The sequence below is a fragment of the Streptomyces sp. NPDC047072 genome (genome assembly GCF_040643855.1).
Classification (GTDB): Bacteria; Actinomycetota; Actinomycetes; order Streptomycetales; family Streptomycetaceae; genus Streptomyces.
In genome coordinates this window covers 1-53,433 of sequence record NZ_JBEYVC010000063.1, presented here as the reverse complement: position 1 = coordinate 53,433, position 53,433 = coordinate 1, and the positions used below count along the sequence as shown (strand labels likewise).

At 72.1% G+C, this 53,433-nt stretch carries 47 protein-coding genes and 3 pseudogenes; 26 read left to right on the top strand and 24 right to left on the bottom strand.

Going from position 1 to position 53,433, the window contains the following annotated elements; genetic code table 11:
- Positions 1-106: 106 nt before the first annotated feature.
- From ABZ896_RS25545 to ABZ896_RS25535, 3 genes are all read right to left on the bottom strand, one after another.
- Positions 107-310, bottom strand: coding sequence for a ferredoxin (locus tag ABZ896_RS25545; RefSeq protein ID WP_360933461.1), 204 nt, complete (start codon positions 308-310; stop codon positions 107-109).
- Positions 311-317: 7 nt separating this feature from the next.
- Positions 318-1,553: a cytochrome P450 gene (locus tag ABZ896_RS25540; protein ID WP_360933458.1), complete on the bottom strand. Its 1,236-nt coding sequence runs from the start codon at positions 1,551-1,553 to the stop codon at positions 318-320.
- A 193-nt stretch (positions 1,554-1,746) separates the two neighbouring features.
- Positions 1,747-3,555, bottom strand: a complete 1,809-nt coding sequence (locus tag ABZ896_RS25535; protein WP_360933455.1) for an NAD(P)/FAD-dependent oxidoreductase — start codon at positions 3,553-3,555, stop codon at positions 1,747-1,749.
- A gap of 119 nt (positions 3,556-3,674) precedes the next feature.
- On the opposite strand from ABZ896_RS25535, the gene ABZ896_RS25530 reads away from it, so the two are divergent.
- Positions 3,675-4,694, top strand: coding sequence for an SMP-30/gluconolactonase/LRE family protein (locus ABZ896_RS25530; protein WP_360933452.1), 1,020 nt, complete (start codon positions 3,675-3,677; stop codon positions 4,692-4,694).
- A 26-nt stretch (positions 4,695-4,720) separates the two neighbouring features.
- Here the strand turns inward: ABZ896_RS25530 and ABZ896_RS25525 are convergent, their stop codons facing one another.
- Together ABZ896_RS25525 and ABZ896_RS25520 are read right to left on the bottom strand one after the other, a co-directional pair.
- Positions 4,721-5,317, bottom strand: coding sequence for a helix-turn-helix domain-containing protein (locus ABZ896_RS25525; protein ID WP_360933449.1), 597 nt, complete (start codon positions 5,315-5,317; stop codon positions 4,721-4,723).
- A 27-nt stretch (positions 5,318-5,344) separates the two neighbouring features.
- Positions 5,345-6,847, bottom strand: a complete 1,503-nt coding sequence (locus ABZ896_RS25520; protein ID WP_360933446.1) for an IucA/IucC family protein — start codon at positions 6,845-6,847, stop codon at positions 5,345-5,347.
- Positions 6,848-6,937: 90 nt separating this feature from the next.
- Here ABZ896_RS25520 and ABZ896_RS25515 point away from each other — a divergent pair, with 90 nt between their 5' ends.
- From ABZ896_RS25515 to ABZ896_RS25505, 3 genes are all read left to right on the top strand, one after another.
- Positions 6,938-8,422: an IucA/IucC family protein gene (locus ABZ896_RS25515; RefSeq protein WP_360933443.1), complete on the top strand. Its 1,485-nt coding sequence runs from the start codon at positions 6,938-6,940 to the stop codon at positions 8,420-8,422.
- A gap of 72 nt (positions 8,423-8,494) precedes the next feature.
- Entirely contained in the window at positions 8,495-9,760 is a 1,266-nt protein-coding gene (locus tag ABZ896_RS25510; RefSeq protein WP_360933440.1) for a VWA domain-containing protein, read from the top strand.
- Positions 9,760-10,554, top strand: coding sequence for a hypothetical protein (locus ABZ896_RS25505; RefSeq protein ID WP_360933437.1), 795 nt, complete (start codon positions 9,760-9,762; stop codon positions 10,552-10,554). The genes ABZ896_RS25510 and ABZ896_RS25505 overlap by 1 nt, the downstream gene beginning before the upstream one ends.
- 53 nt (positions 10,555-10,607) lie before the next feature.
- Here the strand turns inward: ABZ896_RS25505 and ABZ896_RS25500 are convergent, their stop codons facing one another.
- Positions 10,608-11,234 (bottom strand): helix-turn-helix domain-containing protein, encoded by a 627-nt coding sequence (locus tag ABZ896_RS25500; RefSeq protein WP_360933434.1) that lies wholly within the window; start codon positions 11,232-11,234, stop codon positions 10,608-10,610.
- An 87-nt stretch (positions 11,235-11,321) separates the two neighbouring features.
- Between ABZ896_RS25500 and ABZ896_RS25495 the strand changes: the two genes are divergently transcribed.
- The 5 genes from ABZ896_RS25495 to ABZ896_RS25475 all read left to right on the top strand — a co-directional run bounded on the left by ABZ896_RS25495 (position 11,322) and on the right by ABZ896_RS25475 (position 16,490).
- Positions 11,322-12,530, top strand: coding sequence for a pyridoxal phosphate-dependent aminotransferase (locus tag ABZ896_RS25495; RefSeq protein ID WP_360933431.1), 1,209 nt, complete (start codon positions 11,322-11,324; stop codon positions 12,528-12,530).
- Between the two features lie 96 nt (positions 12,531-12,626).
- Positions 12,627-14,876 carry a hypothetical protein gene (locus tag ABZ896_RS25490; RefSeq protein ID WP_360933428.1) on the top strand — a complete coding sequence of 750 codons (2,250 nt, stop codon included), beginning with the start codon at positions 12,627-12,629 and terminating at the stop codon, positions 14,874-14,876.
- 12 nt (positions 14,877-14,888) lie between these two features.
- Positions 14,889-15,287 carry a hypothetical protein gene (locus ABZ896_RS25485; RefSeq protein WP_360933425.1) on the top strand — a complete coding sequence of 133 codons (399 nt, stop codon included), beginning with the start codon at positions 14,889-14,891 and terminating at the stop codon, positions 15,285-15,287.
- A gap of 102 nt (positions 15,288-15,389) precedes the next feature.
- Complete coding sequence (locus ABZ896_RS25480; protein WP_360933422.1) at positions 15,390-16,016, top strand: hypothetical protein; 627 nt, start codon at positions 15,390-15,392, stop codon at positions 16,014-16,016.
- Positions 16,017-16,070: 54 nt separating this feature from the next.
- On the top strand, positions 16,071-16,490 hold the full coding sequence (locus ABZ896_RS25475; protein WP_360933419.1) for an acyl-CoA thioesterase: 420 nt from the start codon (positions 16,071-16,073) through the stop codon (positions 16,488-16,490).
- Positions 16,491-16,503: 13 nt separating this feature from the next.
- On the opposite strand, the gene ABZ896_RS25470 is transcribed toward ABZ896_RS25475, so the two are convergent.
- Positions 16,504-16,899: a helix-turn-helix domain-containing protein gene (locus ABZ896_RS25470; RefSeq protein ID WP_360933416.1), complete on the bottom strand. Its 396-nt coding sequence runs from the start codon at positions 16,897-16,899 to the stop codon at positions 16,504-16,506.
- Positions 16,900-17,010: 111 nt separating this feature from the next.
- Here ABZ896_RS25470 and ABZ896_RS25465 point away from each other — a divergent pair.
- Positions 17,011-18,464 (top strand): annotated as a pseudogene (locus tag ABZ896_RS25465) (MFS transporter).
- Between the two features lie 217 nt (positions 18,465-18,681).
- On the opposite strand, the gene ABZ896_RS25460 reads toward ABZ896_RS25465, so the two are convergent.
- Positions 18,682-19,530: an NAD(P)H-binding protein gene (locus ABZ896_RS25460; protein ID WP_360933413.1), complete on the bottom strand. Its 849-nt coding sequence runs from the start codon at positions 19,528-19,530 to the stop codon at positions 18,682-18,684.
- Between the two features lie 96 nt (positions 19,531-19,626).
- On the opposite strand from ABZ896_RS25460, the gene ABZ896_RS25455 reads away from it, so the two are divergent.
- Positions 19,627-20,451 (top strand): helix-turn-helix domain-containing protein, encoded by an 825-nt coding sequence (locus ABZ896_RS25455; RefSeq protein ID WP_360933410.1) that lies wholly within the window; start codon positions 19,627-19,629, stop codon positions 20,449-20,451.
- A 97-nt stretch (positions 20,452-20,548) separates the two neighbouring features.
- Complete coding sequence (locus ABZ896_RS25450; RefSeq protein ID WP_360933407.1) at positions 20,549-21,358, top strand: chitosanase; 810 nt, start codon at positions 20,549-20,551, stop codon at positions 21,356-21,358.
- A 254-nt stretch (positions 21,359-21,612) separates the two neighbouring features.
- On the opposite strand, the gene ABZ896_RS25445 is transcribed toward ABZ896_RS25450, so the two are convergent.
- The 6 genes from ABZ896_RS25445 to ABZ896_RS25420 all read right to left on the bottom strand — a co-directional run bounded on the left by ABZ896_RS25445 (position 21,613) and on the right by ABZ896_RS25420 (position 25,491).
- Positions 21,613-22,989, bottom strand: a complete 1,377-nt coding sequence (locus tag ABZ896_RS25445) for an 8-oxoguanine deaminase (protein WP_360933404.1) — start codon at positions 22,987-22,989, stop codon at positions 21,613-21,615.
- 10 nt (positions 22,990-22,999) lie between these two features.
- Positions 23,000-23,881: a factor-independent urate hydroxylase gene (gene pucL / locus ABZ896_RS25440; RefSeq protein ID WP_360933401.1), complete on the bottom strand. Its 882-nt coding sequence runs from the start codon at positions 23,879-23,881 to the stop codon at positions 23,000-23,002.
- A gap of 2 nt (positions 23,882-23,883) precedes the next feature.
- Positions 23,884-24,279 (bottom strand): hydroxyisourate hydrolase, encoded by a 396-nt coding sequence (uraH, locus tag ABZ896_RS25435; RefSeq protein WP_360933398.1) that lies wholly within the window; start codon positions 24,277-24,279, stop codon positions 23,884-23,886.
- Entirely contained in the window at positions 24,276-24,794 is a 519-nt protein-coding gene (gene uraD / locus ABZ896_RS25430; protein WP_360933395.1) for a 2-oxo-4-hydroxy-4-carboxy-5-ureidoimidazoline decarboxylase, read from the bottom strand. The genes uraH and uraD overlap by 4 nt, the downstream gene beginning before the upstream one ends.
- 83 nt (positions 24,795-24,877) lie before the next feature.
- Positions 24,878-25,243: a helix-turn-helix domain-containing protein gene (locus tag ABZ896_RS25425; RefSeq protein ID WP_360933393.1), complete on the bottom strand. Its 366-nt coding sequence runs from the start codon at positions 25,241-25,243 to the stop codon at positions 24,878-24,880.
- A complete protein-coding gene (locus ABZ896_RS25420) occupies positions 25,240-25,491 on the bottom strand; it encodes a hypothetical protein (protein WP_360933390.1) in 252 nt (83 codons plus the stop codon). Before ABZ896_RS25420 ends, ABZ896_RS25425 begins: the two co-directional genes overlap by 4 nt.
- Before the next feature lie 134 nt (positions 25,492-25,625).
- Between ABZ896_RS25420 and ABZ896_RS25415 the strand changes: the two genes are divergently transcribed.
- The 3 genes from ABZ896_RS25415 to ABZ896_RS25405 all read left to right on the top strand — a co-directional run bounded on the left by ABZ896_RS25415 (position 25,626) and on the right by ABZ896_RS25405 (position 27,940).
- Entirely contained in the window at positions 25,626-26,447 is an 822-nt protein-coding gene (locus ABZ896_RS25415) for a TIM barrel protein (RefSeq protein WP_360933388.1), read from the top strand.
- Between the two features lie 28 nt (positions 26,448-26,475).
- Positions 26,476-27,366, top strand: a complete 891-nt coding sequence (locus ABZ896_RS25410) for a 2-hydroxy-3-oxopropionate reductase (RefSeq protein WP_360933385.1) — start codon at positions 26,476-26,478, stop codon at positions 27,364-27,366.
- Between the two features lie 313 nt (positions 27,367-27,679).
- On the top strand, positions 27,680-27,940 hold the full coding sequence (locus ABZ896_RS25405) for a hypothetical protein (RefSeq protein WP_360933382.1): 261 nt from the start codon (positions 27,680-27,682) through the stop codon (positions 27,938-27,940).
- 227 nt (positions 27,941-28,167) lie between these two features.
- Here the strand turns inward: ABZ896_RS25405 and gcl are convergent, their stop codons facing one another.
- The gene (gene gcl, locus ABZ896_RS25400; protein ID WP_360933379.1) at positions 28,168-29,952 is read right to left on the bottom strand and encodes a glyoxylate carboligase; all 1,785 of its coding nucleotides are present in this window, start codon (positions 29,950-29,952) and stop codon (positions 28,168-28,170) included.
- 181 nt (positions 29,953-30,133) lie between these two features.
- Between gcl and ABZ896_RS25395 the strand changes: the two genes are divergently transcribed.
- Both ABZ896_RS25395 and ABZ896_RS25390 read left to right on the top strand, forming a co-directional pair.
- Positions 30,134-30,826 carry a hypothetical protein gene (locus tag ABZ896_RS25395; protein ID WP_360933376.1) on the top strand — a complete coding sequence of 231 codons (693 nt, stop codon included), beginning with the start codon at positions 30,134-30,136 and terminating at the stop codon, positions 30,824-30,826.
- A gap of 55 nt (positions 30,827-30,881) precedes the next feature.
- On the top strand, positions 30,882-31,400 hold the full coding sequence (locus ABZ896_RS25390) for a GNAT family N-acetyltransferase (RefSeq protein WP_360933373.1): 519 nt from the start codon (positions 30,882-30,884) through the stop codon (positions 31,398-31,400).
- Here ABZ896_RS25390 and ABZ896_RS25385 read toward each other — a convergent pair.
- Positions 31,397-32,982: pseudogene (locus ABZ896_RS25385) on the bottom strand (AMP-binding protein). The gene ABZ896_RS25390 and the pseudogene ABZ896_RS25385 overlap by 4 nt on opposite strands.
- Entirely contained in the window at positions 32,979-34,643 is a 1,665-nt protein-coding gene (locus tag ABZ896_RS25380; protein ID WP_360933370.1) for an AMP-binding protein, read from the bottom strand. The pseudogene ABZ896_RS25385 and the gene ABZ896_RS25380 overlap by 4 nt, the downstream one beginning before the upstream one ends.
- Positions 34,644-34,765: 122 nt before the next feature.
- Between ABZ896_RS25380 and ABZ896_RS25375 the strand changes: the two genes are divergently transcribed.
- The 4 genes from ABZ896_RS25375 to ABZ896_RS25360 all read left to right on the top strand — a co-directional run bounded on the left by ABZ896_RS25375 (position 34,766) and on the right by ABZ896_RS25360 (position 40,339).
- Complete coding sequence (locus ABZ896_RS25375; RefSeq protein ID WP_360933367.1) at positions 34,766-35,593, top strand: LuxR C-terminal-related transcriptional regulator; 828 nt, start codon at positions 34,766-34,768, stop codon at positions 35,591-35,593.
- 139 nt (positions 35,594-35,732) lie between these two features.
- The gene (locus tag ABZ896_RS25370; RefSeq protein ID WP_360933364.1) at positions 35,733-38,543 is read left to right on the top strand and encodes an AAA family ATPase; all 2,811 of its coding nucleotides are present in this window, start codon (positions 35,733-35,735) and stop codon (positions 38,541-38,543) included.
- Positions 38,544-38,769: 226 nt separating this feature from the next.
- Positions 38,770-39,561 (top strand): serine protease, encoded by a 792-nt coding sequence (locus tag ABZ896_RS25365; protein ID WP_360933361.1) that lies wholly within the window; start codon positions 38,770-38,772, stop codon positions 39,559-39,561.
- Between the two features lie 127 nt (positions 39,562-39,688).
- Positions 39,689-40,339: a LysE family translocator gene (locus ABZ896_RS25360; protein ID WP_360933358.1), complete on the top strand. Its 651-nt coding sequence runs from the start codon at positions 39,689-39,691 to the stop codon at positions 40,337-40,339.
- 21 nt (positions 40,340-40,360) lie between these two features.
- On the opposite strand, the gene ABZ896_RS25355 is transcribed toward ABZ896_RS25360, so the two are convergent.
- The gene (locus ABZ896_RS25355) at positions 40,361-41,458 is read right to left on the bottom strand and encodes a winged helix DNA-binding domain-containing protein (protein ID WP_360933355.1); all 1,098 of its coding nucleotides are present in this window, start codon (positions 41,456-41,458) and stop codon (positions 40,361-40,363) included.
- Positions 41,459-41,609: 151 nt separating this feature from the next.
- Here ABZ896_RS25355 and ABZ896_RS25350 point away from each other — a divergent pair, with 151 nt between their 5' ends.
- The 3 genes and pseudogenes from ABZ896_RS25350 to ABZ896_RS25340 all read left to right on the top strand — a co-directional run.
- The gene (locus ABZ896_RS25350; protein ID WP_360933353.1) at positions 41,610-42,755 is read left to right on the top strand and encodes a magnesium and cobalt transport protein CorA; all 1,146 of its coding nucleotides are present in this window, start codon (positions 41,610-41,612) and stop codon (positions 42,753-42,755) included.
- A gap of 37 nt (positions 42,756-42,792) precedes the next feature.
- On the top strand, positions 42,793-43,755 hold the full coding sequence (locus ABZ896_RS25345) for a hypothetical protein (RefSeq protein WP_360933350.1): 963 nt from the start codon (positions 42,793-42,795) through the stop codon (positions 43,753-43,755).
- Positions 43,756-44,035: 280 nt separating this feature from the next.
- Positions 44,036-44,251 (top strand): annotated as a pseudogene (locus tag ABZ896_RS25340) (hypothetical protein); the annotation flags it as partial.
- 11 nt (positions 44,252-44,262) lie between these two features.
- Here the strand turns inward: ABZ896_RS25340 and ABZ896_RS25335 are convergent.
- Positions 44,263-45,300: a cytochrome c oxidase assembly protein gene (locus tag ABZ896_RS25335; protein WP_360933347.1), complete on the bottom strand. Its 1,038-nt coding sequence runs from the start codon at positions 45,298-45,300 to the stop codon at positions 44,263-44,265.
- 200 nt (positions 45,301-45,500) lie between these two features.
- Here ABZ896_RS25335 and ABZ896_RS25330 point away from each other — a divergent pair, with 200 nt between their 5' ends.
- Entirely contained in the window at positions 45,501-46,655 is a 1,155-nt protein-coding gene (locus ABZ896_RS25330) for a VCBS repeat-containing protein (protein ID WP_360933344.1), read from the top strand.
- On the opposite strand, the gene ABZ896_RS25325 is transcribed toward ABZ896_RS25330, so the two are convergent.
- From ABZ896_RS25325 to ABZ896_RS25310, 4 genes are all read right to left on the bottom strand, one after another.
- The gene (locus tag ABZ896_RS25325; RefSeq protein ID WP_360933341.1) at positions 46,652-47,665 is read right to left on the bottom strand and encodes a hemolysin family protein; all 1,014 of its coding nucleotides are present in this window, start codon (positions 47,663-47,665) and stop codon (positions 46,652-46,654) included. The two genes, ABZ896_RS25330 and ABZ896_RS25325, sit on opposite strands and share 4 nt — an antisense overlap.
- A complete protein-coding gene (locus ABZ896_RS25320) occupies positions 47,662-48,984 on the bottom strand; it encodes a hemolysin family protein (RefSeq protein ID WP_360933338.1) in 1,323 nt (440 codons plus the stop codon). The genes ABZ896_RS25325 and ABZ896_RS25320 overlap by 4 nt, the downstream gene beginning before the upstream one ends.
- Before the next feature lie 179 nt (positions 48,985-49,163).
- A complete protein-coding gene (locus ABZ896_RS25315; protein ID WP_360933335.1) occupies positions 49,164-50,186 on the bottom strand; it encodes a hemolysin family protein in 1,023 nt (340 codons plus the stop codon).
- Positions 50,183-51,505: a hemolysin family protein gene (locus ABZ896_RS25310; protein ID WP_360933332.1), complete on the bottom strand. Its 1,323-nt coding sequence runs from the start codon at positions 51,503-51,505 to the stop codon at positions 50,183-50,185. The genes ABZ896_RS25315 and ABZ896_RS25310 overlap by 4 nt, the downstream gene beginning before the upstream one ends.
- 223 nt (positions 51,506-51,728) lie before the next feature.
- Here ABZ896_RS25310 and ABZ896_RS25305 point away from each other — a divergent pair, with 223 nt between their 5' ends.
- Positions 51,729-52,682, top strand: coding sequence for a sporulation protein (locus ABZ896_RS25305; protein WP_360933329.1), 954 nt, complete (start codon positions 51,729-51,731; stop codon positions 52,680-52,682).
- A 15-nt stretch (positions 52,683-52,697) separates the two neighbouring features.
- Here ABZ896_RS25305 and ABZ896_RS25300 read toward each other — a convergent pair.
- A partial coding sequence (locus tag ABZ896_RS25300) for a M56 family metallopeptidase (RefSeq protein ID WP_360933326.1) occupies positions 52,698-53,433 on the bottom strand: 736 nt, incomplete at its 5' end.

Sequence of the window (53,433 nt, the reverse complement as noted above, 5' to 3'; positions counted from 1 at the left end):
GTCTACGGCCTGGAGTACTGCCTCGACGCGTCCACCGTGTTCCGGTTCTGGGAACTCAGCAAGGGCTGAGCCGACCGCCGCATCCGGACCCGCTTCCGGCCAAGGCTCAGTCGCCGTCGTCGTGCAGGGTGATGGCCGCGGCCGGGCACACAGCCGCCGCCTCCCGGACGGCCGGGTGCCGGTCCCCGTCGGGTTCGGCGTCGAGCAGGACGACGATGCCGTCGTCGTCCCGCTGGTCGAAGACCTCGGGCGCGATCAGTACGCACTGCCCGGCGGCACAGCACTTCTCCTGGTCCACGGTGATCTTCACGGCCCGGTCACCACCGCACCGGTACGGCCCGCAGGCCCCCGACGACCAGCCCGTCCACCCGCTCCAACTCCTCGACGGGGACGGCCAGACGGAGGGTGGGCAGCCGGCGCAGCAGGACGTCGAGGACGACCTGGAGCTCGGTGCGGGCCAGGGCCTGGCCGAGGCAGGAGTGCGCGCCGGCGCCGAAGGTCAGATGGGGGTTGGGGCTGCGGGTGAGGTCCATCCGGTCCGCGTCGGCGAAGACCTTCTCGTCACGGTTGGCGGACGACAGACCGCACAGGACCGTGGTCCCGCCGGGAAGCGGCCCGCCGTCGAGTTCGGTGTCCTCCCCGACGTAGCGCGAGAGGCCGAAGGTGGAGAGGTTGGCGTCGTACCGCAGCACCTCCTCGACCGCGGTGCGGATCAGGGAGGGGTCCGCCAGCAGGCTCTCCCACCGGGTGCGGTCGGCGAGCAGCAGGGAGACCATCTTGCTGATCATGTTCGCGGTGGTCTCGTGTCCGGCGACCAGCAGGCCCATCGCCGTGCCCAGCAGGAGTTCGTCGGACATCCCCGTGCCCTCGGCCCGGCTCTCCTCGATCAGCATGCTGATCAGGTCGTCGCCCGGCTGGGCGCGCTTGGCGGCGATCAGCGCGGACATGTACTGGACGAACTCGGTGTGTGCCGTGCGCAGTTCCGCCGCGGAGAAGCGGGAGACGCTCAGGAACGCGTCGGACCAGTGGGAGAAGCGGTCCCGGTCCTCGACCGGGGCGCCGAGCATGGTGCAGATGACGTAGACCGGCAGCGGGAAGCCCAGCGCGGCCTTGAGGTCGCCGGGCTGCCCGCCCTCGACCATCTCGTCGACGAACTTCTCGGCAGTCTCCGTCATGACCGGGCGCAGTGCCGCCATGCGCTTGGCGGTGAAGTACCTGGCGACCTGGAGCCGCCACTGCCGGTGCGGCTCGCCGTTCTCGGGGAAGGCGGCCCCGTACTCGACGTCGGTCGAACTGCCGCTGGTGGCCACCCCGCCCGCCCCGTCGGGGGCGAGCCTGGCGGCGCCGTCCGCCGCGGTCGGGCGGGCGAACCGCCGGTCGGACAGCAGGGTCCTGACGTCGTCGTAGCGGGACAGGAAGGCCGCCGTGTCGCCGCTGGGCAGCTCCACGCGGGCGACGGGGCACTGCCGGCGCAGCTCCTCCCACTCGGTCGGCGGCTCCAGGGGGCCGGCGACGGGCAGGGGCATGCGAAGGGTCTGTTCGTTCGGGCTCATCCGGCAGCTCCTTGAGTGGGGGGAAGTGCGCCTGGCCTCGATGCGTACGGCGGCTGTGACCCGGTGGGTCGTTTCACGACGCCGCGTCGGAAAGTTTACGACTCGGCGTCGTAAAACCGGTGTCAGCGGTGTGGCGAATCGGCGGTCATCGGCATCACCAGTCATCGGCATCACCGGTCAGCCGCATCGCCGGTCACCCGCGGAGCACCTCCTCCATGGACTCCTCCCGCCAGCGGCGCAGGAGTTCGTGGAAGGCGACCGCGCCGTGCGGGTAGGAGGTCGGCCCGTTGGGGCGGCCGCGGCCTTCGCCGTTGTAGTAGCCAGGGGTGCATTCGGCGTGGAACCACTCGTGGTCGGGTGCCCCGTCGGCCATGACGGCGAGCCAGGCGTCCTCGGCCTCGCGGGAAGGTTCGACGAGGGCGCCCGCGTCCTCGGCGGCGGCGACGAGGGCGGCCGCGTGGACGGCCTGCTCGTCGAGGATGTGCGTGAAGTTGACGCTGCTGGAGTTCTGCAGGGGCCCCAGGTGGATCAGGTTCGGGAAGCCGTGGCTGGTGAAGCCGTGGAGGGTGCGGACGCCGTGCCGCGCCCACTCGTCCAGCAGCAGCTGTCCTCCCCTGCCGTACACGGGGAGCCTGCCGGAGCGGACTCCAGAGACGCCGACGGAGAACCCGGTGGCGAAGATCAGGCAGTCCAGTTCGAGGACGGTGCCGTCGACCACGGCGCCGTGCTCGGTGAGGCGTTCGATGCCGTGGGTGTCCGCGGTGTCGACCAGGGTGACGTTGTCCCGGTTGAACACCGGGTAGTACAGGTCGGAGAAGGTGGGGCGCTTGCAGGCGTACCGGTACCAGGGCTTGAGCTTCTCCGCGGTCGCCGGATCCGCGACCGTCCGCTCGACACGGTCCCGCACCTCGTTCATCTTGGCGGCGTCGAGGACCTCGTAGGCGGCTTCGAAGGCCGTACGGTCGTCTCCGCGGCGGAAGCTCGGCAGCAGCTTCTCCAGCAGCACCGCCGACGCCGTCCAGCCGTCCGCCACGAGGTCCTCCCGGCCCGCCTCCCCCGACTCTCCCGACTCTCCCGACACGATGCGCAGGAAGTTCTCGCGGCGGTCACGGGCCCAGCCCGCCCGGTCGGCACCCACGTCCCCGGCGGTCGTACGGCGGTTGCCGCGGACGTCGACCGTGGACGGGGTGCGCTGGAAGACGTACACATGGGCCGCGTCCTCGGCCAGCATCGGGATGACCTGCACGCCGGTGGCGCCGGTCCCCACGACACCCACCCGCTTGTCCGCGAGCCCGGTCAGACCTCCCTCCGGACCGCCGCCCGTGTAGCCGTAGTCCCACCGGGAGGTGTGGAAGGTGTGCCCCTTGAAGTCCTGGATGCCGGGGATCCCGGGCAGTTTAGGCTCGGTCATGGTGCCGGTGGCGGTGATGACGTACGTCGCCCGGAAGGCGTCGCCCCGGTCGGTGCGCACGATCCAACTGCGGGAACCCTCCTCCCAGTTCAGCTCCGTGACCGTGGTGGAGAACAGGGTGTCCGCGTAGAGGTCGAACTTCTCGGCGATGCGCACCGTGTGCCGGCGGATCTCCTCGCCCGGCGCATACTTCCACTCCGGCACGTACCCGGTCTCGTCGAGCAGCGGCAGGTACACATGGGACTCGATGTCGCAGTGCACGCCCGGATACCGGTTCCAGTACCAGGTACCGCCGAAGTCGCCGCCCTTGTCGATGACCCGGACGCGCTCCACGCCCCGCTGCCGCAGCCGCGCCCCGGCGAGGATGCCGCCGAACCCGGCGCCGATGACGGCGACGTCGACGGTGTCGCGCAGGGGCTCGCGCTCGGCGACGCCGTCGGTATAGGGATCGGCCGCGTAGAAGCCGAACTCCGCGTCGGCGCCGAGGTATTGGCCGGTTCCGTCGGGCCGTACCCGCCGTTCGCGCTCGTGGCGGTAGCGCTCGTTGAGCGCGGCGAGTTCGTCGGGGGTCGGGGCATGCGAAGGCGTCATGTGGGGGCCTCACTTCTGTGCGTGGGGAAGACGTCCGTGCCGTACGATAACAACAACCGGACAGCGTTGTCCGGTTGCCCCCTGAGGGCACACCCACAGCTCAGGAAAGAGGGATCCCCATGCGCCGGACCCGCCTCCGCCCGCTTGCCGTGCTCGCCGCCCTCGGCACAGTCGCCCTGACCGGGTGCGGCACCGAGACGCTCGCCCCCGGCGCCGAAGCCGCCTCCAAGGGTTCCCAACGGACCATCGCCGCCCACAAGTTCATGCGTCTGACCACCGTGCACGCGGAGACCGGGATGACCCTGCTGGAGGGCCCCACCTTCGGAACGTACGGCCGGCTGAACGTCGTTGACGTCACCGCGCCGGCCGGCAAGCCCAAGGTGATCCAGGTCGACGTCGAGAGGCGGACGGCCCGCGGACTCTTCACCGCCGCCCAAGGGGCCTACACATCAGCGCAGTTCAGCCCGTACGACGGTCGGCTCTACCTGTCCGACTTCGCGAGCGGGGCGATCGTCTCGCTGGCCCCCGACGGCACCGGCCCGCGCACCTTCTTCGACGGCGAGGTCGACGGCGCCCGGATGCAGCCCGACGACATCGCCTTCGACCAGGACGGCAACCTGTACATCAGCGACTCGCTGGGCATGACCGAGGGCAGGGCGCGCGGGCGCGTGGTGCGCATCGACCGCGAGGGCGAGGAGGCGACCGTACTGGCGGACGGTCTCGCCGCGACGAACGGCATCTCCTTCGACCTCGGCTACCGAGGGCTGTGGTTCAGCGAGTTGAAGGAGAACCGGATCTCCTATCTGCCCGTCGTCCAGCGCCCCGGCCAGTCCGGCCGGCACACGGCCGTCCGCGTGGACGGCGGGGTCGCCGAGACCGACTCGATCGCCGTGGACGCGGACGGCAACCTCTACCAGGCGCTGCACGGCCGGCCCGCGATGCTCGTCTACAACAAGTACGGCGAGCACCTCGCGACCGTGCGGGTCCCGGCCGGCGCCGAAGGGCTGGAGTCGGCGACCAACGTGGCGATCACACCCGGCGGCACCAAGGCATACATGACCGTCAGCGGACCGGCCGGGGGCTATCTGTACACCTTCGACGCGCTCGCGGAGGGCGTACGGCAGTCCAACGGCGGCTGACCTCGGGCACGTGAAGGGGCGGGCCCTCAGCCCTCGAAGGGCCGCACCGGCCCCACCTCGATGCCGAGCAACCTCCAGGCGTCCAGCGCCCGTTGCTCACGCTCCTCCGCAGTGGCGCCGGTGACGGCTCCGGAGACCATGGCGACGGCCAGCATGAGGTCCCGCGCGTCCTGGGCACCCAGCCGGTGGCCCTCCGGCAGGCTCTCCCGCAGCGCCCGTTCGACCCGCTCGCCCAGGCTCCGGGAGAAGCCGTGGCTGTGGAAGCGGCCGAACGCGCCGGGGGCGTGCAGAAGGCCGATGAAGGCCGCCGACTGCGCCTGGTGCCAGGTCAGCACCCCCAGCACCCCGGCGAGCGTCGCCCCCTCGGCGGCGGCCGCGCGCTCGATCTCCACCACGTTCTCCTCCAGGATGGCGGCCGCCATGGCCTCCCGGTCGGGGAAGTGCCGGTACAGCACGCCCTGTCCCACCCCCGCCCGGCGCGCGATCAGGGACAGCGGAGCGTCCAGACCGTGCTCGGCGTAGACCTCCCGGGCCGCGGTGACCAGAGCCGCCCGGTTGCCGGCGGCGGCCTTCGGTCCACGGTTCGCGGGCCGCCGCTCGTCCGGCGTGGGGTGCTGAGTCATCCCGACAGGGTAGCGACGGACGGCCGGCTACCTGCGTGGACTCCGGTCCTCGCCGGTGTCGGCCAGCGGGTTCGGCAGCGGCAGGTACCGCGCGTCCGCCCCGTCCGCGCCCGTCCAGCGCAGCAGCAGGTTGGTCTTGCCGGGGAGGGTGGGATCGGTGCGGAGGGCGGCGGCCTCCGGCAGGTCGTGGCGGGCCAGTTCACGGCGTACGGCGGGCCAGGGGTCGAACCCCGGGTGGCGCTCCGCGAGCGCCTCGGCCACCTCGCACAGGTGGTTCACGACGAGGCAGTACACCAGCCGCTCCCAGCCGGCCGCCCGCGGGACGTCCGACAGGAGCTTCACGCCCTCGGCGTCCCGGTACAGCGCCCGCACGGGCGTGCCGTCGGCGTCCACCGCCACCAGCGTGTTCTGCAGATGCGCTTCGAGTACGACACCGTGGTCGGCGAAGGCCGCCAGCGCGGGCGGGACCACCGCGCGCAGATACGCCTCCCACCAGGGCCCGGGGTCCTCGGCGCCGTCGAGGGGGCTGCCCTCGAACCCCTCCACCAGCCCGGCCGCGAGCAGCGCGGTCGTGCCCGGCGGCAGGTGCTCGCGCAGGCCGTCCCGGACCAGGACGGCGAGTTCCTCGAAGGCGAAGTCGGCGGTGCGGTAGCCGCGGTCGCTCAGCCACGCCCCGGGCCCGTGCGCGAACGCCGCCGTGACCGCCGCGTCCGTGCGCCGCAGTTTCAGCAGGTCGTGGCGCCACAGCCGCCGGATGTCGTTGGTGATGCGGACGTCGAGGCTGAACTTGAGGAAGAGGTCGTGCGAGGGCGCGTACACCGTGCGGATCGCGGCGGTGGGCCAGGTGTCGAAGGAGGTCGTGCCGAGGCGGATCAGGCGCCCGTCGTCGAAGGCCTCGTCCACCGTGACCAGGTCCAGCTGCCAGGGGTGCGCCGGGAGCAGCCGGTAGCCGGCCGGGGCCTCGCCGAGCGTGTCCAGGGCCGAGGTGTCGCCCTCCTCCACGACCGTGTCCTCGCGCACCCCGAGCAGGACCAGCGGAAAACGGGCATGTGCCTCGGGGGCGTACGGCAGCCAGCCGGCGGCGGGGCCCCCGCCGCGGGCCTTGGGGGCGGGGTGGAAGGGGTGACCGGTGATGAGGCACTGCTCGGAGCGCAGATATGGGTCCTCGGGCGCCGTCGCCCGCGCGCGTGCCGTGAGCAGGGCGGCGACCGCGTCCCGGCTGTCGGTCATCTCGGCGGGCAGGTCGTGGTTGGACACCCCGGTGTGCCGGGTCAGCTCCTCGGCGACCAGCTTCACCAGCTCGTCGTGGCCGATGCGCCGCCAGCCGTCCGGGCCGTGCACCTCGGGCCCGGCCGGCCGCCGGGTGCCCCGGACCCGCAGCAGCCGTCCGCCGGGCAGCCGGTGGACCCGGTGGCCGCCGGACTCCGGAAGCGGCTCGGCCACCTCGCGCAGCAGGCAGTTGAGCAGCGGTGCTGCCGCGTACGCGTCGGCGGTGCCGGCCGGCGGGGGCTTCAGGTCCACGCGATCCACTCGTTCTTTCTCACGTCCATTCGGGGCGGTGACGATCAGTATGTCTGTCGTCGCACCCCACCGTGACACTCGTACCCGAGGAGCAAGACCGTGGATCGTCCCCCCGCCGCCCAGGCCGACTTCGCCGACGAGCTGGCCGCCGTACGCCCCGATCTGGCGGCGCGGTACGCGGCCGAGCTGCCCGGCGCCCGCGCGGCCGTCCTGTCCCGGCTGTGGCGTGGGCTCACCCACGACCCGCTGCCATGGGTGGCCGGGCGGACGGGGGGCCGGGACGGCCTGTCGCTGCGGCTGACGGACGGCCGACGGCTGGACGGCCCGGTCCCGGATCCGTTCGCCACGGCCTCCTATGTCACCGCCGTACGGCTCGACGAGACGGTGTACGACGATCCGGCCCGGCTGATGATGGACCTCGGTGTGGCGCACTCCGCGGAGTTCGCGGCCGAACTCGCCGACAGCGTGGCCTCGGTGGCGCTCTCACGGGCGGGACAGCCGGGGTCCTCGGTGAAGTGGCCCGAGTCCGACTGGGAGTGGGAGCAGCGGGTGGTGGACGGGCACCCCTATCACCCCAACTGCCGTTCCCGGCCCGGTTTCTCGGTGGCCGAGCAGCTGGCCTACGGGCCCGAGCACCGGCCGCTGGTGCGGCTCGGGCTGATGCCGGTGCCCGCGGACGAGTGCCTCGTGACGGGTGACTGGCCGGACGATCTGCGGGACGGGGACCGGCTGTTGGTGCCCGTGCACCCGTGGCAGGCCGAGCATGTGCTCAAGCGGTCCTGCGCGGAGGGCTTCGACGCACATCCGCTGATGTCGTTGCGCACTCTCGCCGTCCCCGGCGGCCCGCACGTCAAGACCGCGCTGAGCGCCCGGATCACCTCGTCGGTGCGGGACATCTCCGGGTACTCGATCGGCCTGTCCGCGACGCTCTCGCGGTTCGCGGAGTCCCTCTCCGCGCGCATGGACGGCCTACTGCACTTCACCCGCACCCTGGGCGCCGCGACCGCCGACTCCCCCGACCTCGCCGCCGTGTTGCGCGAGTCCCCGCAGGTCTACGGCGACCGGGTCCTCCCCGTGGCCGCCCTCGCCACCACCGAACTGCCCGATTCCCCCGCCTGGTTGGCCGACTTCGCCCGGCTCGCCCTCACCGCCGGGCTGCGGCTGCTGGAGCTGGGGGTGGCCCTGGAGGCACACGGCCAGAACCTCCTCGTCGTGCTCGACGCCTCGAACACCCCTGTCTCGCTGGTCTACCGAGACCTCGCCGACATCCGCGTCAGCCCGGCCCGCCTCACCCGACACGGCGTCCTGGTACCGGAGTTGACCGGACGGGTCGTCACCGACGACGTCACCACCCTGCGGCGCAAGCTGTTCGGCTCGCTGGTGTGCGGAGCCCTCGCGGGTACGGCGGGTTCGGCGGCGGCGCTGCGGACGGCGCTGGAGACGGCCGTACGGGACCTGCCGCGCACGCCCGATCTCGCCGCGCTGCTCGAAGAGCCGCTGCCGGCCAAGGCGTTGACGCTGATGCGGCTGTCGCCGGGGACCCCGGGGGACCAGTGGACGCGGCTGCCCAACCCCCTGCACTGACGGCCCGTTGCCGAAACCCCTTTCCGACGGCCCGTTTTGGAGCGCGGCACCCTCGCTCCATAGGATCCCTCGATGATCACAAGAACACGGCTGGCGGCAGGGGTGTGCACCCTGCTCGCCGCCCTCACGGCCGGGATCGCCTTCCCGGTCGCGGCGGTCGCCGGTGAACCCACGGGCGGCAGCGCCCCGCAGGTCGATCTCGTCCTCGACGTGAGCGGCTCGATGCGGACGAGTGACATCGACGGCGGCTCCCGGATGGCGGCGGCGAAGCAGGCCTTCAACGAGGTGCTGGACGCGACCCCGGAGGAGGTCCAGCTCGGCATCCGGACCCTCGGCGCCAACTACCCCGGCGACGACCGCAAGACGGGCTGCAAGGACACCGCGCAGCTCTACCCGGTCAGCACGCTCGACCGCACCGAGGCGAAGACGGCGGTGGCGACCCTCTCCCCCACCGGCTGGACCCCGATCGGCCCCGCGCTGCTGAAGGCCGCCGACGACTTCACGGACGGCGCCGCCTCCAAGCGCATCGTGCTGATCACCGACGGCGAGGACACCTGTGCGCCGCTCGACCCGTGCGAGGTCGCCCGGGAGATCGCCGCGAAGGGCGTCGGCCTGACCATCGACACCCTCGGCCTGGTCCCGAACACCAAGCTGAGCAAGCAGCTGAGCTGCATCGCCGAGGCGACCGGCGGCACCTACACCTCGGTCGAGCACGCGGACGAACTCACCGACAAGGTCAACCAGTTGGTGGACCGCGCGGCCGACCCGGTGGTGACGCCGGTGGCGACCGAGGGCGCCGACGCGTGCGCGACGGCACCGACCCTGAAGTCCGGGCTCTACACCGACCGTGAGGAGTTCGGCCAGGAGCGCTGGTACCGGGTGGACGTCGACCCCGGCCAGGAGCTGCGGACTTCGGTGAGCGTGGCGGCGGACCGGACCGTGAACCCGTCGTACGGGGTGCTGCTGCGGGCGGTCACCGTGCACGGCCGCGAGATCGTGCGCGGCGAGGCGGCGGGCAACGGCCGTACGGATGTGCTCTCGACGGGGCTGCGCTATCCGAAGGCGGAGAGCGACGAGGACGACGCGCCCGCCGAGACCGTGTGCCTCCAGGTCACCAACTCCTTCTCCGCGGCCTCGGGTGTGAAGACCACGCCGGGTCTGCCGCTGGAGCTGACCGTGGACGTCGTGGACGCGCCGTCGAAGGCGAGCGACGTGGCCTCCTTCGGGCTCGGGCGCGGCTGGTGGCTGCTCGGCGTCCTGGTGCTGGCCGGGTTCCTCGCCGGTGTCCTGTGGGGCTGGCTGTCGCGCTGGCGGATCGCGGTCTGGAGGACCAACTGATGCGGATCACACGCGTGTTGAGCACATCCATGCTCATCCTGGGCCTGGCCGTGGCACCGGCGGCGGCCGACGACTCGCCATCGCCGACAGCTTCCACAGACAGTGACGCGCCCACCCGGGCGGGCACCTCCTTCCGTACCGCGACCGAGGTCGAGCAGGGGCAGACGGCCACGGCGAACGGCTCCGCGGGCGACTACCTGTACTGGTCGTTCCCGGCGGACGCCGGACAGCGCCCCACCGTCAGGGCGACGGTGAAACTGCCCGAGACGCACGCCGCCGAGACCTGGCAGCTCGACGTGTACGACGGTCTGCGGCGCCGCCAGGCCTGCCAGTACGGCGCCCAGACGCGCACGGCCGCGGCCGAGGCGGGCTCCGTGGAGCTGGCCTGCACGCTGCGCACGGTCCGGTCCTGGTCGGAGGCGTGGGCCAACGACCCGCTGCCGGGCACCTATTACGTCCGGCTGACCACCGTCGGCATCCCGGCGACCGACCTGGGCCTGCCCGTCGGCACCGAACTGCGGGTCGACTCCAAGGACATCGGCGGTTCGGCCGCGGTGGACGGCTCGCTGGCCGAGCCGCTGGTGCCGGGCATCGCGGTGAAGTCCGAGGCGCAGGAGGACGGTTCGGACACCAAGTCCGCCGTGCTGTCGGCGATCGAGCCCGAGGACGGCTGGTCCTCCGGCTGGTGGTCGGACCGCTGGGTGTGGACCGCGGTGGGCGCCGCGCTGGCCGCGCTCGCGGGCATCGGCGGCTACTCGCTGACCCGCGGGTCGGGACGGCCGCCCAGAGTCTGAGACCGGGGGCCCGCTCACGGAGCGGGCCCCTCTTCCACCGGGGCAGGCCCCGCTCACGCCTCTCGCAGCGCCTTGGCGAACGGACTGTCGCCGGTCACCTCGACCCGCCCGTCCCGCACCGCGTCCCGAAGGCTCAACTCCCCCCGCCCCACGGCCTCACAGGCGGCCGAGTCCAGCACCAGCCGCGCATCGGGCTCCTCGGGGGCCGGACCGTATCCGTACACGGGCCCGTCCTCGGTACCGGCGTACAGATGGAACTCCCCCTCCTCCAGGCGGACTTCGACCAGCGCCTCGCCCTCCAGCTCGCGCAGCAGCGGCAGGGCGAACCAGTGCGCCCGCAGGGCGTCGGTGGGCCGCCGCTCGCCGAGTTCCCCCGCACCCCAGGCGCCGAGGCTCTGCAGCACCGGCAACAACTCCCGCCCGCGCCCCGTGAGTTCGTAGACGAAGGCCGCCCCCGGCGGCGGCAGCCGGCGACGCGTGGTCAGTCCGTCGCGCTCCATGTCCTTCAGCCGGGAAGCGAGTACGTCCGTGCTGACGCCCGGCAGGTCGGCGTGCAGGTCCGTGTAGCGGCGCGGGCCGGCCAGCAGTTCCCGGACGATCAGCAGGGTCCAGCGGTCGCCCACCACGTCGAGGGCGCGGGCTGCGGAACAGTACTGGTCGTAGCTTCGGCGAGGTGACATGCGACGCAGTCTAGACAAGTTGTTGGACTTTCCAAGCTGACACTTGGTAAAACCAAGCAACACAGGAAACCGGAGAGGCAGCAGCGCATGGAGTTCCGGCAGTCGAGCAAGCTCACCGACGTCTGTTACGAGATCCGCGGCCCGGTCATCGAGCACGCCGACGCACTGGAGGAGGCGGGCCACAGCGTGCTGCGCCTCAACACCGGCAACCCCGCGCTGTTCGGCTTCGAGGCGCCGGAGGAGATCCTCCAGGACGTGATCCGGATGCTCCCCCAGGCGCACGGCTACACCGACTCGCGCGGCATCCTCTCCGCCCGCCGCGCCGTCGCCCAGCGCTACCAGGTCCTCGGCCTGGACGTCGGCGTGGACGACGTGTTCCTCGGCAACGGCGTCTCCGAGCTGGTCTCCATGGCCGTACAGGCACTCGTGGACGACGGCGACGAAGTCCTCATCCCCGCCCCGGACTTCCCGCTCTGGACGGCGGTGACCACGCTGGCCGGGGGCAGGCCGGTGCACTACCTCTGCGACGAACAGGCCGACTGGTACCCGGACCTGGACGACATGGCGTCGAAGATCACGGACCGCACCAAGGCCGTGGTCATCATCAACCCCAACAACCCCACGGGCGCGGTCTATCCGAAGGAGATCATCGAGGGCATCCTCGACCTCGCCCGCCGGCACGGCCTGATGGTCTTCGCCGACGAGATCTACGACCAGGTCCTCTACGACGACGCCGTGCACCACTCCGCCGCCGCGCTCGCCCCCGACCTGGTCGTCCTGACCTTCTGCGGGTTGTCGAAGACGTACCGCGTGGCGGGCTTCCGCTCGGGCTGGCTGGTGGTGACCGGCCCCAAGCAGCACGCGAAGGACTACCTGGAGGGCCTGACGATGCTGGCCTCCATGCGGCTGTGCCCCAACGCGCCCGCGCAGTACGCCATCCAGGCCGCGCTCGGCGGCCGGCAGTCCATCCGCGAGCTGACCCGGCCGGGCGGACGGCTCTACGAACAGCGCGGTGTGGCCTGGGAGAAGCTCAACGAGATCCCCGGGGTGTCGTGCGTGAAGCCCATGGGCTCGCTCTACGCCTTCCCGCGCCTGGACCCCAAGGTGTACAAGATCCACGACGACGAGAAGTTCGTCCTGGACCTGCTGCTCCGGGAGAAGATCCAGGTCGTCCAGGGCACCGGCTTCAACTGGCCGACCCCGGACCACTTCCGGATCCTCACCCTCCCCTACGCGGACGACCTGGAGGCGGCGATCGGGCGGATCGGGCGGTTCCTGAGCGGATATCGCCAGTAGTCCGCGCGGTTGTTCGGATTCGGTGCCGTACGGAACGGGGATGTCCTACAGTGCGGCCACTGATCCAGGGGGGATCGGGGGATAGGGGGACCCCGGGTGTCACTGATACGTCAACGTGCTTTCGGTGCGGGGAAGTTGTCGCGCGGCCCGGTCGCGCTGCTGCTCCTGGCCGTCGTCCTCGCGGGCAGCCCGTGGGTGCAACGGCCGCTCTCGGACTACTACGTCCGGAAGTTCTACGTCGAACTGTCCGACGACAGCCTTCTTCGCTGGCTCATGGAGGCGGCGTTCGCCCCGCGCTGGGAGGTGGACAGCGACCGGTACGGCAGCACCGCCGGGCTGGTGGTGAACGACCTCGCCGTCCTGGTCCTGCTCGCCGGGCTGGCCTTCGTCGCCTCCCGGCCGGCCGGGAGCCGGCTGCGCCGCCTCGCCGCGGGCGTGCTGGTCACGGCCGTCTCCCAGTTCGCCTGGTGGGGCCTGTACGAGGCGTTCGTCCCCGACGCGGACCTGTCACCGGCCGACCTGCTGTTCAAGGAAGTGCTGCGCACCTCGCTCATCTTCGGCCTGGCGGTCGGCGTGCTCCTCGCGCTCCTGACCGCCGCGCCGCCCGGCCACCGGAGTCCTCGAAGACGCTGGAGACAAGGAGGGCTCGGCATGACGATCCCGCAGGAGCGCATGCCGGTCGGGAGCACGCCGGGTGACGTCACCCGCTATCTGTGCGCCGCGGCCTACCTCGACGAGGGGTTCGCCGAGCGGGTGGTGGAGGACGTCCTGGCCGACGAGGCCGGTGCCGTGGCCCCCTCCCCCGACGTGGACCTGGTGGCGGTGGCCCGCCACTGCCTGACCGCCCGGGACCTCCGGCAGCAGCGCGATCTGCGGCTGACCGCGGCCTACGCCGCCGTGGCCGTCGTCGCGCCACTGTGGCTCGTCGTCGCCGTGGCCTGTCTCGGCGCCACCCGCCGCGCGGGCCTGCAACCCGGCCTCTCCACCCGGGGCAGGCGCCAGCCCGACGGCCGGGCCCTGATCGGCGCCGCCGTCACCGCCGGGATCGTGGCGATCCTCGCCTTCTGCTTCGGCGTCGTCGTGTCGCTGCTGCCCACGCCCGGGTTCCTCGGCTGGCTGCTGGGCGCCTATCTGGCCGGGGTCCCGGCCGCGCTCGTCTCCGTCGGCGCCGCGGTCTTCGCGTACGTGACGGTCGTACGCCACGATCTCGACGTCGACCGGCTGCTGCGTACGACCATGACCCGCGAGACCTTCGCCGAGCAGCCCCGGCCCACGGTGCCCGACCGGCGGTGGATCGCCGACCGGCTCACGGCCCTCAGGGAGGCGCAGAACGGCAACGTCACCGTCTACAGCGGCTACACCCCCTGGGTCGGCTTCGGCGGGACCCGCTCCCAGGCGCAGCTGACCGTGCCGCTGCTGCCCGCCGACGACCCCGCCGGCCTGGGAGCGCGTCCCGCCGGGCCCGTGCCGTTCACCGTCGCCGACCTCGTCGGCCAGGTGCGCGAGCGGCTCGGCACGGTCGCCGACGGGGAGACGTCGGGCTCCCTCGTCATCGAGGACCGGGTCTTCGTGAGCGGGACGGCCGTCGGGGACGACGAGCGGTTCATGCGGACCGCGACCCTCGCGCCCGCCACCCGGCTGTCGGCCGAGGAGGTCGAGCGGATCATGCTCCGGCCGACCGGCGCCGTCCGCCACTACCTGGCCGTCCATGTGCCGCTGTGGGGCGGTGACGTGGTGCCGAGCGTGTTCCTGCACTTCTCGACCGTGGGCCGCTCGCTCCATCTGCACATCGACAACCACGTGCTCAGCCCCGTGCACGCCGCCTACCACGTGGCCGACCGCCTGCGCGGCCCGCTCACCCCGGGGGCGCGGCGCGGACTGCTGACCCAGGCGCTCCTGCACACCGGAACGGCGTTCTTCGGCGCGCCCTTCCGGGCGGCGGGCCGGGCCCGCTTCGAGGCCCGGCACAGCCGCCGGATGGTGGACGAGATCCAGGCCATGGAGCAGGACCCGGTCTACGACTACGGCGCCCGGACCAGCATCCGGGAACTGGCGCTGGGCCCCGAGTACCACAACTACTTCCAGGTCGTGGACGCCGAGCGGATCACGGCCCTGGTGCAGCGCCACACCCTCGCCGCCGTCCGCGAGTTCCTCGACGCGCACGGCTACGACACCACCGACTTCCGCGCCCAGCAGCAGACCATCCTCAACCAGGGCGTCATCCAGCAGGGCGGGACGAGCATCGTCGGCAACCAGGCGATCGGCTCGGGTGCTAGCGCCACGCAGAACATCCCGCAGCAGCCCGGTCCGGCCGCCCTGAGCGGCACCGGCGGCTCCGACAAGTAGGGGGTCCCACTCATGCACGACGACGACAGGCGACAGGACCCTCCGGTCAACAACGGCATCGTGATCAGCGGCGGCACGCAGTACGTCGGCAACCAGGCCGTGGGCCACCAGGCGCAGGCCTTCTCCGGCTCGGTCTCCTTCCAGGCACAGGACGGCGAGCGTACGGCCGAACTCCTCGCCCTCGTCGAGCGGTTGCTGGAGGAGCACCGCGCGGAACTGACCGAGCCGGAGGCGACGACGCGGGAGCTGCGCCGGCTGCGCGAGGAACTGGAGGAGCCGGAGCCGCAGCCCACGGTGCTGCGGCGGGCGCTGGACCGGCTCAACGAGTTCTGCCGGCCGGTGACCCCGCTGGTCCTGGCCGTGGGCCAGCTCGCCCAGTCGGTGCAGGGGCTGTCGTCGCCGGGGCACTGAGCGGGACGCGCGACATCACCGATGTCAGTGGCGCGTCGTAGCCTTCGAAGCGGATGGAGCCCGGCTCGTGGGGCCGGGCCCGCCGCCGGGAAGGAGCACGCCGTGACACGACCGCCCACCGCCGCGCAACGGCGTGTGATCGACAGCGCCGACCCCGTCACCGGACGGCTGCGGGGTACGGAGACGCAGCTCGCGGCGCTGGTGAAGCGGGGGCTCGCCTTCCGCCATCCGCGGCCGCCGCACGACCACTTCCTGACCCCGTCGGGCCATCGTGTGCGGGAGACGGTGCCGGAGCCCGCCGCGCAGGCACCGGTCGCCGCGGACTCGGGGGTGTTCGCGGCGCGCGTCGGCGGCGAGGAGGCGCCGGCGGACACCGGACCGGCCCGGGTGCGCGAGGTGCACAGCGCCTGGCAGGGGCTGCTGGAGCTGCGCCGGATGACCCACCCGGACGGCGCTACGGACCGGCCCTGCGGCTGGGAGCGGGCGCACCTCGTCCAGGCCGCCGCGCTCGCCCTGGAGGCGGCCGGCCACTCCCCGGAAGCGGGGAGCTCGCCCGGCTACCGGGTGCGGGCGACCCCGCAGCCGGAGGCGGTCGCCGTGCACGCACCGGACGCCGAGACGCTGCGGGCCTGCGCGATCACCCTGGAAGGGACCGGCTGGCAGGCCGGCGAGTACACCGAGCCCCGCACGAGACGGCGCTACCTGCTGGCCTCCCCGCGCCGCGCATAGCGACCCGTGTCAGGATCTTGTCCGTCAACTGCCCTGCCTTGAAAGGGGATTGCCATGACCGAGCCGTATTCCGTCCCGGTGACCGTCCGCGGGTACGAGACGGACGTGCAGGGGCACCTCAACCAGAGCGTGTACATCAACTACGCGGAACACGCCCGCTGGTCCCTGCTCCGGGACGCCGGCATCACCCAGGCCGACCTCATCGGCAGCGGGGTGGGCCCGGTGGCGCTGGAGACCACCATCCGCTACCGGCGGGAGCTGCTCGCGGGCGACGAGGTGGAGGTGACCTGCGTCTTCGAGTGGACCGAGGGCAAGACGTTCCGCATACGCCAGACGATCCGCAAGAAGGACGGCACGACCGCCGCCGAGATCGACGCCGTGGGCGGCCTCCTGGACCTCAAGGAGCGCCGCATGGTCCCCGACCCGTGCGGGGTCTTCAAATCCCTGGCCACCGACCCGAGTTACTTCGACTAGGCCGGAACCGAGGTCAGACCGGCTCCGGCTCGCGTTCGGCGTCGTAGGCCGCGCGCGCGTCGGCGATGTACACCCTGTTGCGCTCGGCCCAGTCGGTCAGCCGCAGCAGGGTCTCGTGCAACTCGCGGGCCACCGGGGTGAGTTCGTACTCCACCTTGGGCGGCACCGTCGGATGCACCGTGCGGGTCACCAGACCGTCGCGCTCCAGGTTGCGCAGGGTCAGGGTCAGCATGCGGCGGCTGATCCCCTCGATTCCGCGCTCCAGTTCGGTGAAGCGGATCGGTCCGTGCGCGGCGGCCACCAGGATCTGCACGCTCCATTTTCCGGCGACCCTGTCAAGAACCTCGCGGACCGGGCACGCGTGCGCGTTCACGACCTGCGGGGTAACACCGGTGTTCCTCTGGGACATCGGACTGCCTCCTTACGGCGCCCCCCATGGTCACCCACGATGAACCCCGTTACAAGTCGTGCCCCTAGGACACGTACCGGAACCATCGAGCTCGCGGAGGCCACGCCCGCCATGACGGCCACGACCCAGTCCCCGACCCGACCACCCCGCCGAACGTACTCCCGCTGGGCCGAGGTCGCCGTCCTGTGCGCGGGCACCCTGATGACGGTCCTGGACGGCAACATCGTCACCGTCGCCATGCCCGCGATCCAGCGGGACCTCGGCTTCTCGGGGCCGGGGCTGGCCTGGGTCGTCAACGCCTATCTGATCCCCTTCGGCGGTCTGCTGTTGCTGGTGGGCCGGCTCGGCGACCTGGTCGGCCGCAGGCGGATGTTCACGGCGGGGCTCGCCGTGTTCACCGCCGCCTCGGTGCTGTGCGGGGTGGCCACGAGTCAGGGCCTGCTGATCGCCGCGCGGGCGCTCCAGGGGGTGGGCGGGGCGATGACCTCGGCGGTCGTCCTGGGCATGCTGCTCGCACCCGGCGGAGCCACCGGTCGAGGCGGCCCGGATCCGCGTGAGCAGGCCCGCGTCATCGCGGTCTTCAGCGCGGTCGGCGCGGCGGGCGGGGCGCTCGGCACCTTCCTCGGCGGGGCGCTCACGCAGGCGCTCAGCTGGCACTGGATCTTCCTGATCAACCTGCCGATCGGAGCCGTCGCCCTGCTGGCCGCCCTCCGGGTGCTCACACCGGACACCGGCGCCGGACTCGGAAAGGGTGCCGACTACCCGGGAGCCGCGCTGGTCACGGGGGCGCTGATGCTGACGGTGTACGTCATCGTCGGCGCCGGCGACCGCGCGCCGGCCACCACCCTCCTGCCGGCCGGTCTCGCCCTGACCCTGCTCGCGGGCTTCGTCGTCCGTCAGGCACGGGCCGCCCGTCCCCTCCTCCGGCTGCGGCTGTTCACCTCCCGCCGGCTGTCCGGCGCGAACGCCGTCCAGGTCCTGATGATCGCGACGATGTACGGCTTCCAGTTCCTGGGCGCGCTCTACCTCCAACGGGTCCTGGGCTACGACGAGTTGCTCACCGGCACGGCCTTCCTTCCGGCACCGGTCGCGATCGGCGCGCTGATGCTGGGCCTGTCGGCGCGGGTGATCGACCGCTTCGGCGCCTACGGGTGCTCCTGGCGGGCCTCACCCTCATCGTCACCGGCATGGCCCTGCTGAGCCGAGCCCCCGTGAACGGCTCGTACCTCACCGACGTGCTCCCGGTCCTGCTCCTCCTGGCGGCCGGCTTCGCGGCGGCGATGCCCGCGCTGACGGGCCTGGCGATGTCCGGAGTGCGGGAGGAGGACGCGGGGTTGGCATCCGGACTGTTCAACACGACGCAGGTGGTGGGCGGTTCACTGGGCCTGGCGGTGCTGTCGGTGATCGCGGCACAGCACACGGAGGGCCTGGCGAACGCGGGAGCACGAGAGGCGACGGCAGCGGGCCACCAAGTGGCCTTCCGGGTGGGCACGTTGATCGCCCTCGCCGCCTTGGCCCTGGCCGCGGTGACCCTGCGCGACCGGCACCGGACGAGCCGCGGCTAGGGTCTGTCCGGTGGATCATGCCGACGTCGCGGGGCTGGGCACGCCCTCCCCCACTGCATCGAGGGCGTGGGAGGTGCCCCCAGCCGCGTTGTCGTCACTCGCCGACTCCCCCACGCTCGAACAACCTCGCGCGGGAGGGGCCCCCATCGCGTCGCCCGCCGCGGCAGCGGCTGATCGGCACGGCTCCTCGCGGCCGGCCTGATCCGCCGGACAGGCCCTAGGCGAATGCCTCTCGGTGATCCTCCGCCCACTCCCGATACGACCGCGCGCCCCGGCCCAGCGCCTCCGCCACATCCGCCGTGACCAGCGCGTTGCCGTCCCGGCGGGCGAATTCGATGCTGTGCAGCACCGGTTCCAGGGCCTCGGCGCCCATCCCCGCCGCGACCAGCCGCTCCCGGGTCTCCTCCGGCGTCGACTCCGTGACTCCCACCGGCCGCCCGAGCACCTCCTCCAGCACCGCCACCTGGTCGGGGACGCTCAGGGCGGAGGGACCGGTCAGTGTGTACGTCCGTCCCGCGTGCCGGTCGTCCGTCAGGGCCGCCACCGCCACCGCCGAGACGTCCCGCGGATCCACCACCCCCTGCCGTCCGTCCCCGGTCATGTTGGCCACCGCCTCCCCCGCCCGGACCGCCGGTGCCCAGCTCAGCGTGTTGGAGGCGAAGGACGTGGGGCGCAGCACGGTCCACCGCACCCCCGTCGCCCGCAGCGCCTCCTCCCCCGGCAGATGCCAGGTGCCGAACACCCCGAAGGCGGGGTCGCCGGTACCGATGGCGGAGAGCTTGACGATCCGCCGTACCCCCGCTTCCTCCGCCAGCCGGACCAGCCGTACGTCCCGTCCGCCGTCCTCGGGTCCGAACACGCCGACGATGAAGGCCGCCGTCACCCCGTCCAGGGCCGCGGTCACCGAGGGCTCGTCGAGGAAGTCGCCGCGCACCGCCTCCACTCCCGCGGGGAACGAGGCCCGAGCGGGGTCCTGGGTCAGCGCGCGGACCTTCTCGCCGCGCGCCGCGAGCTGTCGTACGACGTCACTGCCGATGGTGCCGGTGGCACCCGTCACAAGGATCATGTCCCCCACCGTGGCCGCCGAGGCCCCGGCGACTCTAGGAAATTCCGGCACGGTCGCCTCCTCCGGACGGCACCACCGCACGCTTACTTTGGAGAGGTGACCCACGCCGACCGCCCTCCGACCGCCCTCGCCGACCGCCCCCTGCCCGTGCCGGACGCCCTGCGCCCGTGGATCACCGAGGCCGACTCGGTGACGGCCGGCGACCGCCCGGCCGAGCCGCTCACCCACGCCCCCGACACCGCGACGAAGCTGGTCGTACGGGCCGAACGGGACGGCCGCCGCGACGCCCTCGTCGTCGGGCCGCGCACCCGCGCCTCCTACCACTCGGCCGACGGCAAGCACGTGGTCTCGTGCGTGCGGATGAGCCTCGCCCCGGGGACGGCCCGCCCACTGCTCGGCGTACCGGCCGCCGACCTGGTCGGACGGGTCGTACCGCTGCGGGACCTGCCCGCCGAGGCGGCCCGGCGGCTGTCGTACGAGATCACCGACCGGGAACCCGACGAGCTGGTCGCCCGTCTGACGGAGGTGCTGCCGACCCTCCTCCCGGCCTCCGGTGCCGCGCGGTCCCGCCAACAGCTGCTGCGCGCCGCCGTGGACGCGCTCTCGGTCCGCACCGGCCGGGTGCCCGGCCAGGTCAAGGCCGTCGCACAGGAACTCGCCGTCAGCGAGCGGCAGTTGCGCAATCTGTTCACCGAGGGGGTTGGCCTGTCCCCCAAGCACTACGCCCGCATCGACCGGGTCCGCGCGGTGCTGGCCCACGCCACGACCGTCTCCTGGGCCGAACTCGCCGTCGCCGCCGGCTACTACGACCAGTCGCACATGAGCGCCGACTTCCGCGCCCTCATGGGCGTCCCGCCCCGCTCCTTCGTCACCGGCCGGCTCCCGGGCCCACGTCCCTGCCAGGCGATCGACAGACGGTGACCCGCTTTCACAGCGACCTGCTACGACGGCCCCACCGCATTCCCACCTTCCCGCGCAACCCTCAACTCCCCTTCACAGCGTCCCCTTTGGAGTTGGCGTGCACTTTCCGTCCGCAAAAGCCACCCGCCGGACCCTTCTCACCGCCCTCGGAGTCACCGCACTGAGCACGCGGTGGCCGTCCGCCGAGGCCGCCGACGCGGCCGGTCTCGCCGCCCCGGACAAGAAGGATCTCGCGATGCGGCTGGTGTCCAGCGCGGAGAACTCCTCGCTGGACTGGAAGGCGCAGTACACGTACATCGAGGACATCGGCGACGGCCGCGGCTACACCGCGGGGATCATCGGTTTCTGCTCCGGTACGAGCGACATGCTGGCGCTGGTCGAGCTCCACACGGCACGAAACCCCGACAATCCGCTGGCCCCCTACCTGCCCGCGCTCCGCACGGTGAACGGCACCGCCTCGCACCAGGGCCTGGACCCGGGCTTCCCGGCGGCCTGGCGGGCGGCGGCGAAGACCTCCACGTTCCGCAAGGCCCAGCGCGACGAACGGGACCGCGCCTACTTCGACCCGGCGGTATCCCGCGCCAAGGAGGACGGGCTGGGCACCCTGGGCCAGTTCGTCTACTACGACGCGATGGTCATGCACGGCCCCGGCACCGACGCCCTCAGCTTCGGCGGCATCCGCGCCCGGGCCCGAAAGAACGCGGAGACCCCGGCGGACGGCGGCGCCGAGACGACGTACCTCAACGCCTTCCTGGACGCCCGAGTGTGGGCGATGAAGCAGGAGGCCGCACACAGTGACGTCAGCCGGGTCGAGACGGCCCAGCGGATCTTCCTGGACCAGGGCAACCTCGACCTGGACACCCCGCTCAAGTGGAAGGTGTACGGCGACAGCTACGAGATCGTCTGACCCGAGCCCCCGCCGTCTCGCGCGGACGGGCGCCAAGGTGATTGGTGTGGATGTCCCGGGTTACCAGCGGTAGCAGCCGTCCGAACCGGGACATCCGCACCAATCCCCGGGACCACGAGGGGGCGGTGACGACCGGTCCGGGGCGCGTGTGTCCGGCACGCGCCCCGGGGGCGGCCGCTGTGAACGCCCTGGGGCGTCCACGGCTGCCGGTCGGGAGCCGTCCCACCCGACCGGAGATCGGTGCCCTACGGGGCTCAGTGACCGGCGATTCGGGCGAGGCGCTGGGCCTGTTGCCGTGTGGAGCGGGCGATCTCGTCCTCGTCGACGTGCAACAGGCGGCCGTTCTCGACGATCTGACGGCCGTTCACGAACGAGGCCGTCACCGGTGCCGCCGCGCCGAAGACCAGCGCGGTCACCGGGTCGGCGATCGAGGCGTGGGCGAGGGTGTCGAGCTTCCACAGCACGAGGTCGGCGAGCTTGCCCGCCTCCAGCGAGCCGGTCTCGGCCGCGCGGCCGAGGACCTGGGCGCCGCCGTAGGTGCCGAGACGCAGCGCCTGGCGGGCGTTCAGGGCGGCCTCCCGGTGCGCGCCGAGCCGGTTGATGAGCAGCGCGTTGCGCAGCTCGGTGTGGAGTTCGCCGGACTCGTTGGACGCCGTACCGTCGACGCCGAGGCCGACCGGGACGCCGGCCGCGAGCATGTCGGGGACCCGGGCGATTCCCGCCGCCAGACGGGCATTTGAGGACGGGCAGTGGGCAACGCCCGTCTTCGCGCGGGCGAACGCGGCGATGTCGGAGTCGTTCATGTGGACGCAGTGCGCCATCCAGACGTCCTCGCCGAGCCAGCCGGTGGACTCGAAGTAGTCGGTCGGGCCCATGCCGAACAGTTCCTTGCAGAACTGCTCCTCCTCGACGGTCTCCGAGCCGTGGGTGTGCAGCCGTACCCCGAGGCGGCGGGCCAACTCGGCGCCCTCCCGCAGGAGTTCGGTGGAGACGGAGAAGGGCGAGCAGGGGGCGACGGCCACCTGGGTCATGGCGTCGAAGGAGGAGTCGTGGTGCTCCTTGACGGTGGCCTCGGTCGCGGCGAGGGCGCCTTCGAGGGTCTCGACGGCGAAGTCCGGGGGCAGACCGCCGTCCTTCTCGCTGCGGTCCATGGAGCCGCGGGCGAGGGTGAAGCGGACGCCCGTCTCGCGGGCGGCGCGGATGATCGCGCCGGAGAGGTCGCCGGAGCCGGCCGGGAAGACGTAGTGGTGGTCCATCGCGGTGGTCACACCACCGCGGGCCATCATGGCCAAGGACCCCTGCGCGGCCGCGTAGACCATCTGCTCGTCGATGCGCGCCCAGGTCGGGTACAGCGCGACGAGCCAGTTGAAGAGGTTGTGGTCGGTGGCCAGGCCCCGGGTGATCCACTGGTAGTAGTGGTGGTGGGTGTTGACCAGGCCGGGGGTGACGAGGTGGCCGGTGGCGTCGATACGGCGTACGACGTCCGTCAGGCCCTCGGGGGCCCTGCCCGCGCCGAGGGACTCGATGCGGTTGCCGGCGATGACGACATGGCCCGAGGCGTACTCGGTGTCGTGGGCGTCGACGGTGGCGAGGGAACAGTTCTCGATGACGATGCGCTCAGCGGCTGCCATGGTCGGTCCTTCAGAGGTTGGTGAGGTCAGCCGGAATCTTCGCCTCGCGCCCGTCCCTGAGGACGGTCGCCTCGATCAGGCCGTAGGGCCGGTCGGCGGCGAAGTACACCTCGTTGTCGTTCTTGAGGCCGAAGGGCTCCAAGTCCACAAGGAAATGGTGCTTGTTGGGGAGCGAGAAGCGGACCTCGTCGATCTCCGCGCGGTTGTCGATGATCCGCGAGCCCATCTGGAAGAGGGTCTGCTGGAGCGAGAGCGAGTAGGTCTCGGCGAAGGCCCGGAGCAGGTACTGCTTCGTCTGCTCGTACGACGTGTCCCAGTCGGGCATGTCCTCGGTGTCGTCGGTCCAGTTGAAGCGCCAGCGGGCGGAGACCTCGGTGGCCAGGATGCGGTCGTACGCCTCGGGCAGGGTCGTGTACTTGTCCTTGACGTAGCCCCAGAACTCGGAGTCCGTCGAGTTCAGCACGGTCAGGTCCTTGAGGCCGGAGACGACCTCCCAGGACGAGCCGTCGTAGGTGATCTGCGCGAGCCGGGTCTCCTGGCCCTGGCGGACGAAGGAGTGGCCGCCCACGGTCCGCTCCCAGGCGTACTCCTCGATGCGGATGCGGGCGCGGTGGATCGCCGGCTGCGAGGTGACGAAGTGCCGCGCGAGGTGGATGCCGAACTGCTCGGCGGACTCGATGCCGTGCTCCTTGGCGAACGCGTACACCGTGTTCTTGGTGGTGTCGGTCGGCAGGACGTTGGCGTTGGAGCCGGAGTAGTGGACCTCGTCCATGTCGCCGCTCAGCGACACCGAGACGTTGAGGTCCTTGATGTGGTGGGTGGCGCCGTCCCGCGTGATCCTGACGACTCGGTTCTCGGCCTTGCCGTACTGGTTCGGTCCAAGAATGGGCATAGCTAGCTCCCTCGGTATACGGAGTAGCCGAACGGGTTGAGCAGCAGCGGTACGTGGTAGTGCTCGCCGGGCTTGACGGCGAAGGTGATCGCCACCTCCGGGAAGAACACTCCGGCACCGCTGTCCCGATTCGCGGGGGCGTCCTGCTGCGCATCGGCTTGCTTCTTCAGGAAGTACGGTTCGACCTCGAAGTCGAGCCGTACGTGGGTGGTCCCCTCCGGCAGGGCCGGCAGGTCCCTGCACCGCCCGTCCGTGTCGGTCGCGCTGCCGCCGAGCGCCTGCCAGTCGGCATCGCGGCCGCTACGGGCCGCGAGCCGGACGGCGACGCCCGCGGCGGGGCGGCCGACGCTGGTGTCCAGGATGTGCGTGGACACGGAGGCGGTGGTGCTCGTACTCATGACGCTCGGTCCTCTTCGACGATGCGGGCGAGCCGGATACGGTTGATCTTGCCCAGCTCGGTGCGGACGATCTCGCGCTCCCGCTCCGGCGCGTTGCCGATCCGCTCCTTGAGCGCGTCGCGCATCTGCTCGCCGGTGCGGCCGGTGGCGCAGATCAGGAAGACATGGCCGAACCGCTCCTGGTAGGAGAGGTTCAGGTCGAGCATCTCGGCCTTGAGCGCGGCGTCGGCCGAGGCCATCCCCGACTGTTCGCGGGCCGAGGTCGGGTCGCCCGGCTTGGGGCGGCCGATCGGCGGGTGGCCGGCCATCGCCTCGGCGAGGTCGTCGGCGGTCAGTTCCGCCATCGCGGTGTCGTTCTCGGCGAAGAGGGCGTCGACCGTGGCGTACGGCCGGGCGGCGAGCAGTCGCTTCGCCCAGGTCGCGGAGGCGCACGCCTCGTGGAGCACGGCGTAGGCCGCGTGCTCCTCCAGGGCGTTGAACCGGGCCAGGCCCGCGGGCTCGGATGTCGGCGTCATGGCGTCAGCTAACGCTCCCGCACGACATCACGTCAACACTTTGTTGAAAATTCGGGGTTACAGAACCCACCCGGCAGCGCTTTCTACGCTTTGTCCCGGTTCAGGTAGTTGTAGACGGTGAAGCGGCTCACCCCGAGCGCGCTCGCCACGGTCTCCACGCCGTGCCGTACCGAGAAGGCGCCGCGCGCCTCCAGTATCCGTACGACCTCCTGCTTGGCCTTGCGGTCGAGGTCCGCGAGCGGCCTGCCCTTCTTGCGCTCCATGGCGGCCAGGATGTGGTCGAGGGAGTCCGCGAGCTGCGGCAGCCGTACGGCGACGGCCTCGGCGCCCTCCCAGGAGAGCACGACGTCGTCGGGACCGGCCTCGTCCGGCGGGAGCAGCTCCCCGCCTATGGCGTCGACCAGCGGCTTGACCGCCGTGATGAAGGGCTCGTCCGCGGAACCGGTCACTCGGCCCCCTCCCCGATCACGTTGACCTGGAGCGAGATCCGGGTGGCGCCCGACTCGAGCGTCCTGCGCAGCATGGCGTCCACGGCACCGAGCACCGCGTCGGCGCGGCCCTCGGCCGTGTTGCCGAAGGGGCCGACGTCCACCGTGTCCAGCTCGGCCGCCTCGATGACCTCGCGGGCCACGAGCGCATGCGCGGGGGCCTCGTCGAGGTCGAAGGGCTCGGTCGTGAACTCCACTCTCAATCGCACGCGCACAACCTAACCCGCTGTGCGGTTTTCCGCCGGGCCCTCTTGACAACGCCTTCGAGGCGACGGCAATCTTCCAATAAGCAGAAACTAACTTCCGCATCATGGAAAATCACGACACGGAAGGGGCGCCGCGAATGGGATTCGCAGAGCAGCGCTTCAACGTCAACCTGTCGATCCTCTTCACGGAACTCCCGCTCCTGGAGCGCCCCGCGGCGGCCGCCGCGGCCGGATTCTCCGCGGTCGAGCTGTGGTGGCCCTGGGTCGACACCCCCACCCCCGAGCGGTCGGAACTCGACGGCCTGAGGAAGGCCGTCGAGGACGCCGGCGTCCAGCTCACGGGCCTCAATTTCTACGCCGGTCAGCTGCCCGGTCCCGACCGGGGCGCCCTGTCGGTCCCGGGCGCGGAGTCGGAGCGGTTCCGCGCCAACATCGACGTGGCCGCGGACTTCGCGGGCTCGCTGGGGGCCACGGCGCTCAACGCGCTGTACGGCAACCGCGTCGACGGCGTCGACCCGGCCGAGCAGGACGCGCTGGCCCTGGAGAACCTGGTCCTCGCCGCCCGCGCGGCCGACCGGATCGGCGCGGTGCTGCTGGTCGAGGCGCTGAACAAGCCCGAGTCGCCGCTGTACCCGCTGGTCAGCGCCCCGGCCGCGGTCGGGATCGTCGACAAGGTCAACGCGGCGACGGGCCTCGGCAACGCGCGCTTCCTCATGGACCTCTACCACCTGTCCATGAACGGCGAGGACCTCCCGGCGGTGATCGACGAGTTCGCCGCGAAGACCGGCCATGTCCAGATCGCCGACAACCCGGGCCGCGGCGCGCCGGGCACGGGTTCGCTGCCGCTGGAGGAGCTGCTGGACCGGCTGGCCAAGGCCGGTTACGACGGCTGGGTCGGCCTGGAGTACAAGCCCGGCGACCGCCCGAGTTCCGCGGCCTTCGACTGGCTGTCCCGCTGACCCCCCGTACTGAGAGGCACTCCCCATCATGAGCAATCTGCCCAAGGTCGCCTGGATAGGCCTCGGCATCATGGGCTCTCCCATGTCCGAGAACCTGATCAAGGCGGGTTACGACGTCACCGGCTTCACCCTGGAGCGGGAGAAGCTGGACCGGCTCACCACAGCGGGCGGCACCGCCGCCGGTTCGATCGCCGAGGCCGTGCGGGACGCCGACGTGATCATCACGATGGTGCCGGCCTCCCCGCAGGTCGAGGCCATCGCGTACGGCCCCGAGGGCATCCTGGACAACGCCCGCTCCGGCGCCCTGCTGATCGACATGTCCTCGATCACCCCGCAGACCTCGGTCGACCTCGCGAAGGCCGCCGCCGAGAAGGGCGTTCGCGTCCTGGACGCGCCCGTGTCCGGCGGTGAGGCCGGGGCGATCGAGGCGGTGCTGTCCATCATGGTCGGCGGCGAGCAGGCCGACTTCGACGAGGCCGAGCCGCTCTTCGAGGCGCTCGGCAGGACGATCGTGCTGTGCGGGCCGCACGGCTCGGGCCAGACGGTGAAGGCCGCGAACCAGCTGATCGTCGCCGTGAACATCCAGGCGTGCGCCGAGGCCGTGGTCTTCCTGGAGAAGTCGGGCGTGGACCTGAAGGCCGCGCTGGACGTGCTCGGGGGCGGGCTCGCCGGGTCGACGGTCCTGGCCCGCAAGAAGGACAACTTCCTGCGCCGCGACTTCAAGCCGGGCTTCCGGATCGACCTGCACCACAAGGACATGGGCATCGTCACCGACGCGGCCCGCACCGTCGGCGCGGCCCTGCCGGTCGGCGCGGTGGTCGCCCAGCTGGTCGCGAGCCTGCGCGCGCAGGGCGACGGCGGCCTGGACCACTCGGCGCTGCTGCGGGCGGTGGAGCGCCTGTCCGGCGCCGAAGTCTGACACCTCCTGAAGAACACCGACTTTCGGTCCGCGGCGGCGCCGACATCTGTCCTGTCGCGCCCAGGCACCGCCGCGGACCGGGAACCCACGAGGACGAAGACTCCGCGGCGGCGTGCGAGCCAGTGCGGTGGTGAAGGCCCGGCCTCTCGTCCCGACCAGAGGGAGGAGAGCCCCCGGTTCCGTCGCCGCCGCCGCGGTCCCGGCACCCTCGGCAGCGCTCCCCGCATCCCGGTGCGGGGAGCGCTTCGCGTTGCCCCGAAGCCTCGCGGCGCCCGGGGATGCGCACGCCGCTCCCCCGCAGGACGCTGGAGTCATGACGCATCCCATCCACCCACCGCATGTCGTGGTGCACGCACCGGCCCTGGACGGTTCCCGGAGGGTCACCGTGGACGACGAGAAGCTCGGGGTCGCCTCGCATCTGGACGATGTCGTCGAGTTGCTGAGGCTCGCCGACCTGGACCGGGTCGAGGTCGAGGACGAGGACATCGTGGAGTGGCAGGGCGGTGGTCCCGACGACTGGCCGGGGCTGTCCGAGGGTCACGGTCACGGAGCCGGCGTACGGCACCGGGCGTAGCTCCCCTAGGGAATCCTCAAATCAACCTCTGAACATCGGTCAGGGGGCTTCAACTGGACCCTGCCGCGGGCACATTCTCGTCTGAGAGGGCCCGCCGGCACGGGGGCGGCGGGCCCGGCACGGGGGAACGGGGGACCGGCTTCGGGGGAGCCGGCGTACAAAGGGGCGGCCCGACCGGATCGGTCGGACCGCCCCTCGCTCATGCCCGTCTCTATCGGGCCCGCGCGTCAGACCTTCAGCGGCCTGATCGACGTCGGCGCGTGTCCCGGCTCCGTCGCGACCTCCTCGAACTCCACGACGTTTCCTATGTCGTTGGTGGTCGACATCGAGATGTTGGTGACCCGCTCCAGGATCGCCTCGACGACCACCGGCACCCGGTACTCCTGCGCGAGCTTCTTCGCCTGCTCGAAGGCCGCGCCGAGTTCCGCCGGGTCGGTCACCCGGATCGCCTTGCAGCCGAGCCCCTCGGCCACCTTGACGTGGTCGACGCCGTAGACGCCCAGCTCCGGGGAGTTGACGTTCTCGAACTCCAGCTTCACCTGGAAGTCGATGTCGAAGGCCCGCTGCGCCTGGCGGATCAGGCCCAGGTAGGCGTTGTTGACCAGGACATGGACGTACGGAATCCGGTGCTGCGCCCCGACGGCCAGCTCCTCGATCATGAACTGGAAGTCGTAGTCGCCGGAGAGGGCGACCACCTGCGCCTGGGGGTCCGCCTTGGCCACGCCCAGCGCCGCCGGGACCGTCCAGCCGAGCGGGCCCGCCTGGCCGCAGTTGATCCAGTGCCGGGGCCGGAAGACGTGCAGCATCTGGGCGCCGGCGATCTGGGAGAGGCCGATCGTGGAGACATACCGGGTCTCCGGTCCGAAGGCCTTGTTCATCTCCTCGTAGACACGCTGCGGCTTGATCGGGATGTCGTCGAAGTGCGTACGGCGCTGGAGGGTCGCCTTCCTCTCCTGTGCGGACGCCGCCCACGCCGAGCGGTCCGGCAGCCGGCCCGCCGCCCTCAACTCCCTTGCCACCTCGACGAACAACGACAGCGCGGCCTTCGCGTCCGACGCGATCCCGTAGTCCGGGGCGAAGATCCTGCCGATCTGGGTCGGCTCGACGTCGACGTGGACGAACGTCCGGCCCGCCGTGTAGACGTCCACGCGCCCGGTGTGCCGGTTGGCCCAGCGGTTGCCGATGCCGAGCACGAAGTCGGACTCCAGGAAGGTGGCGTTGCCGTAGCGGTGCGAGGTCTGCAGGCCCACCATGCCGGCGTTCAGCTCGTGGTCGTCGGGGATCGCGCCCCAGCCCATCAGGGTCGGGATCACCGGGGTGCCGGTCAACTCGGCGAACTCGACGAGGAGTTCGCAGGCGTCGGCGCCGATGACCCCGCCGCCGGCGACGATCAGCGGGCGCTCGGAGGCGTTCAGCATCCCGATCGCCTTCTCGATCTGTGCGCGGCTCGCGGCCGGCTTGTAGACCGGGAGGGGCTCATAGGTCTCCGGGTCGAACTCGATCTCGGTGAGCTGGACGTCGACCGGCAGGTCGATCAGGGCCGGGCCTGGACGCCCGGAGCGCATGAGGTGGAAGGCCTGCTGGAAGACGCCCGGCACCTGGGCCGCCTCCAGGACGGTGACCGCCATCTTCGTCACCGGCTTCGCGATGGCCGCGATGTCGACGGCCTGGAAGTCCTCCTTGTGGATCACGGCGGTCGGGGCCTGGCCCGTGATGCACAGGATCGGGATCGAGTCGCCGAGCGCGGAGTACAGACCGGTGATCATGTCGGTGCCGGCCGGGCCCGAGGTACCGATGCAGACACCGATGTTGCCCGGGTGCGTGCGCGTGTAGCCCTCGGCCATGTGCGAGGCGCCCTCGACATGGCGGGCGAGGGTGTGGTGGATGCCTCCGGAGGCCTTGAGCGCCGCGTAGAAGGGGTTGATCGCCGCGCCCGGGACACCGAACGCGTCCACGACGCCCTCGCGCTTGAGGATCTCAACTGCCGCGCGGGCAGCGGTCATACGAGCCATCGAGTACTCCTGCCGTCGGATTGCCGTCGGATCCGTACTCCCGTCGCGCCCCGCCGCGAGCACTTCCGCACTGTTTCCACCATGTGGAATATAGTTTCTGCTATATGGAAGCAATGTAGGTGGGCGGGTGAAGACCGTCAAGGGGCGGACAACCGGGCATGTCCTGGAGGACGATGTGGCCATGTCCGAGAGCGTGTCGGTGCGCTGCCCGGTCTGCCGGCGCGAGCACCTCTACGCGGCCCCCTCGTATCCGTGCGAGTGCGGGGCCCCGGTCTCCCCGCCGCTGGACCGGCGGAGCGAGCCGACGGCCGTCACGCACCAGGTGTGGGACGAGGCCTGGGTCGCCGTCGTCTGCGGGGTCTGCGGCAGCCGCACCGAGTGGCCGCAGCCGGAGCTGGGCTGTGTCTGCGGGACGCTCCTGCGCATCCCGGTGACCGGGGGCGCCACGTCCGCGCCCGGGCCGGAGTCCGAGCCGGCCGTCTCCGCCGGTGCGCGCCGCGCCTTCCAGCCGATCACGATCCGTACGGCACGGGACGCGGTCACCGTCGCCGCGCTGTATCTGCGCTGGCTCGGCTACGAGGAGATCCGGCGCGCCGACCAGCGGCCGCCGTCCGGCATCGGCCTCGCCGCGCGCGGGCTGCTGGCCCAGGTGGACCCGACCGTGCGGCCCGCCTCGCTGCGGGACGTGGAGTGCCTGTGGCTGACGGCGATGACGGAGTCCGCCCACTGCGTCTACTTCTCGCTCGCCGGCTACACGGGCGAGGCCCGCACCGGCGCGGACTCCCTGGGCGTCCCCCTGTTCGTCCTGGACCTGACGGGCACCCCGCAGCCGGTGAACAGCCTGGCCGACGAGATGGACGCGACCGGGGCGTGAGACGCGGGGCGGATATTGGCTGGCACGGGCCCGCGCGCCGCCTCAGACTGGCCGCATGCGCATCCGTCCGGTCACGCCCGCCGAGCTGCCCGTCCTGAGGGACATCGAGACGGCCGCGGGCGCCGCCTTCCGGGACATCGGCATGGCGGAGGTCGACGAGCACGAGGCGCCGAGCGTCGAAACTCTGGATCGCTACCGCCGCGCGGGCCGGGCGTGGGTGGCCTGCGCGGGCTCGGACCGGCCGGTCGCGTACGTGATCTGCGAGCCCGTCGACGGCGCCCTGCACATCGAGCAGATCTCGGTCCACCCGGACTTCGCGCACCGCCGCATCGGCCGCGCGCTCCTCGCCCACGCCGACACCCACGCCCGCGAACAGGGCCTGCCCGCCCTCACCCTGACCACGTTCACCGAGGTCCCCTGGAACGCGCCGTACTACGCCCGCCTCGGCTTCCGCCCCCTGTCCGACGCCGAACTCACCCCGGGCCTGCGCGCGATCCGCGCCCACGAGAAGGATCTCGGCCTCGACCAGTGGCCCCGCGTCTGCATGCGCCGCGACCGGGGCCCGGCCGCCTAACCGTCGGCGTACGTCTCCCGCAGCTCCACCTTGCGCACCTTCCCCGACACCGTCATCGGGAAGGACTCCAGGATCCGCAGCCGGCTGGGGATCTTGTAGTGGGCGAGCCGGCCCTCGCAGAAGGCGCGGACGTCCTCCAGGGTGGGCGGTGCGGCCGGGTCGCGCGGGATGACGCAGGCCAGCACCTCCTCGCCGTACCGCTCGTCGGGGACGCCGACCACCTGGACGTCCGCGATCTTCGGGTGGCCGTAGAGAACTCCTCGATCTCGCGCGGGTAGATGTTCTCGCCGCCCCGGATGATCATGTCCTTGATGCGGCCGACGATCTCGACGTACCCGTCCTCCCGCATCATGGCGAGATCGCCGGTGTGCATCCAGCGCCCGGCGTCGACGGCCTCCGCGGTCTTCTCGGGCTCGTTCCAGTAGCCGAGCATCACGCTGTAGCCGCGGGTGCACAACTCCCCTGCCGTACCGCGCGGTTGGGTGATCCCGGTCGCCGGGTCGACGACCTTCACCTCGATGTGCGGCAGGACGCGGCCGACCGTCGCCGTGCGGTGTTCCAGGTCGTCCTCGATGCGGGTCTGCAGGGAGACCGGGGAGGTCTCTGTCATGCCGTAGCAGATGGAGACCTCCTCCATGTGCATCTCGGCGACCACCCGCTTCATCACCTCGACCGGGCAGGGCGAGCCCGCCATGATGCCGGTGCGCAGCGAGGAGAGGTCGTACGAGGCGAAGTCGGGGAGGTTCAGCTCCGCGATGAACATGGTGGGGACGCCGTAGAGCGAGGTGCACCGCTCCTGCTGGACCGCGCGCAGGGTCGCCGCCGGTTCGAAGGAGGGGGCCGGGATGACCATGCAGGCGCCGTGCGAGGTCGCCGCGAGGTTGCCCATCACCATGCCGAAGCAGTGGTAGAAGGGCACCGGGATGCAGATCCGGTCCTGCTCGCCGTAGGCGATCGACTCCCCCACGAAGTAACCGTTGTTGAGGATGTTGTGGTGGGAGAGCGTGGCGCCCTTCGGGAAGCCCGTGGTGCCCGAGGTGTACTGGATGTTGATCGGGTCGTCGCAGGAAAGCTCGGGGAACACCCCGTCGGGGACTGCCCGTTGGAGCAGCGTGTCCCAGCTCGGGTCCGCGAAGTACACGGTCTCGCGCAACTCCGGGCACCTGCCCCGCACTTCGTCGACCATCGCCCGGTAGTCGCTGCTCTTGTGGCCGAGGGAGGCGAAGAGCAGGGAGATCCCGGCCTGCTTCAGCACGTACTCGACCTCGTGCGTGCGGTACGCCGGGTTGATGTTCACCATGATCGCGCCGATGCGGGCGGTGGCGTACTGGACCAGCGTCCACTCGGGGCAGTTGACCGCCCAGATGCCGACGCGGTCGCCCTTGAGGACACCGGAGGCCAGCAGCGCGGACGCCAACCGGTCGACGTCGGCGCCGAATTGGGCGTAGGTCCAGCGGCGACCGGAGGGGACGTCGACCAGCGCCTCACGGTCGGGCCAAGTGGCCACCGCCCGGTCGAGGTTGGCGCCGATCGTGTCGCCGAGGAGCGCGGTCGCGCTCACGCCATGACTGTACGAGTTCACCGGAAGTCCTCCTCGCGGTACTCCGCCTGCGACCCCGCCGCCGTCGCCTCCCGCAGCTCGATCCGCCGGATCTTCCCGGAGACCGTCTTCGGCAGCGGCCCGAACTCCAGCCGCCGGATCCGCTTGTACGGCGCGAGCGCCTCCCGGGAGTGCTCGAAGAGCACCTTCGCCGTGTCGGGTCCCGGCTCCCAGCCCGCCGCGAGGACGACGTACGCCTTCGGGACCGCGAGCCGCAGCTCGTCCGGCGCGGGCACGACGGCCGCCTCGGCCACCGCCTCGTGCTCAAGGAGCGCGCTCTCCAGCTCGAAGGGGCTGATCTTGTAGTCGCTCGCCTTGAACACGTCGTCGGCGCGGCCCACATACGTGATGTACCCGTCGGCGTCGCGCGAGCCGATGTCCCCGGTCCGGTAGTAGCCTGCGGCCATCGCCTCCGCCGTACGGTCCGGATCGCCGTGGTAGCCGGTCATCAGGCCGACCGGGCGGGCCGACAGGTCGAGCGCGATCTCCCCCTCCGCCGCACCGGGCGCCCCCGAGATCGGATCCAGCAGCTCCACCCGATAGCCCGGGCTCGGCCGCCCCATGGACCCCGTCTTCAGCGGCTGGCCGGGGCTGTTGGAGACCTGGACCGCCGTCTCCGTCTGCCCGAAGCCGTCCCGGATGGTGACGCCCCAGGCCCGCCGGACCTGCTCGATGACCTCGGGGTTGAGGGGCTCGCCGGCCGCGACCACCTCGCGCGGCGGGGTGCGCAGCTGGGTGAGGTCGGCCTGGATGAGCATGCGCCACACGGTCGGCGGGGCGCAGAAGGTCGTCACCCCCGCGCGGTCCATCTCCGCCATCAGCCGGGTCGCGTCGAAGCGCGTGTAGTTGTGGAGGAAGACGGTCGCCTCGGCGTTCCAGGGGGCGAAGAGGTTCGACCAGGCGTGCTTGGCCCAGCCGGGCGAGGAGATGTTGAGGTGCACGTCGCCGGGCTTGAGGCCGATCCAGTACATGGTGGCCAGATGCCCGATCGGGTACGAGGTGTGGGTGTGCTCGACCAGCTTGGGGCGGGCGGTCGTCCCGGAGGTGAAGTAGAGCATCAGCGGGTCGTCGGCGAGGGTAGGACCGTCGGGCAGGAACTGCGCGGAGGCGGCGTACGCGTCCTCGTACGGCTGCCAGCCCTCGGGCACTCCGCCGACCGCGAGGCGCGTGTAGTCGCCGGGCACGTCGTCGAACTTGGCGGTGTCCTCGGCGCGTACGAGCACATGCTTGACCCGGCCGCGCTCCACCCGGTCCCGCAGGTCGGCGGGGCCGAGCAGCGGGGTCGCCGGGATGACGACGGCCCGTAGCTTCATCGCGGCGAGGGCGGTCTCCCACAGCTCGGCCTGGTTGCCGAGCATGACGAGGATGCGGTCCTCGGCCTCGACCCCGCGCTCGCGCAGCAGGTTGGCGACCTTGTCGGAGCGCTCGGCCAGCTCGGCGAAGGAGAGCCGGACCTCGCTGCCGTCCTCCTCGACGATGTGCAGGGCGGTGCGGTCGTTGCCGGCCGCGATGACGTCGAACCAGTCGAGCGCCCAGTTGAAGTGGTGCGGGCGGGGCCAGGTGAAGCCCTCGTACGCCGTGGCGTAGTCCTCGCGGTGCTCCAGCAGGAAGTCGCGGGCCCCGCGGAAGTCCTCCGTCGTCATCTCTTCTCGTCCTCCTCGGTACCGGCACCATTGCCGGGCGGCTCTCTGCCATCGTCTAATCCGTGATGCGGGTCTCACTACCCCCGAACGGGGGTGTGTCCCCGGGGCGAAGGGACGGGTGCATGGCGGTGGATACGGCCGGGTCCGTGGAGATCCGGCGCGCGCTGGCGCGGCTGCGCCGTACGACCGGGCTGCCCGTGGCCTTCGGCGGGCTGGTCGAGGCCGGGCGGCCGCGGATCCGGATCAGCGAGCTCGACGGCACGGCCACCCAGTCGCTGCGGGCCCTCGCGGTGACCTCGGGCAACGGCCTGGGCGGCAAGGCGGTCGCGCTCGGCCGTCCGTGCGCGGTGACCGACTACTCCGTCTCCCGGCAGATCAGCCACGAGTACGACGCCCCGGTCGCCGTAGAGGGGCTGCGCTCGGTGCTCGCCGTGCCGGTCGTCGTACGGCGGCGGGTGCGGGGCGTGCTCTACGGCGCCCTGCGCGACGTACAGCCGCTGGGCGACCGCACGCTGACGGCGGCCGTGGACGCGGCCCGGGACGTGGAGCAGGCGCTGGTCGTCGCGGACGAGGCGCACGACCTCATGGCCGCCGCCCGGCCCGAGCCGCGGCCCGAAAGGCAGGCGTGGGAGCAGGTCCGGGAGGTGCACGCGGCGCTGCGGGCGCTGGCCCCGCGGATCGCCGACCCGGCCCTGCGCACCGAGCTGCTGGAGGCCTGCGCCCTGCTCACACCGGAGTGCCCGCCCCGGGACCGGGGCGCTCTGGCACCGCGTGAGCTGGACGTCCTGGCGTGTGTGGCGGCCGGGGCGACCAACGCGGCGGCGGCCCGGCGGCTCGGGGTGGGCGCCGAGACGGTGAAGGGGTATCTGCGCTCGGCGATGCGGAAGCTCGGCGCCCGGACGCGGGGTGAGGCGGTGGTCGCGGCGCGCCGGGCTGGACTGCTCCCGTAACGTCCACGTCTCATTCACGTACACACGCTGTGAATTTGTTTATGCCGGAGGGCTTGTTATTTCCCTCACCACCTCTTCCCTCCGCATTTCCAAGACCCTTGCCTAATATTGGCCAGGACACGACACAGGGAGGGGAGCGGTGACCGTGCCACGCGACTTCCAGGAGCCTGCGAGATGCCGCCCCGACCTGGTCATCGGCCGGGACGACCTGTTCGGTCAGGCACGTGAGCAGCTCGCCCGCGGCGGCAGCGTGCTGCTCCACGGGCCCGCCGGAATTGGAAAGTCGACCGTCCTCAGGGCCCTGACCGCACAAAGCGGCGAAGCGGCACGGACCGTCTTGCGCTGCTCGGCCACCGAGTCGGAATCCCACCTCCCCTTCCTGGCCCTCGCCGACCTCTTCGGCCTGGTCCTCGACGACGTCTCCGACAAGCTGCCCGCCGCCCAGCGCACCGCGCTGGAGTCGGCGCTCACCGGCCGCGGCGAGTCCACCCTCCAGCGCGACGGCCTCGCCCTGCGCCTGGCCGTGCTCTCGGCGCTGCGCGCGCTCGCCGCCGAGGGCCCTGTCCTGGTCGTCGCCGACGACATGCAGTGGCTCGACCCGGCCAGCACCGAACTGCTCGGCTTCGCCGCGCGCCGGCTCGGCGACATCCCGGTGCGGATGCTGTGCGCGGTGCGGACCGAGGGGCCCGAGTACGACCGTCATCTACGCGCGTTGCCCCCGGACAGTCTCGCGGTCCGCTTCAACCCGCTCACCCGGGTCCAGGTCTCCGCGCTCCTCGAACACCGCGGCTACACCGGCCTCCAGCGCTCCACCGTCCGCGACATCCACCGCACCAGCGGCGGCAATCCGTTCTACGCCCTCGAACTGGGCCGCGCCCTCACCGAGAACCCGACCCCGCCCCGGCCCGGCGAGCCGCTGCCGGTGCCCACCTCGCTGCGCGCCCTGGTGCTCAGCCGCCTGGAGATGCTCTCCGAGGAGGCCCGCCGCACCCTGCTGGTGGCGAGCGCGGGCGCCCGTCCCACCCCGGCCCTGCTGCACGCGGCGGGCCGTACCAACGCCGAGGCGGAGACCGCCCAGGCGGCCGCGCTGGGCCTGCTCGCGACGGAGGGCGAGGGTCCCGCCGTACGCTTCGCGCATCCGCTGATCTCGGCCGCGCTGTACGCGGAGGCGCCCGCGCAGGACCGGCGGGACGCGCACCGGGCGCTGTCCACGGCGGCCTCCGACCCCATCGAGCGGGCCCGCCATCTGGCCCTCGCGACCACCGGCACCGACCCGGAGGTGGCCGCCCGGCTCGCCGAGGCCGCCGCCCTGTCCCGGGACCGGGGCGCCCCCTCGGTCGCCGCCTCGCTCGGGCTGCTCGCGGCCCGGCACACCCCGGCCGGCAGCGTGCCCGACCCGGACGTACGGCGTCTGGAGGCGGCCGAGGACGCGATCACCGCCGGGGAGCTGGACCTCGCCCGGGACATCGCGCGGGACGTGCTGACCCGGGCCACCGTGCCCGCGGACCGGGTGCGGGCCTGGATCATCGTGATCGACACGGCGGGCCACGCCATGACCGAGGTCGACGCCGTCTTCCCGCAGGCGCTCGCCGACGCGGGCGACGACCCGCGGCTGCTCGCCCTGATCCGCTATCAACTCGCCTGGCGGGCCCTGCTGGTGGAGGGCGACTTCGACGAGGCCCGCGCCGAGGCGGCGCGTTCGGCCGCCCTCGCGGCGCGGGGCCAGGACCGCTACAACGAGCTGATGGCGCTCTCCTTCCAGGCCCAGATCGAGACCCTGATGGGCCACCCGGACGCGCCCGCGACCATCAAGCGCGCCCTGAAGGAGCCCCAGGACCCGCGCGTGGCCTGCCATCACAACGGCGCCGGCTACTCGCGCTTCCGCTGGCTCATCATGAGCGACCAGCTGCCCGAGGCCCGCGCGACGGTCACCGCGCTGCTGCGCGAGGTCCGCCGGCGCGGCTCGGTGGAGAGCGAGGTGCACTTCCTGCGCGGGGTCGCCGAGACCGAACTGCGCTCCGGGCACTGCGGACGCGCCCTCGACCTGTCCCGCGAGGCGCTGATGATGGCCCGCGACACCGGCATCGGCGAGGTGGCCTCGGCCGTGCTCTCCTCCCTCACGGAGGCCTCCGGCGGCAATGTCGACCGGGCCCTGGAGCTGGCCCGGGAGGCCGTCGAGCACGCCGAGGACAACGGCGACCAGATGTACGAGTCCCGGGCGCTGGCCGCCCTCGGGTATGCCCAGCTGGTGGCCGGGGACGCGGCCGGGACGGTCCGTTCGCTGCGCCGGGTCCGCGAGCTGGAGCAGGGGCTCGGCATCACCGACCCGGCGCGCGGCCGCTGGCAGGGCGACCTCGCCGAGGCCCTGGTGCGGATCGGCGAGACCGGCGAGGCGCAGGACGTCATCGACGTGACCCGGGCGAACGCGCTGCGGCTCGGCCGGGAGAGCGTGCTCGCCGTGCTCGACCGGGCGGAGGCGCTGGTGCGGGCGGCGCGGGGCGACCACGAGGCCGCGCTCGACCGGCTGACCTCGGTGCAGGATCGTCTCGCCAAGCTGGGCTACGGCCTGGAGGAGGCACGGGCCGCCTTCGCGCTGGCCCAGCTGCGCTCCCGCAGGGCCGGGCCGACGTCGTACGAGGAGGCGGCGCGGCTGTTCCGGCGCTGCCGGGCGCTGCCGTGGCTGCGCCATGTCGAGGCGGCGGCGCTGGCGCGTCCGGCCGAGCCGGTGATCACGCCCGCCGCGTCCGCGCTCGACGGACTGGAGGGGCTGGCGTCGATGGAGCGTCAGGTGGCCGCGCTGGTCATGGAGGGCGCCACCAACCGGGAGATAGCCGGGCGGCTGTTCATCAGCGTGAAGACGGTCGAGGCGACGCTCACCCGGGTGTACCGGAAGCTGGGGATCCGCTCGCGGGTGGACATCGTGCGGCTGGCGGCGGGACGGCGGACCTGAGGGGCGGGACGGCGTACCCGAGGGGCCAGGTCGGGTCCGTCACCCGACCGAGGGTTTTCCCTCCCCAACTCCCTTAGGGGCTTCCCTCATTGGGAAGGGGAACTTCCGCGTTCTAGCTTATGAACGTGCCGCTCGCCCGGGCATACGGGGGTCGGTCCCGCGACCCCCGTGCACCCCCCACACCCACCCGCGCGACCCCCACCGGCAACCCCCACTGAGGAGACTCATGTTCGGGCTCAACCGCGCCAAGAAGACCGCCGCAGTCGTCGCGGCGACCGCTGCCGCCGCAGCCACGGCCCTGCTCAGCGCCCCCACCGCTGTCGCCGCCCCCCAGCCGATCGTCGGCGGCTCGACGACCACGACGACCTCGTACCCGTTCATGATGCAGATCACGGACGCCTCGCAGAACCAGTTCTGCGGCGGCACCCTGGTCTCGGCGACCAAGGTCGTGACGGCGGCCCACTGTATGGTCGGCGAGACCACCAGCAGCGTCAGAGTCGTCGGCGGCCGCACCTACCTCAACGGCACCAACGGCACGGTCAGCCGGGTCAGCAAGATCTGGATCAACCCGAGCTACACGGACGCCACCAACGGCGACGACGTGGCCGTCCTGACCCTGTCGACCTCGATGCCGTACACCACGGCGTCGTACGTCTCCTCGTCCCAGACCAGTGTGTACGCGGCCGGCACCACCGCCCGCATCCTCGGCTGGGGCACCACCTCGGAGAACGGCAGCTCCTCCAACCAGCTGCGGACCGCGACCGTCCCGATCGTGTCCGACTCCAGCTGCAAGAGCTCCTACGGCTCGTCCTTCATCGCGAGCGACATGGTCTGCGCCGGATACACCTCCGGCGGCGTTGACACCTGCCAGGGCGACAGCGGCGGTCCCCTGCTCATCGGGGGCGTCCTGGCAGGGATCACTTCCTGGGGCGAGGGCTGTGCGGAGGCCGGTTACCCGGGTGTCTACACCCGGCTGACCACCTTCTCCAGCCTCGTGACCGCACAGGTCAACTCCTAGACACCTAGGGCCCCAGAAGGTCTCCCGGGCATACCCCGGGTGACGACCCAGGGGACGTTGCGGGCCTCCACGAGCGGCCCGTAACGTCCCCTGATCCATGTCCGCGTCGCGTGCTTCAATGGCTGCCATGGTGTCCACGGACCGTGTCCTCGCCTTCGCCGCGATGTCGCTGCTGGTGATCGTCGTCCCGGGTCCCAGCGTGCTGTTCGTCATCGGCCGGGCGCTCGCCCACGGCCGCCGCACCGCCGTGGCGACCGCGGTCGGCAACGTCTTCGGCTCCTATCTGCTCGTCGTGGCCGTCGCCGTCGGGATCGGCTCGCTGGTCGAGCGGTCGGTGGCCATCTACCTCGCGGTGAAGCTGGCGGGCGCGGGATACCTGGTCCTCCTCGGCGTGCAGGCCTTCCGGCACCGGCACGAGCTGAAGGCGTCGGCGATCGCGGAACCGCCCGCGGACCGGCCCCGGCGCGGGGATCTCCGTACGGTCCTGGACGGCGCCCTCGTCGGTGTCACCAACCCCAAGGGGATCGTCTTCTTCGCCGCCGTCCTCCCCCAGTTCGTGGACCACGCGGCCGGTCACGTACCGCTCCAGATGCTGCTGCTCGGCCTGGTCCCGATCACGATCGGCCTGGTCACGGACACCCTGTGGGGCCTGACCGCGTCGGCCGCCCGCACCTGGTTCGCCCGCTCCGACCGCCGGCTGTCGATGATCGGCGGGGCGGGCGGGTGCACGATGATCGGGCTGGGCGTGACGGTCGCGGTCACGGGGCGGGCGGACTGAGCGTCAGCTCTCCTTAGGGGGTCACTTTCGTACGACGGTCCCGAACCGGATGTCGTACGACGTCCCGGGGTACAGCGTGCCGAGCATCCGCTGCCCCTCCTCCTCGACCTCCGCGCGCTGCGCCTTGGTGAGCCTGCCGAAGGGTTCCACGACGAGGGCGTCCCCCTCCAGCTTCCACACACCCGCCAGGAAGCCGTCGACGAGCAGCGTGCAGTACGCCTGGTTGCCCTGCCAGCTGCGCCCCCAGTACGCGGGCGGGACCACGCGGGTGCGGTCGGCGTGGGAGAGCAGCAGGTTGTCGAACTCGGGGAGGAAGCGGGGCGGGGCCGGGGTGTCGGCGTCCGGGCGGGGCGCGTCGGGGAGGTCGAAGAGCTCGACGCCCTGCTCGTCGCGGAAGGTCAGCAGCCGGGGGCGCAGGCGTTCGAAGGCATCGCGCAGGCGGGTCAGACCGGCCCAGGTCTGCATGTCCTTGACGGAGGCGGGGCCGAAGGCGGCGAGGTAGCGCAGGACGACGTCGTCCGGTGCGGGGGCGGGCCCGGCGGGGCGGCCCAGCCAGTGCTCGGCGGTGGTGAGCGCGACCTGGCCGCTCCTGCCCCACAGTCCGCGCGGGGTGACCTGGACCAGCGGAAGCCGGCAGCGGGCGGCGATCGCGAGGGCCTGCGGATCGGCGTCCGGCCACTCGACGAGCAGGGCCTCGCGCAGCTGCTTCATGGTGCGGGGTTCGGCCTCGACGAGTTCACGGGCGCGCGTTGCGAGCCGGTCCAGGTCGACGCCTTCAAGTCCCTTGCGGAACTGGGTGAGTTCACGGTCCCGGGCGGGCTGGACGAGCGGCCGCAGGGTGAGGCAGTCGTCGGCGGTGTGGGTGTGGATGGTCGAGCGCAGGGTGACGATCCGGACGACCTCGCGGTCGGCCATCAGCGTGGACAGCTCCTCGGGGGCGAAGCCGTCGAGGCGGGCGGCGAGGGCGAGGTACGGCGGCTTGACGTTCTGGGCCTGGAGCCCGAGCAGGTGCCGGACGGCGTCCTTCGCGGGGAGTTCGGCGCGGCGCAGCAGGAGCTGGCGGGCGAGGGTGGCGCGGTTGAGGGCGCGGGGGCCGAGCACGGGGGCCGTCTTCGTCATGAGGTGCACGCTAGTGGGGCTTGCGGACAGGTTCCGTCCGCAACTCTCACCGGATCCGGCCGCTCTCCGCCACCCCGATGCGGTTTGCCCCGTATACCCTGCTCCGTGATCACGCCGACGACGACTCGACCGAGAGCGAGAGGCGGCCAGGATGTCCGAGCGAGGTACCGGGAAGAACCCCAGGAAGTCCGTGTGGCGGCGCGCCCTGACCTCGCCGCCGACGCCCTCGCAGCCGGCACCTCCGCCCGTCGATCCGCGGGCGCCCGAGCCGGAACCGGCGAGCATCGTGCAGTCGGCCCTCTACCGCGACGGCGTCCGCGTCTCCTCGCCCGCCACGCTCGCGGACACGTTCCGGGAACTGCGCGAGGAGCCGTCCGGGATGGCGTGGATCGGCCTCGCGCGGCCGACGGAGAGCGAACTCCTGTCCCTCGCCGAGGAGTTCGACCTGCACCCGCTCTCCGTCGAGGACGCGATGGAGGCCCACCAGCGCCCCAAGCTGGAGCGCTACGGCGAGACGCTCTTCGTCGTCCTGCGCGCGGCCCGGTACCTGGACGCGCCGGAGGAGGTCGACTTCGGCGAGCTGCATGTGTTCGTGGGCCCGGACTTCGTCATCACGGTCCGGCACGGCGCGGCACCCGACCTGTCGGCGGTCCGCCACCGCATGGAGCAGACACCGGAACTGCTGAAACTGGGCCCCGAGGCGGTCCTCTACGCCATCCTCGACGCGGTGGTCGACGGCTACGCCCCGGTCGTCGCCGGCGTCCAGAACGACATCGACGAGATCGAGACGGAGGTCTTCCGCGGCGACCCGGAGGTGTCCCGGCGCATCTACGAACTCTCCCGGGAAATGGTCGAGTTCCAGCGCGCGACCCGTCCCCTGGTCGGCATGCTGCACGCTCTGATGGCCGGCTTCTCCAAGTACGGCACGGACGAGGAACTCCAGCGCTATCTGCGGGACGTGGCCGACCACGTCACCCACACCAGCGAACGCGTCGACGGCTTCCGCCAGGCCCTCACGGAGATCCTCACGGTCAACGCGACCCTGGTCACCCAGCAACAGAACGCGGAAATGCGCGCGTTGGCCCAGGCGGGCTTCGAACAGAACGAGGAGATCAAGCGGATCTCGTCGTGGGCGGCGATCCTGTTCGCCCCGACCCTCGTCGGCACGATCTACGGCATGAACTTCACGCACATGCCCGAGCTGAGCTGGAGCTTCGGATACCCTTTCGCGATCGCCCTGATGGGGGTGGTCTGCGTCAGCCTGTACGTGATCTTCAAGCGGCGCGACTGGCTCTAGCGTCGCCCTCCGTCCGACCACCAGGGAGCAGCAGGCCGTGAAGGTCGACATCCAGCCGGACGTACGCGACACCGCCGCCCGGCTCGGGGCTGGAGTCCCCTACGCGCTGAAGGCTGTGGCAGGCCAGTTGGCCGACGACCCGGACATGGGCCGGCCCTCGGAGCTGCCCGGCGTCCTCACCGTGACGGTCGACGGCGACATGTTCGAGAACTGCCCCGACCTGTCGGTGGGTTACCTGCGCGAACCGGACCGGGTCGAGATCCGGTTCCTGCGGGCCGCGCCCAACGCCGGGCCCGCCACGGCGAGTTCCACCGATCCCTCCACGGACGCCGACGAGCAGGAGGAGCCCGCGGACCCCGCCGACCCCGCTGCCGCCGCGGTCGTGGTGAGACAGGTCGCCGATGCCTGGCATCGCATCGCCTCCTGGCTCAGGTCCCACGCCCCCGACTCCTACGCCGCGCTCCGCACCGGCGCCTCCCCGGCCGCCGTCGCCGCTCTGGAAGAGGACCTCGGCATCCCGATACCCGTCGGGCTGCGCACCCTGTGGATGCTGACCTCGGGTGACGACGGGGCTGACGGCTGGGGCTGCCTCCCCGGCAACATGGCCCTGATGAACCTGGACGCCGTGGCTTCCTGCCACCGGATGAAGAGGGATGCCCAGGCTCACCAGGACGCCCGCAACGCCGACCGCCCCGAAGAGGAACGGATCACCGTGTGGGGAGCGACCCGGATCCCGGTGGTCGCCCTGGGCCCGGCCGACAGCACCGCGGGCCTGTATCTGGACACCGCGACCGGCTGCCTGGGCTCCTGGTCCCGCTACCACGAGCCCCCCGCCGAGGTACTCGACACGCTGGTCACATACCTGGAGGAGACCGCCGACATGCTCGAGGCCCCCGCCCTCGCCACGCGGGACAGGCCGGGCCTGATCGGCGGGACGCTGGTATGGCTCAGCGGCATCGACCCCGCCCGGGAAAGCGGGTGGGTGCCTGTCGCCGGCTGACCGCCGCCGTACGTTCAGTCCGGACCCGGGCCGGGCATACGGCGGGAGAGTTCGGCGAACTGGAGCAGTTCGGGCATGGTCCGGTGCTTGCTGTAGGCCAGAGCGACCATGCGCGGCCTCCGGTGTCAGGCAGGTGACGTCGCCGCGGCGGTAGAAGCCCGCCCTGCCGGCCGGCATGACAGAGCAGCCGGCGCCGGAGGCGACACCTTCGGACCATGTCCCGCAGGTCCTCGACGTGCACCGCCTTCAACTCCGCGAACCGGTGCGCACCGGTTCGGTCACCGCGGGCGGCACGGACAGTTTCGCGCTCGTCGCCGTCACCGACGTGGCGACGTACTCGGGCATCCCCAACGGCACTTACCGGGACGCCGTGACGGGTGGCGTGGGGACCGTGTCGAACGGCTCGCTCAGCGTGGCGGCACCGGGCAAGGGCAACCTGCGGGTCCACGTCCTCGACTGCCCCAGGAAGATCGGAACGGACGGGCCCTGTCTGAAGTGGCGCCGGGTTCAGGCCCCGCCGTGCTGGCGGCGGATCCGGTCGGCCACCTCGTTCCGCTCGGTCTCCCACCAGGGGCGGACACGATCAGGGGACGGCTCGTCCGCGGACACCGGCGACGGCGCGGGGGCGGCAGCAGCGGCAGCAGCGAACTGCGCGTCCAAGCGGCGGTCCAGCGCCACCGCCTGAACCCGTTCCGCACGGCCCCACTGGAAGAGCAGGACCAGCAGGAAGGGCAGCGCGACCAGCTCGGCGATACCGAGCATCGCACCGCCGCCGACCTGCTGGTCGTGGTGGACATCCGGGGACCAGGAGGGCGCGTGGTGCAGATACCAGGCGCCGGCGATCAGCGTGCCGTGCGTCATCACGACGAGCCCCGGGACGGCGTCGACGATACCGTCGAGGAAGACCAGCGCCGCCCGCACCGGGTGGGTGCACCACGCGGGCAGCGTCTCCTCCCGGGTGAGCACCGGGACGACGAAGAGACAGCCCGCGGCGAGCAGGTGGAGGTACATCAGCTCGTGCAGCCAGCCGACGCGCAGGGCGGTGGCGAAGTACGGCGTGAAGTACACGGTCAGTTCGGTGGCGAGCACCAGCGCCGTGCTGACCAGCGGGAAGGTCAGCACGCGCACCACCCGGCCGGTCATCGCCCGCCGAAGCCAGCCAGCCGCGCCTCCCGCGCCACCCGCACCGCCCGGCAGCGCCTCGACGGCCAGCCGCAGCGGGTCGCCGAGGGCGAGGCCGAGCGGTGCCACCAGGTCGAGCAGGACGTTCTGCACGGCGGCCGGCCAGAACAGGACGTGGTCGTAGACGGCGAGCCCGGACATCGTGGCGACCACCAGCGCACCGAGCCCGAGGAACACGAAGGCCGCCGAGCGGGCGAGCGGCCAGCGCTCACCCCGCCGCCGCAGCCGCCGTACGCCCCAGCCGTAGAGCGCCGCCAGGGCGGTGACCAGCACGAGGGCGGGGACGTCGAGTTGCCAGGAGGACAGCAGCCGGCCCGTGGTCAGCTCGGCGAGCTGCCCGGCCGCCAGAGCACCACCGGTCATGCGGATCGTCCTCCTCCGTCCCGTTCGGGACGCCGCGCAATGTCCCCAGCGGGACGGTAGCCCCCGCCGCGCGACCGTCCGACGGCGGGGTACGGCGAAACCACGGTCCCGTGACACGTCAGTCACAGCCCCGGCTCCTAAGTTCCCGTGCCCATGACAGGGCGCCGTGAGGGCTGCCCGCGCTATGGGAGGACCACCGTATGAGCAAGCACAGGAATCACCGGACCCGCCGGGTCCTGGCCGTCGGGACGGCCGGGGCGTTAGCGATCGCCGCGGGGGTGGTGGTGATGGCGTCGGCCAGTGGTACGGCCGCGGCCTGCACCCTCTCCTTCACCGCGTCGGACACCGCCGCCGTGGGCGACAACCCCCGGCACGTGGTGACCGGGGACCTCGACGGCGACGGGAACACGGACGTGGTCGCCGCCGACAACGACGCCGACACGCTCTCCGTGCTGCTGGGCAACGGCGACGGCACCTTCGGCACGGCCACCGACTACGCGGTGGGCGACAAGCCGTACCAGACGGTGATCGCCGACTTCGACGCGGACGGCACCCCGGACCTCGCCACGGCCGACTTCGACGGCGGCACGGTCAGCGTGCTGCCCGGCACCGGCGGGGGCGCCTTCGGTACGGCGACGCAGTACACCGTCGGCGCGGGCGCCCGCTCCCTGGTGCCGGGCGACCTCGACGGGGACAGTGACCTGGACCTTGCGGTGGCCGAGGAGTCGGGCGGCGGGGTCAGCCTGCTGTTCGGGGACGGCACCGGGACGTTCACCGTCGAGACCGAGGGGGTGACGGTGACCCGGCCGCACGGCCTGGTGCTCACCGACTTCGACGGCGACGGCGCCCTGGACATCGCCACCGCCTCCGTCGCGACCGCGGGCGGGGTCAGCGTGGCCCTCGGCAACGGCGACGGCACCTTCGGGGACGTCACGGAGTACGCGAGCGTCAACCGGCTCTACTCGATCGCCTCCGGCGACTTCGACGGCGACGGCGCGACCGACCTGGCGACCGTCAGCAACGGCTCCAACACCCTTCAGGTGTACGGCGGTCAGGGCGACGGCACCTTCGACGACCCGGTGAGCTACACGACTTCGGCGCTCCCGGTGTCCGTGGGCGCGGCCGACCTCGACGGCGACGACGTGTCGGACGTCCTGGTGTCCTCCTCGAACGGGAGCACAGTCTCCGTCTATCTCGGCACCTCCGGCGGGGAGTTGACGAAGCTCACCGACCTGACGTCGTCCGGCGCCTACGAGGCGGCCGCCGCCGACCTCACCTCCGACGGCGTCCAGGACCTCGTGACGGCAAGCAGCAGCGCGGACCAGGTGGGCGTCTTCACCGGCACCTGCGGCTAGGCCGGCTGGAGGTAGCGGGTGAGGAGGTCGTCCAGGGTTACCAGGCCGGTGAGCGTGCCCTCCTCGTCCCGTACGACCGCCAGGGACGCCCGGTGCCGGCGGAGCAGGTCGATCGCGTCGGCGACCGTGGTGGCTCCGGTCAGTTCCGGGATCGGGCGGGCGAGGGTGCGGGCGGTGGCGGTGCGGCCCTGGGCGCGGGCGACGAGCGCGTCGCGCGCGTGCAGGGAGCCGAGGATCACGCCCTCCTCGCGCACGACCATGCGCGTACGGTCGTGCTCGGTCGCCGTGCGCAGGATGTCGTCCAGCCCCGCCGCGCCGTCCACCGAGGTGATCTCCGCGGCCGGGACCTGGAGTTCGCGGACCGGCGTCTCGGGCTCGGTGAGCGAGCGGGTGAGGAGCTCCGAGTCGGCCTCGCTGATCAGGCCGAGCCGCTCGGACTCCTCGACCAGATGGGTCAGTTGCTCCCTGTTGTGCACGGAGGCCAGCTCGTCGCGCGGAGTGACCCGGCACAGCCGTACAAGAGCGTTGCTGAGCCGGTTGAGCACCGAGATCAGCGGCCGGACCACCTTCACCACGCCCCGGAACGGCGGCGACAGCAGCATTGCGGAGGTCTCCGGGTGGGCGATCGCCCAGGACTTGGGGGCCATCTCGCCGACCACCATGTGCAGGAAGACCACGACGACCATCGCGAACACGAAGGCCACGCCGTAACTGAGCGCGCTGGGCAGGCCCAGGTCGTGCAGCAGCGGGTCGAGTTCGTGGGAGATCGCGGGCTTGGAGACCGAGCCGAGGCCCAAGGTGCAGACCGTGATGCCGAGTTGGGCACCGGCGAGCATCAGCGACAGCTCGCGCATACCGGCCAGGGCCGCCTTCGCGCCGCGCCGGCCCTCCGCGGCCGCCTTCTCCATGCGGTGCCGCTTGGCGGCGACGAGCGCGAACTCGGCGGCGACGAAGAAGCCGCTGCCGATCAGCAGCAGGACGGTGACGAAGAGCGCCATGGGGAAGCTCATGCCTGCTCCTGCCTCTCGATGCGCACCCGTTCGGGCACATGCCGGTCGAGTGTCCGTACGTCGAGCATCGCGCGCCCGCCGTCGAGCAGGTCGACGGTGACGCGGTCGCCGATGGCCGGGAAGCGGCCGAGTCGGTCCACGATCAGCCCGGCGACGGTGTCGTAGTCCTCCTCCTCGGGCAGCTCGATCCCGGTGACGTCGGCGATCTCGTCGAGCCGGCGGCCCGCGTCGACCAGCCAGCCCTCGCCGTCCGCCACGGCGAGTTCGGTGACGGTATCGGTCTCGTCGGCGATGTCGCCGACCAGTTCCTCGGCGATGTCCTCGTAGGTGACGATCCCGGCGACCCCGCCGTGCTCGTCGAGGACGACCGCGAACTCGTCGTCCCGCTCCCGCATCTGCTCGACCGCATCCGGCAGCGGGAGGGTGTCGGGCAGCAGGAGCGGGGTGCGGGCGAGGGCGCCCGCGGTGGTCCGGGTCAACTCCTCGGCGGGCAACCGCATCAGCTCCCGTACGCCGAGGACGCCCGGGACGTCGTCCGGGTGGTCGCCGAGGACGGGGTAGGTGGAGTGGCCGTGCTTGGCGATGAGGTCGACGGCCTCGGCGGCGGTGGCGTCCTTGCGGACGAAGACGGCGTCCACACGGGGCACCATCACCTCGTCAAGGGTGCGCTCGGAGAACTCCAGGGCGTGGTCGAGGAGGTCGGCGGTGTCCTTGGGCAGCTCGCCCTGTTCGTGGGACTCGCCGATGAGGTGGCCGAGTTCCTCCAGGGTGGCGCCGTGGTGGAGTTCCTCGACGGGTTCGATGCCGACCCGGCGCAGCAGTCTGTTGGCCGCGCCGTCGAAGATGTGCACGACCGGGCCGACGACCCTGAGGTAGCCGAGGGTGGAGGGGGCGAGGGCCTTCGCGAGGCGCTCCGGGACGGCGATCGCGAGGTTCTTCGGGGCGAGTTCGCCGAGGACCATCTGGACGACGGTCGCGCCGACGAAGGCGAGCACGACGGAGATGCCGCCGACCGCGCCCTCGGGGATCCCGACGCCGGTGAGGACGGGCTTCAGCAGCGCGGAGACCGAGGGTTCGGCGATGAAGCCGACGACCAGGCCGGTGACGGTGATGCCGAGCTGGGCACCGGAGAGCATGAAGGAGAGCCGCTCCAGGACGGTCAGCGCGCGGGCCGCCTTCTTGTCCCCCGCCTCGGCGTCCCGGGCCAGGGCGAGGCGGTCCACGGAGACGTAGGCGAACTCCTGGGCGACGAAGTAGCCGGTGCCGGCCGTGAGGACGAGGACGGCGAGCAGGCCGAGCCAGGCTTCCAGGGCGCTCATCGGCGCGTCGATCGAGAGGGGGCGCGGTGCCCCGGGGGGTCCGTCGGGCTGGCGGACACGGGCTTGCTCCTTCGGTTGTGCGTGTGCTGTGTGAACGGCTGGGGCGGGAGCGGCGTTCCCGCCCCCACCAGGCTGTTTCTCAGATCTACCAGGCCGGGGTGACGGCCGCCCGCCGGAGGTCAGACGGCCGTCGGCGTCGGCCCCACCAGCTCCGTCAGGACGTCCTCCATGGTCACGAACCCGAGGACCGTCCCGGTCTCCCCCGTGACCGCGGCCAGATGGCTGCCGTCGGCGCGCAGGGCGGTGAGCGTGTCGTCCAGCGGGGTGTCGATGCGGACCCGGGTGACCGGGTGCAGCGCCTCGCGCGGGAAGGGCCGCTCGCGATCCGCGATCCCGAGGGTGTCCTTGATGTGCAGATAGCCGAGGACGGTCCCCTCGGTGCCGGTGACCGGGAAGCGGGAGTAGCCCGCCTCGGCGGCCACCCGCTCCAGCCGCGCCGGGGTGACCGTCGCGTCGACGGTCCGCATCCGCTGCGCCGGGACGAGGATCTCGCCGACCGGCCGGGTGCCCAGCTCCAGCGCGTCCCGCAACCGCTCGCCGTCGGCGGGCGAGAGCAGCCCCGCCTCGCTCGCGTCGAGGACCATGCGGGCGAGCTGGTCGTCGGTGAAGACGGCCTCCACCTCGTCCTTGGGCTCGACGCGCAGCAGCTTCAGCAGGGCGTTGGCGAAGGCGTTGATGCCGAAGACGAACGGCCGCAGCGCGCGCGTGAGCGCCACCAGCGGCGGCCCGAGCAGCAGCGCGGTCGGCACGGGCGCCGCGAGCGCGATGTTCTTCGGCACCATTTCGCCGATCAGCATGTGCAGATAGGTCGCCACGGAGAGGGCGATCACGAAGGCGATCGGGTGGATCAGCCCTTCGGGGATGTGGGCCGCGTGGAAGCCGGGCTCCAGCAGGTGCGCGATGGCCGGTTCGGCGACCGCGCCGAGCACCAGCGAGGAGACGGTGATGCCGAGCTGTGCGGTGGCCATCATCGCGGAGAGGTGCTCCAGGCCCCACAGGGTCATCCGGGCCCGCTTGTCGCCCTCCTTGGCGCGCGGCTCGATCTGCCCGCGACGCACGGAGATCAGGGCGAACTCACCGCCCACGAAGAAGGCGTTGGTCAGCAGCGTCAGCGCACCGATGATCAGTTGCAGGGTGGTCATCGGGCCTCCTCCGCCCGGACCAGGGGCCGGGCGGGCGCGGTGATGCGCACCCGGTCGGCGCGGTGGTGGTCGACGTCCAGGACGTCGAGGCGCCAGCCGTCCACCTCAAGGTCGTCGCCCTTGACGGGGATCCGCGCGAGCCGGTTGGCGACCAGCCCGGCCACCGTTTCGTACGGCCCCTCGGGCGCCGTCAGCCCTATCCCGCCGAGCCGGTCGACGCGGACCGAGCCGTCCGCGTCCCACACGCCCTCGGCGCCTCCGACGGGTTGCAGGTCGGGCGCCTCGACGGGGTCGTGCTCGTCGCGGACCTCGCCGACGACCTCCTCGACGATGTCCTCCACGGTCGCCACGCCCGCGGTGCCGCCGTACTCGTCGATGACGACGGCCATCGTGCGCAGCGCCCGCATCCGCTCAAGGAGCCGGTCCGCGGTCAGCGAGGAGGGCACCAGCAGGGGCTCGGTGGCCAGCTCCGTGACGGGGGTGGTCGCGCGCGTGGCGGGCTCCAGGGCGAGGACGTCCCTGATGTGGACGGTGCCGACGACGTCGTCCAGGGAGTCGCGGTAGACCGGGAAGCGGGACAGGCCCGTCGCGTACGACAGGTTCGCCGCGTCCGCGGCCGTCGCGTGCGCCTCCAGGGCCTGGACGTCGACGCGCGGGGTCATGACGTTCTCCGCGGTCAGCTCGCCCAGATGCAGGGTGCGCACGAACAGCTCGGCGGAGTCGGCCTCCAGGGCGCCCTCCGCCGCGGAGTGCTCGGCGAGCGCGACCAGTTCCTCGGGGCTGCGGGCGGAGGCCAGCTCCTCGGCGGGCTCCAGGCCGAAGCGTCGTACGAAACGGTTCGCGGTGTCGTTGAGATGCCCGATGAACGGGCCGAACGCGGCCGTGAAGCCGCGCTGCGGGCCCGCGACCACCTTGGCGACGGCCAGCGGGCGCGAGATCGCCCAGTTCTTCGGGACCAGTTCGCCCACCACCATCAGCACGACGGTGGACAGGGCCACGCCCAGCACGGTGGCCACCGTGGGAGCGGCTCCGCCGAGCCCGGCGGCCTCCAGCGGGCCCCTCAGCAGCGCGGCCAGGGACGGTTCGGCGAGCATGCCGATCACCAGCGAGGTGACGGTGATGCCGAGCTGGGCGCCGGAGAGCTGGAGGGTCAGCCGGCGTACGGCGGCCAGGGCGCCCTCGGCGCCGCGCTCACCGGCCTCGGCGGCCCGCTCCAGCTCACCGCGCTCGACGGTGGTCAGCGAGAACTCGGCCGCGACGAACACCGCGCAGGCCAGGGTGAGGAGGAGGGCCAGCAGCAGGAGCAGGATCTCGGTCATCGGGCCGGCTCCACTGCCTCGTACGGCTGGCGGGCGGGGCTGGTACTGGGAGGCTCACCCATCGCGGGTCAGTCACTCCTTCCGGTCGGTCGGGGGCACGTTCCCTCAAGGGTAAAGGAAAGGCAAAGCAAGGTGGCCGGAATCCGTCGTTCCACCTCCTCCGCCACCCTATGCTTCTACGTGCTTGTAGAAGAAGGTACCGGAGAAGGGAGTGGACGCCGCGATGGTGTTCAAACGGCTGCTCGGTTCGCTCGGCGTGGGTGGGCCCACGGTGGACACGGTGCTCGACCCGGGCGCGGTCCGGCCCGGCGGCACCCTGTCGGGACAGGTCCACCTGGCGGGCGGCGACGCCGACTTCGACGTCGAGCACATCGGTCTGGAGCTGGTGGCGCGCGTCGAGGCGGAGCACGAGGACGGCGAGAGCGAGGGGGTCGTCGCCTTCGAGCGGTTCACCGTCGGGGGCGGCTTCCGGCTCGCGGCGGGCGAGCGGCGGAGCGTGCCGTTCGCGGTGACGCTGCCGTGGGAGACGCCGATCACCGAGTTGTACGGGCAGCCGCTGGGCGTGGTGCTGGGGCTGCGGACCGAGCTGGCGGTGGCCGGGGCGCGGGACAAGGGCGACCTCGACCCGCTGACGGTGACTCCGCTGCCGGTCCAGGAGGCGGTCCTGGAGGCGTTCGGGCAACTCGGGTTCGGGTTCCGGTCGGCGGACCTGGAGTACGGGCGGATCGGCGGGACGGGCCAGGTGCTGCCGTTCTACCAGGAGATCGAGATCACGCCGTCCTCGCGGTACGCGCACCAGGTGAACGAGATCGAGGTGACCTTCCTCGCCGGTCCGGCCGGTATGGAGGTGGTCCTGGAGGCGGACAAGCGCGGCGGCCTGTTCTCCGAGGGCCACGACGCCCTCACGCGCGTGAGCGTGGGCCACCACGACGTCCGCGACTGGAACGCGGAGGTCGACGGCTGGGTCCGGCAGCTGGTCGAGCACCGGGCGTCGTACGCCCAGGAGGGCCACTACGGCGATCACCACGCGGTCGGGGGCCATCGCTCCGGGCCGGGCATCGGCACGGCGGTGGCCGCGGGTGCGGCCGGGCTGGCGGTCGGCGTCGTCGGCGGGATGGTGGCGGCGGAGGTCGTCGACGAGGTCGGTGACTTCTTCGAGGGCGACGAGGAGGACTGAGCCGAGGGCGGTCCCCTACAGGGGCGTCGCCGCGTGCAGGACCAGCGCCAGGGTCAGCGCGGAGTTGGCCGAGGACATGGCCGACATCGCCGTCCCGGCCGCCGCGGTCCACGCGGCGACGCCCACCGAGGTGAACAGGGACGGCCAGGTGCGGGTCGCGGGGGCGGGGCCCAGCAGCGCGGCGACGCGACGCGGCACCGGGCCCGGGAGGGCAAACCCGGCAAGCGGCGAGGCAGGGTGAACGAGGCCGGCGCGCCTTCGCCCGGGCCCGGGAGAACCGGCGCGCGTGGAGCCCGTCACGGTGGGCTCCCCGCGCCTCCCGCCACGCATCGCCGCCCGCACGGCGCCTTTCCCTTCCCGTACGATGAACCCCGCCAGCGTCGGTGTCGGTGTGCCGCCGGAGGCCAGTGCCGCCTTGCCGATCGCCCGGGCCACCGTCCGGCGGTCGCCGATCGTGCGGGCCGCGTCCTCGTCGGCCCAGCGTTCCGTCGTGTACGAGACCGCCGTACGCAAAGGTCGTAGGAACGGGTTGGCGCAGGCGGCCAGTCGGACGACCAGCAGGAACCGGTGGTGGCGGGCCGCGAGGTGGGCGCGCTCGTGGGCGAACAGGGCGCGCCGCTCGGCGGGACGGAGCCCGGCGAGCAGGGCCGTGGTCACCACGGCCCGGTCCCGGGTGCCCCCGACGGCACGGTCCAAGGTGAACGTCGGTGTGCTCGCCGTGGCGATGACGCTCAGCTCGGCGTCGGTCGGG

Bases quoted from the DNA above. Each gene is read 5' to 3' on its own strand.
- ABZ896_RS25540 (WP_360933458.1), bottom strand. From the start codon at position 1,553: ATGAGCCCGAACGAACAGACCCTTCGCATGCCCCTGCCCGTCGCCGGC.
- ABZ896_RS25535 (WP_360933455.1), bottom strand. From the start codon at position 3,555: ATGACGCCTTCGCATGCCCCGACCCCCGACGAACTCGCCGCGCTCAAC.
- ABZ896_RS25530 (WP_360933452.1), top strand. From the start codon at position 3,675: ATGCGCCGGACCCGCCTCCGCCCGCTTGCCGTGCTCGCCGCCCTCGGC.
- ABZ896_RS25525 (WP_360933449.1), bottom strand. From the start codon at position 5,317: ATGACTCAGCACCCCACGCCGGACGAGCGGCGGCCCGCGAACCGTGGA.
- ABZ896_RS25510 (WP_360933440.1), top strand. From the start codon at position 8,495: ATGATCACAAGAACACGGCTGGCGGCAGGGGTGTGCACCCTGCTCGCC.
- ABZ896_RS25505 (WP_360933437.1), top strand. From the start codon at position 9,760: ATGCGGATCACACGCGTGTTGAGCACATCCATGCTCATCCTGGGCCTG.
- ABZ896_RS25500 (WP_360933434.1), bottom strand. From the start codon at position 11,234: ATGTCACCTCGCCGAAGCTACGACCAGTACTGTTCCGCAGCCCGCGCC.
- ABZ896_RS25495 (WP_360933431.1), top strand. From the start codon at position 11,322: ATGGAGTTCCGGCAGTCGAGCAAGCTCACCGACGTCTGTTACGAGATC.
- ABZ896_RS25485 (WP_360933425.1), top strand. From the start codon at position 14,889: ATGCACGACGACGACAGGCGACAGGACCCTCCGGTCAACAACGGCATC.
- ABZ896_RS25475 (WP_360933419.1), top strand. From the start codon at position 16,071: ATGACCGAGCCGTATTCCGTCCCGGTGACCGTCCGCGGGTACGAGACG.
- ABZ896_RS25470 (WP_360933416.1), bottom strand. From the start codon at position 16,899: ATGTCCCAGAGGAACACCGGTGTTACCCCGCAGGTCGTGAACGCGCAC.
- ABZ896_RS25460 (WP_360933413.1), bottom strand. From the start codon at position 19,530: ATGATCCTTGTGACGGGTGCCACCGGCACCATCGGCAGTGACGTCGTA.
- ABZ896_RS25445 (WP_360933404.1), bottom strand. From the start codon at position 22,989: ATGGCAGCCGCTGAGCGCATCGTCATCGAGAACTGTTCCCTCGCCACC.
- pucL (WP_360933401.1), bottom strand. From the start codon at position 23,881: ATGCCCATTCTTGGACCGAACCAGTACGGCAAGGCCGAGAACCGAGTC.
- uraH (WP_360933398.1), bottom strand. From the start codon at position 24,279: ATGAGTACGAGCACCACCGCCTCCGTGTCCACGCACATCCTGGACACC.
- uraD (WP_360933395.1), bottom strand. From the start codon at position 24,794: ATGACGCCGACATCCGAGCCCGCGGGCCTGGCCCGGTTCAACGCCCTG.
- ABZ896_RS25415 (WP_360933388.1), top strand. From the start codon at position 25,626: ATGGGATTCGCAGAGCAGCGCTTCAACGTCAACCTGTCGATCCTCTTC.
- ABZ896_RS25410 (WP_360933385.1), top strand. From the start codon at position 26,476: ATGAGCAATCTGCCCAAGGTCGCCTGGATAGGCCTCGGCATCATGGGC.
- ABZ896_RS25405 (WP_360933382.1), top strand. From the start codon at position 27,680: ATGACGCATCCCATCCACCCACCGCATGTCGTGGTGCACGCACCGGCC.
- gcl (WP_360933379.1), bottom strand. From the start codon at position 29,952: ATGGCTCGTATGACCGCTGCCCGCGCGGCAGTTGAGATCCTCAAGCGC.
- ABZ896_RS25395 (WP_360933376.1), top strand. From the start codon at position 30,134: ATGTCCGAGAGCGTGTCGGTGCGCTGCCCGGTCTGCCGGCGCGAGCAC.
- ABZ896_RS25390 (WP_360933373.1), top strand. From the start codon at position 30,882: ATGCGCATCCGTCCGGTCACGCCCGCCGAGCTGCCCGTCCTGAGGGAC.
- ABZ896_RS25380 (WP_360933370.1), bottom strand. From the start codon at position 34,643: ATGACGACGGAGGACTTCCGCGGGGCCCGCGACTTCCTGCTGGAGCAC.
- ABZ896_RS25375 (WP_360933367.1), top strand. From the start codon at position 34,766: ATGGCGGTGGATACGGCCGGGTCCGTGGAGATCCGGCGCGCGCTGGCG.
- ABZ896_RS25365 (WP_360933361.1), top strand. From the start codon at position 38,770: ATGTTCGGGCTCAACCGCGCCAAGAAGACCGCCGCAGTCGTCGCGGCG.
- ABZ896_RS25360 (WP_360933358.1), top strand. From the start codon at position 39,689: ATGGTGTCCACGGACCGTGTCCTCGCCTTCGCCGCGATGTCGCTGCTG.
- ABZ896_RS25355 (WP_360933355.1), bottom strand. From the start codon at position 41,458: ATGACGAAGACGGCCCCCGTGCTCGGCCCCCGCGCCCTCAACCGCGCC.
- ABZ896_RS25350 (WP_360933353.1), top strand. From the start codon at position 41,610: ATGTCCGAGCGAGGTACCGGGAAGAACCCCAGGAAGTCCGTGTGGCGG.
- ABZ896_RS25335 (WP_360933347.1), bottom strand. From the start codon at position 45,300: ATGACCGGTGGTGCTCTGGCGGCCGGGCAGCTCGCCGAGCTGACCACG.
- ABZ896_RS25330 (WP_360933344.1), top strand. From the start codon at position 45,501: ATGAGCAAGCACAGGAATCACCGGACCCGCCGGGTCCTGGCCGTCGGG.
- ABZ896_RS25325 (WP_360933341.1), bottom strand. From the start codon at position 47,665: ATGAGCTTCCCCATGGCGCTCTTCGTCACCGTCCTGCTGCTGATCGGC.
- ABZ896_RS25320 (WP_360933338.1), bottom strand. From the start codon at position 48,984: ATGAGCGCCCTGGAAGCCTGGCTCGGCCTGCTCGCCGTCCTCGTCCTC.
- ABZ896_RS25315 (WP_360933335.1), bottom strand. From the start codon at position 50,186: ATGACCACCCTGCAACTGATCATCGGTGCGCTGACGCTGCTGACCAAC.
- ABZ896_RS25310 (WP_360933332.1), bottom strand. From the start codon at position 51,505: ATGACCGAGATCCTGCTCCTGCTGCTGGCCCTCCTCCTCACCCTGGCC.
- ABZ896_RS25305 (WP_360933329.1), top strand. From the start codon at position 51,729: ATGGTGTTCAAACGGCTGCTCGGTTCGCTCGGCGTGGGTGGGCCCACG.